Genomic DNA, 57,671 nt, shown 5'->3' with positions numbered 1-57,671 from the left:
CCTAAAAAAGCGACTAAAGAAGCTCTTTTTTGGCCTTAGAAAGACCAAGATTTACAAGCAAACTTGCAGTGAATAGCTGGAAAAAGCTACTGAAATAAATATTTCAAGATTTATTATTTTTAGTTACTTTAGCCACTCGAACAAACTAACATACATTATAATGAAAAATACAGCTTTAACGCACGTTCACGAAAAATTAGGAGCCAAAATGGTACCGTTTGCCGGCTATAATATGCCTGTACAATACGAAGGAGTAAATGCAGAACACGAAACCGTGAGAAACGGTGTAGGAGTTTTTGATGTTTCGCACATGGGTGAATTCTTTTTGAAAGGTGAAAATGCTTTGGCTTTGATACAAAAAGTGACGTCTAACGATGCTTCTAAATTGGTGGATGGTAAAGCGCAATATTCGTGTTTACCGAATAACGACGGTGGCATTGTAGACGATTTGATTGTATATAAAATTGCAGACAACCATTATATGTTGGTGGTCAATGCTTCTAACATTGAAAAAGATTGGAATTGGATTTCGTCGCACAACGATTTGGGTGTGGAAATGATTAATGCTTCAGATGATTATTCGTTATTGGCGATTCAAGGTCCGAAAGCAGCAGCTGCCATGCAATCGTTGACTTCGATTGATTTGTCCAACATGCCGTATTATTCGTTTCAAATTGGTGATTTTGCAGGATTATCTGATGTTACCGTTTCGGCTACAGGATATACCGGTTCGGGTGGATTTGAGATTTATTTTAAAAACGAAGATGCCGAAGCGATTTGGAATAAAATATTTGAAGCTGGAGCTGCCTTCGGAATCAAACCTATTGGTTTAGCGGCTCGCGACACCTTACGTTTGGAAATGGGATTCTGTTTGTATGGTAACGATATTAACGATACGACTTCACCACTAGAAGCTGGTTTGGGTTGGATTACCAAATTTGACAAAGAATTTACCAATTCAGCTAATTTAAAAGCACAAAAAGAAGCCGGAGTGACTAAGAAATTAGTGGGTTTTGAATTGATTGAAAGAGGTATTCCGCGTCACGATTATGAAATTGTAGATACTAATGGCAATACCATTGGAATTGTAACTTCCGGAACTATGGCGCCTTCATTGGGTAAAGGTATTGGAATGGGCTATGTAAAAACCGATTTTGCTGCTGTTGATAGCGACATTTTTATCAAAATTAGAAACAACAATGTTGCGGCTAAAGTGGTGAAAATGCCGTTTTACAAAAAATAATTTCCTCACAAAATAGCAGCACTTTTATGGTTTGGTTAACACCTAAAAGTGCTGTTGTTTTTTTAAATAGAAAGAATTGAAAAAAATACTATTGTTTTTATTGTTACTTCCAGTAGTTTTTTTTGCGCAAAGCGAAAAGAATCCGTGTGAAACGCTAACAAAAATCAATGCTTTAATTCAAGAGAAACACTACCAACCCAAACCGGTTGACGACAGTCTTTCGGTGTATGTTTTCAAGACTTTTTTAAGCCAATTGGACGACGACAATAATTTATTTCTTGAACCCGAAATCACGGTTTTAAAAAAGCACCAATATCAAATTGACAATTATCTTAAAACTAATAATTGTAGTTTCTTAGACGAATTGTGGCAAGCTTATAACAAAAGTATTGATCGCTACGAAAAAGTTATTGCTACCATCAAAAAAGAGCCTTTTCCGCTAAGCAGCACCGAAGTCATGCATTTTTCTAAAAAAGCGTTTCCCTATTCTAAAGATGAAAAAGAAATGAAAACGGCTTACCGAAAACGACTGCTTTTTGATATTTTAAAAGAGGTAGCGGAAACGAGCAAAAATAAAGATTCGCTTACGGTTAATTTCAATTCGATAGCCGCCCAATCAAAAGTAAAAATATTCGACTCATATGAATGTAAAACATCAAGTTACCGATTATCACGAAAAGATTTTAACACCAAATTCTTTTCGGTATTTTGCTCGTATTTTGATCCGCATACCGAATATTTCACTGATACTGAAAAATCAAATTTTCTATCACAAGTTAGTGCCGACAATTTAACCTTCGGACTGTTTTTATCTATTAATGATAAAAGTGAAGTAACCGTTGATGATGTAGTGCCCGGCAGTTCGGCTTATTTTACCGAAAAAATTGACGCTGGTGATTTGTTACTTAAAATTAAAGCCAAAAACGAAGAATACAACATTACCTGTTCGTCGATGGACAACGTTTCAAAAATCATCAATTCCTCTGATTATAAAAATGCCGATTTTACTTTGAAGAAAAAAACAGGAGAAACGTACAGCGTTAGTCTGGAAAAGAAAATAATGAAAGATTACGACAATAATGTATACAGTTATATCTTGGAAAAAGACGGTAAAAAAACGGGTTATATTAAAATTCCGAGTTTTTATGCCACTTTCGAAAATGGAAAAACCAACGTGAGTGATGACGTGGCTAAAGAGGTGTATAAACTTCAAGAAGATCATATTGACGGATTGATTATTGATTTGGAAAATAACGGTGGTGGTTCTATGGATGAAGCCATAAAATTAACCGGACAATTTATTGATATTGGTCCAGTAGCCATTATGAACGATCGTGAAGGCAAAAAAGAAATCCTAAAAGACTTGAATCGTGGTATGTTGTATTCGGGACCATTAGTAGTCCTGATCAATGGTTTTTCAGCCTCGGCGAGTGAGTTTTTCACCAATGCTATGCAAGATTATAATCGTGCGGTTATTGTGGGTAATCAATCGCATGGAAAGGCATCGATGCAACAAATTTTGCCACTATCGGAAGATAAAAACCCTACTGAATTTGTAAAACTTACGCTTGAAAAATTTTATAGAATTACCGGAAAAAGCAATCAAAAAACAGGTATTACTCCCGATGTGTTTATCCCGACACTATTTGACAAACAGATGCCGCGAGAAAGCAGCCAACCCACTGCCTTAGAAAACGGTACCATTACATCAACACTGCGGTATACTAAAGTTGTAAATAACAATCAGAAAGCTATTGAATGGAGTAAAAAGCGCATTTCGGAAAGTGTAGATGCAAAAAAGCTTCAGGATTTGGACAACCGAATTAATGCGTTATACGACACTGTTTTGCCAACTATTCCGCTACAGTTTTCAAAAGTATTTGATGAAGTATACAGAATCAATAGCATTTGGAAAGAAATTGAAGCCGTAAACGAAACCGAATTTCCCATAACGGTTGAACGCAATTCAACAGATGTTGAATACCAGCAATTTGACGACTATGTAAAAACCAACAACAAAGAAAAAATTAAAGCCATTAAAAGTAACCTTCATATTATAGAAGCAGTCAATATTATCAACGATTTAAAACAATAAACCATGAAATTAAAAGTCGTATTTATTTTACTACTAGTAACGCAATTGCAATTAGTAGCCCAAGAATTTAAAACACCAGTAGACTATTTGACATTTATCAATAAAGAGCAAGGAATCATTTCTAAAAGCACTTGGAAATATACTCAAGCGGTAGCGCATTCTAAAAGTGCGCGAAGAATAGATGTCACTCGCAAACAATTGGTTAAAAGTATTGAGGCTTCGATTGTGAAAATTGCTGCTTTAAAAGAAGGTTACAAAGGCGATGTCGAATATAAAAACCAAGTCTTACAGTATTTTGACATTTGCAAAAAGAATCTGAATGAAGAATACGATAAAATTATCAATATGCAAGAGGTTGCAGAACAATCGTATGATGGTATGGAAGCCTATTTATTGGCTCGAGATTTAATCAATGAAAAATTGGATTCAGAAAATGCAAAAGCAACCGCAGCATTCAACACTTTTGCTCAAAAATACAACATCAAAGTTTCCAATGAAGATTCAGAGTTGAGTAAGAAAATGAAAATTTCTAATGAAGTATTTGATTATCATACCGCTTTATATTTAATTTTTTTCAAAGCCAACTTTACCGATGGAAATTTATCAAAAGCCATTGAAAAGAAAGATTTAGGTGCGATTCAGCAAAATGCCAATACCTTAATTCAATATGCCGATGAAGGATTGGAAAAATTAAAAACCATAGCGCCATACAACAACGATGCTTCAATTTTGGATGCCACCAAAAAAGTATTGGAATACTACAAAAAAGAAGCTCAAGACTATGTTCCTAAACTAGTCGCTTTTTTAATGTTCAACGACAAATTTGAAAATGCTAAAAAGAGTATTGAAACTAAATCTCAAGCCAATAGAACCAAAGAAGAAGTAGATAATTATAACGAAATGGTAAAGCAAGTCAACAAAGAAATTGACAAGTACAACAAAGCCAACAACGCTAATTTTCAAGAAAAAAGTAACGCTGTAACTACTTGGAATGAAACGGGTAATCTTTTTATCTCAAGTCATGTTCCTGAAAATTAATTTTGACCACATAAGATTTGTAAAAATAGAATTATAGCTTATTTTTGCACACTGAAAATAGTTAGTAAATAATTTTTAAAATGTTGAACGTTCAATTGTGAATGTTGAATATTGAAATAGATAAAAGAAATGGGAAGAGCATTCGAATTTAGAAAAGGTAGAAAAATGAAACGTTGGTCGGCAATGGCCAAAGCGTTTACTCGTATTGGAAAAGATATTGTAATGGCGGTTAAAGAAGGTGGACCAAACCCAGAAGCCAACTCACGTTTGAGAGCAGTTATGCAAAATGCCAAGGCTGCAAACATGCCCAAAGAAAACGTAGAACGCGCCATTAAAAAAGCAACTGATAAAGATACAGCCAACTACAAAGAGCAACTTTTTGAAGGCTATGCACCACACGGAATTGCACTTTTAATCGAAACTGCTACCGATAATAATAACCGAACTGTTGCTAATATTAGAAGTTACTTCAACAAATGCAATGGAACAATGGGAACACAAGGTTCGGTTGAATTTATGTTTGATCATACCTGTAACTTCAGAATACCAAACAACAATGTGGATATTGAAGAAATGGAATTGGAATTCATTGATTTTGGTGCAGAAGAAATTTTTGCAGACGAAGACGGCATTCTAATCTATGCTCCTTTTGGAAGTTTTGGTGCGATTCAAAAAGAATTAGAAAACCGTGGCATCGAAATTTTGTCTTCTGGTTTTGAACGAATCCCACAAGTTACCAAAAAATTAACGGCTGCCGAAATTGCCGATGTAGAAAAACTTATCGAAAAAATTGAGGAAGACGATGACGTAATGAACGTATATCACACGATGGACGAATCAGAATAAATTTAATTTTAAGCTATTCAATATAAACTTCAAGGAAACTTGAAGTTTTTTTTATGCTTTATTTTTATAATAATCAATTAATTACAAAAGAGAATAAAAATATTTACTCTTTTGTTTGTAACCTTTTAACAAGTATATCGTATAATTAGAGATTTTAAAATGTAATCCTATTCTAAAATGACACAAAGGTGTTGTAACTTCAAAATGTGATTCAAAATGTAATTTGAATTCCGAGTACTATATAAGTGAATTTACACTATTTTCCATAGACTCTTTTTAAAATCAAAAACACAATAAATAAACCTTAATTACTATAACATGACATCAATTTTTACGTATTGGTGGGTATTCTTAATTGTTTTATCCATTGTTCTTTACAAATTTGTTCTTAGAGTTTTCTTCGGAATGGTTATCGTTCCTGAAGATAAAATTGGTTTAGTGACCAAAAAATTCGTACTTTTTGGAGCCGACAAATCGTTGCCTGATGGTCGAATTATTGCCACCAAAGGTGAAGCGGGTTATCAAGCGCAAACCCTAGCTCCGGGTTTATATTGGGGAAAATGGATATGGCAATATGCCGTTGATATGACCTCATTTACTATCATTCCAGAAGGGAAAATCGGATTGGTATTGAGTAAAGATGGGAAAGAAATCCCAACAGGTAGAATTTTAGCGCGTAAAGTCGATAGCGATAATTTTCAAGATGCTTCAGCATTTTTAAATAATGGCGGACAAAAAGGGCGTCAAACCGCATTTATCACAACAGGTTCGTATCGTATCAATACATTTTTGTTTGAAATCGTAATGGCCGATCAAATCAAAATTTTTGAAAATATGGTGGGAATCGTTACTGCCTTAGATGGTGAACCTATTCCGCAAGGGCAAATTGCTGGTAAAAATGTTGAAAATCATAACAACTTTCAAGATTTTGATAAATTTTTAGAAGCTGGTGGAAATCGTGGATTGCAACCCCAAGTAATGTTAGCTGGTTCGTATTACATCAATTCTTGGGCTACGCAAATTGAGCAAATTCCGATGACGGATGTGCCAATTGGGTATGTAGGCGTTGTGATTTCTTATATAGGTGAAGATGGACAAGACGTTACTGGTGAGCATTTTAAACACGGAAACATTGTATCTAAAGGACAACGTGGTGTTTGGATGGAGCCACTAGGTCCAGGTAAATATGCATTAAACAAATACACAACCAAATTAGAGCCTGTTCCAACCACCAACTTGGTATTGAACTGGGCAGATGCCAGAAGTGAATCGCACAACTTAGACCATAATTTGTCGACCATTACGGTACGTTCAAGAGATGGTTTCCCATTCAATTTGGACGTTTCTCAGATTATTCACGTGCCTGCTAACGAAGCACCAAAAGTAATTGCACGTTTTGGTAGCATGACCAACTTAGTTTCTCAAGTATTGGAGCCTACTATTGGTAACTACTTTAGAAACTCGGCGCAAGAAAGTGATGTGATTTCATTCTTAAGTACTCGTAAAGAAAGACAAGAATCGGCTCGAAATCATATTAAAGTGGTTTTAGATGAATACAATGTGAATGCTGTAGATACTTTAATTGGTGACATTGTTCCACCCGATTCATTGATGAAAACATTGACCGATAGAAAAATTGCCGAAGAAGAGCAAAAAACGTATCAAACCCAAAAAATGGCGCAAGAACAACGTCAAGGTATGGAAAAAGAAACGGCTATTGCGGATATGCAAAAAGAGATTGTTCGTGCTTCTCAAAGTGTGGAAATTGCACAACGTACTGCCGATGCTACCGTTAAAAAAGCAGAAGGTGATGCTACTAGTTTGAAACTGAATGTTAACGCAGAAGCGGAAGCTACCAAAATGAGAGCGAATGCAGAAGCAGAAGCAACTAAAGCAAGAGCTGGTGCACAAGCAGAAGCTACCAAATTGAATGCTAGTGCCGAAGCGGAGAAAATTTCTAAAACTGGTTTGGCTGAAGCGGAGAAAATCATGGCAATTGGTAAATCAACAGCAGAAGCATATCAATTACAAGTATCTGCAATGGGTGGTGATAACTTTACTAAATACAAAATCACTGAGGAAATTGGTAAAGGAAACATTAAAGTAATTCCAGATATTTTAATCTCGGGAGCAAATGGTTCTGAAGGCGGCATTAGTGGATTATTAGGTATGAAACTCATGGAAATGATGGACACCAAAAATGACAAAGACGAAACCAAAAAGAAATAAGTAGTTTCTAAATAAATGAAGATCCGTTTTGTGAAAGCAAAGCGGATTTTAATTTATAAAAAGAGTTAATACATAAATTATTTGATTACCAAAAATTATTTATTTTTAACCAATCCCAACCTTTCTAGAAAAAAATACCTCTACTTAAGAAACTAAATACTACAAAATGGAAAAAATTCATATTCAAATTGATAAACCATGCTCTGAGAATTTTAAAACCTTTAAAAAAACTGTTGAAGGTGGTTTCTGTAATTCATGTAAAAAAAACGTTATAGATTTTACTAAGATGAAAGACCAAGAAATTATTGAATACTTTAGCATTAAAAAAAGTAAGACCTGTGGATTATTTCTTGATTCCCAATTAAAGAATTTTTCTAATCAAAATCTTTCATCAAATGGAACGAAGTCATCTGCTTTCGTTTCAAGTATTTTTAGCCTTTCTCTAATATCACTTTTATCTCTAACTAATGTTTATTCACAAGATAGAACTAATTTAAAGGAAACCATAAAACTAGAAAATGATGTTACGAAGCAAGATTCAAATTCGGTGGATTCAAATAAAAAAATTACAGTTAATGGAATTGTTTCTGATAAAATAGGACCATTACCAGGAGCTACAGTTTATTCAAAAAAATACAATATAGGTACACAAACTGATTTTGATGGGAAATTTACTTTTCCAAAACAATTAGAAACTGGTGACTTACTATTGGTGACTTACATTGGTTACAAAGATCAAGAAATTAAAATTTCAACCGAAAACAATTCTATATCAATGAGTTATGATGTTAAGCTCGATAATAGTCAAATGGTTATGATGGGCGCTGTAACTACAAATAAAGTTTATAAATCTAAACGAACCATTCTTCAAAAAATAAAATCTTTATTTACAAATGATTAAGTGGATTTTAGGGGTTATTACGCTATTTAGTCAATTAAATGTTGAGGCACAAATTTCAGATTTTAAAAATGTTGATTTTAAAAATGCTGATAATATAGCTTACAATTATAAAGGTAATGATTTGTCCAATTTACCTGAACTTACGTATAATCTGACTCATAATCTGACTACTGATGTTGAAAAATTTAGAGCTATTTATACTTGGGTATGCACCAATATCAAAGCGGATCATGATAGTTATCTAAAAAATAGTACCAAAAGAATTAAATATCAAAATGATAGTTTAAAACTAAACAAATGGAATGAAACTTTTAGTAATCAAGTTTTTAAAAAATTGTTAAAAGAAAAAGAAACAGTTTGTACTGGTTATGCTTATTTAGTGAAAAAAATTGCCAATTTGGCAAATCTTAAATGTGAAATAATAAATGGTTTTGGGCGAAATGAAAGCTCATTAACATCAGAATATAAATTACCTAATCACTCGTGGAACGCAGTTCAACTCAACAATAAATGGTATTTGTGTGATGCCACATGGTCCAGTGGGGCTTACAATTTAAATTCCTATAGGTTTGAATTTAAATATAGTGACGGGTATTTTTTAGCCGATCCTGAATTGTTCGCAAAAGATCATTTTCCTATAGATGAAATATGGCTTTTAAAAGATGAAAAAACATTATTTTCTGATTTTTTAGAAAACCCAATAATTTACGATAATGCATATAATTTCGGAATTATTCCAATAGTACCATCTAAGATGCATATAGAAGTTGAGCGAAATAGAGATACTTCATTCATCATAAAAGATTTAAAAGGCAATGATATTAAAGCTATTTTTCTGCAAATCAATTATGGATCTAGCGTTGAATACATAAAACCTAAAATAGAATTCTTAAAAAATGATGAGATACAAATTACCTATTCTTTTACTAAACTTGGTACCTTTGATGTGCACATTAATTTGGGCTCTAATCTTATCTGTTCTTATGTTGTCAAAGTTAAAAAGAGAATGTAGCTATTTTTCAAAGTAGAAAGAGTGTATCTAACTAAATGAAAATCCGTTTTGTGAAAGCAAAGCGGATTTTTTTTCACAAAACTTTATCATTTGTATACAAAATTTCATTTTGGATAATACTTACTTTTGTTAAAATTTAAACAAATGGCTCGATTTCAAGAAAATGATTTACCTAAAGCAAAACTCAATGCAAGTACTTTAAGTAAAGCACTTGTCATATTCAAATATGCTAACAACCACAAATGGAAATTCTATTTGGGTTTGGTTTTTCTTTTATTAACTGGTGGCACTGCCCTAGCCTTTCCAAAATTATTGGGAATGTTGGTAGATTGTGTGAATGCTAAAGATTTAGTCAAAGCTAAAAATATTGCTATCGGGTTAATGGGAATTTTATTGTTACAATCGTTCTTTTCCTTTTTTAGGTTATCCCTGTTTATCAATTTTACCGAAAATACCTTAGCCAACATTCGTATTTCATTGTACAGCAATTTGATAAAGCTACCAATGACATTCTTTTCGCAAAAACGTGTAGGCGAATTGAACAGTCGTATCAGTTCTGATATTACTCAAATACAAGATACATTAACTACCACTATTGCTGAATTTTTACGTCAGTTTATTTTGATCATTGGTGGTATTATTTTTCTAGCAACTATCAGTTTAAAACTCACCTTAATGATGCTTTGCATTGTACCTGTTGTGGCTGTAGCTGCTGTAATTTTTGGACGATTTATTAGAAAATTTTCTAAAAACGTTCAAGATCAAGTAGCCGAAAGTCAAGTCATTGTCGAAGAAACATTACAAGGTATTACCAACGTAAAAGCCTTTGCCAACGAATGGTATGAAATTGCGCGTTATAAAGGCAAAATTAACGATGTGGTTAAACTCGCAATTAAAGGCGGACAATACCGAGGGTATTTTGCCTCGCTCATTATTTTTTGTTTGTTTGGTGCTATCGTTGCAGTGGTTTGGTATGGTGTGAGTTTGTGTATTAGTGGGGAAATTAAAGGCGTTGGAGAATTAATATCCTTTGTATTATACTCTACTTTTATCGGAGCTTCTTTTGGTGGTATCGCCGAATTGTATGCTCAAATTCAGAAAGCTGTGGGTGCAACCGAACGTGTTTTTGAACTATTAGATGAAACTCCAGAAAAAATTAACGCAACACAAAATCATTCTGTCGAAAAAATAAAAGGAAATGTGTCTTTTAAAAATGTATCTTTTGCTTATCCATCACGACCAGAAATTCAGGTTCTAAAAGATGTGAACTTTTCGGCAAACTTTGGTCAAAAAATTGCCCTTGTGGGTCCGAGTGGTGCTGGTAAATCAACCATATCTTCACTCCTATTGCGTTTTTATGATATTGATGGTGGACATATTTTAATTGATGACAAAAACATCTACGATTATGATTTGGAAAACCTTCGTGGTAATATGAGTATTGTTCCGCAAGATGTGATTTTATTTGGCGGAAGCATTCGTGAAAATATTGCTTATGGAAAACCAAACGCTACCGAAGAAGAAATTCTGACTGCCGCTAAACAAGCCAATGCTTTGGATTTTGTTAACGGTTTTCCTGAAAAATTTGATACTTTGGTTGGTGAGCGCGGCATCAAATTATCAGGCGGTCAACGCCAACGTATTGCTATTGCACGAGCCTTATTGAAAAATCCAAGTATTTTGATTTTAGACGAAGCTACTTCTTCATTAGACAGTGAAAGTGAAAAATTAGTGCAAGAAGCTCTAGAAAACTTAATGCAAGGAAGAACAAGTATCATTATTGCACACCGACTGTCTACCATTAGAAGTGCCGATGCTATTTTAGTATTAAATGATGGAAAAATTGCCGAAAGCGGCACGCATAAAGAGCTTCTTGAAATAGAAAATGGTATTTATAAAAATCTAAGTAATTTGCAATTTAGTGAGTATTAAGACTTGTCTTAAAGTAATCCTAAAATAGAGGTAAATCGCTATTCTACCATTTGGTTTGGTTAAATTTGTAATTAAATCAATTGTAATGCAGTTTATCAATACCTACAAAAATCAATTTAGCGTTTTAAAAAAAATAGTTATTGCTTCTCTATTGATTGGATTTTTGGCTTCTTTTCTTGCCATTTGTTTAAAACGAATTACAGAACATTACGAATCTATTCTATTTTTAAAGGCTAATTCAAATGTGATTTATTATTTTCTATTTCCGTTATTCGGATTGACCATACTATATTTTTTGAGAAAATATGTATTCAAAAACAAAGAGAATAAAGGAATTAAAGAAATTTTTGAGAGCCTTTCATCTTCTAAAAAATTACCTTTATATAAAATTCCATCTCATTTTATAAACGGATTATTAACCGTTATTTTTGGTGGCTCTACCGGAATAGAAGTTTCTACCGTTGTCGCTTCTGCAACAATTGGATCGGTGGCGCAGCAAAAAAGTGGTTTTTTAAACCAATACAAAACCGAGTTCATATGTGCTGGAGTTGCCGCCGGAATTACCGCTTTGTTTTGCAGTCCAATGGCCGGAATATTATTTGCTTTGGAAGTTATTTCAAGGAAAATCAACCAAATATTTTTACTAACCACTATTATTGCTGTTTCAGTAGCTTCGGGTTTAACTTTTTTACTAGACGACCCCACTTTATTTTCAATTTCAATCACCACTTGGCATGCATATGCTATTCCCTATTTCATTCTTTTAGGAATCTTCGCTGGAGCAAATTCTGTTTTACTTACAAAAAGTGTCTTGTTCTTCAAAAATAAATTCTCTAAAATTGAAAATGCATTTTATAGAATTGGCATTGCTGCAGTAATTCTTGGGATAACCATACGTTTTTTTCCGAGACTTTACGGAGATAGTTATCACGGAATAAAAGAAATTGTTGCTCATCCAAATACAACGTTTACCATCACATTTTTTATTTCAATAATTGGGATTCTAATCCTAAAACCTCTTTTAACTTCGGTAACATTAGCTTCTGGTGGCGATGGTGGTGTGTTTGCTCCAAGCATTGTCATTGGTGCTTTTCTAGGTTTTTTTGTAGCTACATTTGTAAATACCTTTTTTCATGCCAATGTGATTCCAATTAATTTTATCATCATCGGAATGGCTGCTTTATTGAGTGCGAGCATTCACGCACCTTTTACTGCTTTATTTTTGGTCTGTGGCATTACAAATGAGTATACGTTGTTTTTCCCAATATTGATGGTTTGTTTGGTTTCTAAATATACTGCAAAATGGATTTACCCTTATACCGTTTATTCGTATTCTTTAAAACCATCGTAAAAAAAAATCCCAAGTTAAAAACTCGGGATTTCAATATTATTTCAACTTTCTTCGTTGGCGTTCGGCTTTCAGTAAATTCAATTCTCTACTGGTTTGGCCAGCAACCGAAGTGTTTTCTTCAGCTCTTCTAATTAAGTATGGCATCACATCTCTAACAGGTCCGAAAGGCAAATACTTGGCAACGTTGTATTGATGATCAGCTAAATTATAACTGATGTTATCACTCATTCCGTACAATTGACCAAACCAAATTCGGCTATCATTTTTAGAAATTCCGTTATCAGATAACATTTCCATCAACTTATACGAGCTTTCTTCATTGTGCGTTCCAGCAAAAATTGCCATAGCATCAATGTGCTTCATCATGTAATCAATTGCGGCATTGTAGTTGTCATCTGTGGCTTGTTTAGAAGCGCAAATTGGTGTTGGATAACCACGTTCTTCAGCGCGCTTGTGCTCTTTTTCCATATAGGCGCCTCGAACAATTTTCATTCCGATGTGGAATCCTTTTACTTTAGCTCTTTCGTGTAATCCTTTCAAATAATCCAATCGATCCCAACGATACATTTGTAAAGTATTGAAAACAATGGCTTTTTCTTTATTGTATTGTACCATCATTTCTTCTACCAAATCATCGGCGGCATCTTGCATCCAACTTTCTTCGGCATCAATTAATAAAGCAACATCTTTATCATGTGCTGTTTTACAGATGGTTTCAAAACGTTCCCTCACTTTGTTCCATTCGATTTGTTCGTCGGCAGAAAGTGGTTGCTTTGCTCCTACTTTTTCGTATAAATCTAAACGACCGACACCTGTTGGCTTGAATACCGCAAACGGAATCGCTTGACGTTCTTTAGCAAATTCAATGGTTTTTAACGTCATTTTTAATGCTGCATCAAACTGCTCTTCTTCTTCTTTTCCTTCCACCGAATAATCTAAAACCGAAGAAACACCTTTGGTATACATTTTATCTACCACTGAAAGACAATCCATTTCGTTTACACCACCACAAAAATGATCAAAAACGGTGGCTCGAATCAATCCGTCAACCGGCAAATGTGCTTTTAAGGCAAAATTGGTAACGGCAGTTCCAATGCGAACTAACGGCTCGCTTGCTATCATTTTGAAAAGAAAATAGGCTCTATCTAATTCGGTATCACTTTTTAAAGCAAAAGCAACTTCAGTATTGTTGAAAATCGTATCCATCAGAATAGTATTAATTATGCAAATATAATCAGAGTTTGATAATATTTTTTATGATTTTAGCCATAAATTCCTGTAAATTTTATTTTTATCATAATCGGAAGCTTGTTTCTCAATATTGAAATAACGATTGCCTCTAGGATCATTCCCTACTCCAGCCAGATACGCCCAATTGCCCCAATTGCTACACACATCATAATCAATTAATTGCTGCTCAAAATAAGCGGCACCAAAACGCCAATCGAGTTTCAAATCGTTACATAAAAAACTCGCTACATTCTGACGACCACGATTGCTCATAAACCCAGTAAGTTTTAGTTCCAGCATGTTGGCATCTACAAAATCAATTCCGGTGTTACCATCAATCCATTCTTGCAATAGATGTGCGTTATGCTTGTTTACAGGGATTCCTTTATTTTGAATACCCGCTTGTTGGAAGAATTTGACGTTGTATTTTTTCATCATAAATCGGAAATAATCGCGCCATAGTAATTCGAAAACCAACCAATACGTAGATTCATTGGCTCCAAATTCTTGTTCGTATTTTTTCAATTCTTGATAGATAAATCTGGGCGAAATACATCCCAAAGCCAACCAAGCTGAAAACTTAGAAGAATAATCGGCACCAACCAAACCGTTTCGGGTTTCCTTGTATTCTGAAATGCATTGGGTTTCATAAAAGTAATGATTCAATCGAGCAATGGCTTCGGTTTCGCCACCTTTAAAAACTAATGCTGCACGAGAATCTACAGCTTGAAATGGTAACCCTAATGCTTCCAATGTTGGAAGTACGATTGGTTCCATTTGAGGTGATTTTATTTGAAGTGGTTCTTCAAAAGAAGGCCTAATCACTGCATCTTTTTCTGTTTTTTTTCTAAAATTAGTAAAGACATCCGGAATATCTTTTATTGAAAATGGTAAATCTTCTGCATGATATAAGGTACTTGTACTGAACGTTTGCAACTCACATTTTAATTTGAATAAGGCTTCTTGAACTAAAACCTCAGTTTGTTTTTCTTCATAAGACACTTCACGTTTTGCAAACACTTTAGTGGCTTTGTAATGTTGAACAATCTTAGGAATTTCAACTTCAGGTTTCCCTTTTACAACGATTAATCCTGAACCTATTGCTCTCAAATTTTTATCTAAATCGAGAAGCGATTCTAACAAAAATTGCGCTCTAAAACTGCCTGTTTTTTGGAAACCAAAATCGGTTATGCCAAATTGTGATTCATCAAAACAATACACCGGAATAATGGAATCGCTTTGTGTAATTGCCTTGATGAGGGTTTCGTTATCGTGCAATCGTAAATCGGTTTTAAACCAAACTACTGTAGTTCTCATAATTCATTAATGTTTTTTAAATAATAATTGGCTTGTTCTAATAAAGCTGTTTTGTCTTCGGGTTTCATTTTTCGCCAAACGTTGTACATCATTCCGATGCGCGGATTGGAAGCTAATTTGGATTCATTTCTGTCGTAAAAATTCCAATACAAACTGTTAAACGGACACGCTTTGTCTCCTGTTTTCAACGCTTTTTTATAAAAACAACTGCCACAATAGTGACTCATTTTATCGATGTAGGATGCCGAACTCACATAGGGTTTGGTTCCTACAATACCACCATCGGCAAACTGACTCATACCGCGCGTATTGGTAATTTCAACCCATTCAAAAGCATCCATGTATATGCCAAGATACCAAGCGTCTACTTCATCGGGATGTACTCCAGCTAAAAGCGCAAAATTTCCGGTAATCATCAAACGCTGAATGTGGTGCGCATATCCGTAGTGCAACGATTGATTGATGGCGTCTTTCAAACAATTCATTTTGGTTTTTCCGGTCCAAAACCAATCGGGCAATTTTTCTTGATTGTTGAAAAAATTCAAATTTGCATAATCGGGCATTTGATGCCAATAAATGCCTCGCATGTATTCGCGCCAACCAATTATTTGACGTACAAAACCTTCCAATTGATTAAATTCTATTTCGCTGGGACGTTTTTTCCATTCCAGAATGCATCGATCAATTACCTCTTGAGGCGAAATCATTTTTACATTCATTGAAAAAGAAATACGAGAATGGTACATCGACCATTCGTTGGGAGACATGGCATCTTGATAACTTCCGAATAATGGTAAACATTCAGTTGCAAAAAAGTCTAATAAATCTAAAGATTGTGTTCTATTGATGGGCCAAACAAAATTTTTAGCATCAATAGTTCCAATGGTTTTTACATCTGTTATTGATGTTTCATCATAAACTTGAGAAACATCATTATTGAAAACCAAAGGAGTAATTGGTTTATGTTCTTTGGGTAATTTTTTTCGGTTATCGCTATCGTAATTCCATTGCCCGGTAAGTGGTTGATCGCCTTCCATTAACACATGGTGTTTCTTACGCATAGCACGGTAAAAACTTTCCATCAAAAACGTTTTTTTGCCGTGAAAAAAATCACCCAATTCGTTTCTAGTAGTAAAAAAATGCTCCGAATCTACCACAGCACTTGAAATTGAAATGGCGTTACAAAGTTCCTTCAAAACAACATCTACCCGATATTCGTCGGGCAATAGGTATTCAAAATGGGTAAACTGATGTTTTGAAATAAGCTCTTGAATATTTTTATCAAATGATTGGAGGTTATTTTTATCATTCAAATGAAAGTATATCAACTGATGTTTATTGGATTGCAATTCGGCTGCAAAAGCGCGCATAGCCGCAAAAATTCCGACTATTTTTTGAATGTGATGTTTCGCATAATCGGTTTCGGAACGAATTTCCATCATCACATAAGTGACCGAATCATCAACCGTTCTAAACCAAGAATGATTGCTATTGAGTTGATCTCCGAGAATTAATCGTATCGTTTTTGACATATTATTTATTCATTCTGCATTTATCACTACAGTATTTTACTTCTTCCCACACTTTTTCCCATTTCTTACGCCATGAGAAAGGTTTATTGCACACGACACAAATTTTACTGGGAAGGTTTTGTTTTTTTACTCCTCGCATTTTTTGGTTTATTTGGATTAGTCACGTGTTTTTTCAAAATTCGTTTACCCTCTTCTTTGACAGCATCTTTCTTTCTAAAACTCCACACAATATCGCTAGCCTTTTTTCGTGTTTCCTCAATATTTACAATAGGAAACGGATAATCTTTACCAATCTCACAGTTATAAAATTGTTGTTCGATGGCATTCAATTTCCAAGGTTCATGAATAAATGCTACTGGAATTTGGGCCAATTCGGGAACCCATTTTTTGATAAAAATTCCTTCAGAGTCGTGGTCTTCCGAATTTTTTATTGGATTATAAATGCGAATGGTATTGATGCCTGTAGTTCCCGACTGCATTTGCAATTGTGGATAATGAATTCCGGGTTCGTAATCTAAAAACTGACGCGCTAGAAAATGCAATTCGCGCCAATCTTGCCATAAATTGAAGGTGAAAAATGACACCACCATAGCGCGCATTCTAAAATTAATATAACCGGTTGCTACCACACATCGCATGCATGCATCCACAATTGGGACACCCGTTTTTCCTTCTTGCCAAGCTTTGATATAGGTTTCATTTTTGGGTTTTATCAAGCCATCATAAGCACGATTTGCATTTTCAAATTCCATGCGGCATTCGTCTTCAAATTTTTGAATGAAATGACAATGCCAGTGCAAACGAGACACAAAGTTCAGAATGGCTCTTTTATTTTTGGACGTTTCATAATGCTGATTAGTATATTGATACACCATTCGCATACTGATGTTTCCATACGTTAAATAGGGTGACAATCGGCTACAGCCTTTTCGACTCAAACTGGGTTTGGATATGTGTTTGCTGTAATTGACATACCGCTCTTTTACAAAACTATCCAAATAGCGCCATGCCCAATATTCGCCGCCTTGTTGGAAGTTTTCATTGCGGGTTGTAATTTCTTTTGGAAGTGCTTTTCCTTTTAATTTTTCGTAAAAATCAGGTGTTATATTTTCAAATTTCAAGGTCGACAAATCAATCATTTTAGGAACATCGCGCATCACTTGTTCCCATCGCTTATCCCAATTGCTTCTGGTTTTTAATCTTCGAATAACACCATGCATTTGCGATTGCTTCCATTGAATTTGATTCCCATCAAAAAAAGACTGCATAGCAATATCGCGGTCAAAAGTGAGTTTGTTGCCAATTTCTTGGTGTGAAAAAACAGTTTTGATGTCATAAACTTTGACAAGTTCTTCAAAAACAACTTGCACTTCGTTGTGAAAAAAATATACTTGTGCCGAAACTGTCTTTAGCTTCGTTTGCATTTCTTGAATGGACTCATAAATAAAGCGCCAATGACGTACATCAGCATCGTCATAAGACATGACCGATGGCTCAAAAAAATAAAGCAATAGCACAGGAATGCCATCTTGTTGTGCCAAATAAAGAGGCTCATGATCTACAAAACGCAAATCACGTTTGAACCAGACAATATTGATTGTTTTTTTATTCAATGTTTTAGCAATGACGTAATTTCTTGGTTGGGTTTGGCATAACTCAATCGGTCTAATTGTACTGTTTTGTGATAACTATCTAGACCCGAACAGGTGATGGTATTCGCTTTTTCTAAATCAATAAAACCATCATTAGTTAGACAATTACCCGGAACATAGATTTGTTTAATTTCACCAATAATTAAAGTTGTGTTGTTGATTGTAATATCTATTTTTTCTTTTAATTCAATTCCCAATTGCACATTACTTTCAGCTACATAAGGCGCAAAGAAATGGTCTTTATAAGCTGAACTCAGACCTGTAATTTCAAATTCAGAAATGCCTTTTTCATACCGAGCTGAAGTTTGATGCGCTTGTTTGTAAATGGTTTCATTAATATGATTGAGTGTGTAAAAACCAGTTTTAATAATATTATTGTAAGTATTTCGCTCAGGAGGTGCAGGTCGGAAAATCAAACCAATGAGTGGCGGATTGGCTCCAACGTGAAAAACCGAACTAAAAACAGCCAAGTTAGCGTTGCCTTCAAAATCGACCGTTCCAACCAAAGCCACACTCTTAAACCCACCCAAACTGTTGATTAAGTGAACTCGCTTTTGTTTTTCCATCTTCATGATGGTTTCAGAAGTGATGTGTTTTAGCATGTAAATTTTATTTGATTATTGTATTACAACCCACTTTTTATCACTGTTCAGTTGAAAAGTACCAATATGTTCTTTATTCCATTCCAAAGGCGAAATCAACGACAAGAAGTTTATTCCATCTTCACCTCGGTACAAATGGTATATTTCTCCAATGACAGGCTCAAAAGAAAATTTCGAATTATAAACCAATTCATTCCATTCGTATTCCCTCATTAAACTTTCGTATTGCAGCCTTATTTCATTAAACTTATTCTCAAATTGTTTGTTGACATTGCTAATTCCTCTGCTTTTCCAGGATACCACATCGTCCATTTTAATAACTGGAGCACCAACGTTAGTGGAGTACGTTAACAAGCTGGCATTATAACCATTTTGATCAGAATACACCACATTATCAGGTCTTTCTTTTTCTGTTTGATTCATCGTTTTGAGATTTTATTATTGGATATGGCACGTTGTCTGGTACATTTAAAACGGTCAATTTCATCAACACGTTTGGCTACATGTTTGGTTTTACAATTCTCTACACGTTCGCGCCAGAGTTTATAACTACTGAACTTTAACTCTTTTTTCATCAAGGCTTTTACATCCGCTTCAGACAATCCGAATTGAAATGTAATAGCATCAAACGGCGTTCGGTCTTCCCAAGCCATTTCGATAATTCGATCCACCTGTATTTCAGATAATTTATTTTTTTCGATAGCAGCAATAATCGGCTTCATAATACTTGTTTAATCTTTTTAAATAAATATTAAACAAAATTAGTTCTTTTTTATTACAAACAAACTTTATTATGCATATAAAATTACAATACCACTATAATGTGCTTGAATAATATATGTACTTTTGTCGTAAATAAAATCATTTATGCAAGCAATAGAGGCCAACGGATATTCCATTTACTTCAATGAATACGGATATGAAAAAATCAATTCTTTACTGGTAGATCAAAATTATTCCATCCTTTTTATACTCGTTGACGAACACACGAATGATTTTTGCTTACCAAAATTTTTACCCAATTTAGCCACCGAAATTCCGATAGAAATTATTGAAATTGAAGCTGGAGAAGGTATTAAAAACATTACAACTTGCGTCGAAATTTGGTCTATTCTTTCTGAATTAGGTGCCGACAGAAAAAGTTTGATAATCAATCTTGGTGGCGGTGTAATTACCGATATCGGTGGATTTATTGCTTCCACATTCAAAAGAGGTATTGATTTTATTAACGTACCAACTACCTTATTAGGTATGGTCGATGCTTCTATTGGTGGGAAAAATGGCGTTGATTTAGGAAATTTGAAAAACCAAATTGGTGTCATCAATGTTCCGAAATTATTACTCATTGATACCGATTTTCTAGAAACATTGTCCCAAAGAGAAATGCGTTCGGGATTGGCAGAAATGTTAAAACATGGTTTGATTTATGATCAAAAATACTGGGAACAGTTTTTAAATTTATCAGATATTGATTTTGCCGATTTTGATGCTTTAATTTATCGTTCCATACAAATTAAAAATGAAATTGTAACACAAGATCCAACCGAAAATGGCATTCGAAAAGCCTTGAACTTTGGTCATACTTTAGGACATGCTATAGAAAGTCATTTTTTGGAAACGGAAAACGCATTGTTACACGGCGAAGCTATTGCTATTGGAATGATTTTAGAAAGTTACATTTCAATGCAAAAAGGATTACTATCAAAGGATGCATTTCATCAAATAAAATATACATTAACTGAAATATACGAACACCGAATTTTCAGCAAAAATGACATCGAATGCATTCAAAATTTACTCATACACGACAAGAAAAATGAGTATGGAAAAGTACAATTTGCATTGCTAAATTCTATCGGAAGCACCGCTATAAATCAATCGGTTGAAAATGAATTGATTATCGAAAGTTTTATCAATTATGAAAACTAATTTTTTTTTATAAAAATTGTTGCAATTCGCTTATTTTATTTTTTACATTTGCCCTGATGATTAAAAGCAATACAACGAACAACAGCAACTCTTTTACGCTTGAAAACAATCAATGTTTTCGGGTATATTCGATTGGTTTTTTTACCTACATTAGAACCATGGAACGTTGTGTTTTTAACATCATAAAATCAATTACATTAGATTTACCTATAGCCTACGCAAACATTAGAGTTTGAATTTTAGATTAACTAGGTTCACAAACAAACTATTTAATCTAAAAATTGATCACTAAATGAATACAAAATATTTCGACTTAATTAATCAAACCTATTATTTCCCTCAAGAAGAATTTACTTTAAACAAAGAAAATGCGCTTCAGTTTCATAATATTGATTTGATGAAATTGGTAGAACAATACGGAACTCCGTTAAAATTTACCTATTTACCACAAATTTCCAACAACATTAAAAGAGCCAAAAACTGGTTTAGAAATGCCATGGAAAAGAACAAATATGAAGGTAAATATTATTATTGCTATTGCACCAAAAGCTCTCATTTTGAATACATTATGAACGAAGCTTTCAAAAACAACATTCACATTGAAACGTCTTCTGCTTTTGACATTAATATTGTTGAAAACTTATTAGAAAACGGAAAGATTAATAAGAGTACACACATTATTTGCAATGGTTTTAAGAGAGATCAATACATAACCAACATTGCTCGATTGATCAATAATGGTCATAAAAATACCATTCCGATTATTGATAATTATGAAGAATTGGATCTGCTTCAAGCCGAAATTAAAGGAAAATTTAAAATCGGGATTCGAATTGCTGCAGAAGAAGAACCAAAATTTGAGTTCTATACCTCTCGTTTAGGAATTGGGTATAAAAATATTGTTGCTTTTTACAAAAAACAAATTCAGGAAAATGATAAATTGGAGTTGAAAATGCTTCACTTCTTCATCAATACTGGAATAAATGACAATGCCTATTATTGGAATGAGTTAGTAAAATGTATCAAGGTTTATATCGCTTTGAAAAAAGAGTGTCCAAGTTTAGATGGATTGAATATTGGTGGTGGATTTCCTATCAAAAATTCATTGGCATTTGAATACGACTACCAATACATGATTGATGAAATTATCAATCAAATTAAAATAGCTTGTGACGAGGCCGAGGTTGATGTGCCCAATATCTTTACTGAATTTGGTTCGTTTACTGTTGGAGAATCTGGTGGCGCCATTTATCAAGTGTTGTATCAAAAACAACAAAATGATAGAGAAGCTTGGAACATGATAGATTCGTCTTTTATTACAACATTACCCGATACTTGGGCGATTAACAAGCGTTTTATTATGTTGGCTATCAACCGTTGGAATGATACTTACGAACGTGTTTTATTGGGCGGAATGACTTGTGATAGTGATGATTATTACAATTCTGAACAAAACATGAATGCCATTTATTTGCCTAAATACAACAAAGAAAAACCGCTATATATAGGATTTTTCAACACGGGTGCCTATCAAGAAACGATTGGTGGTTATGGTGGATTACACCACTGTTTGATTCCGCAACCGAAACATATTTTGATTGATCGAGATGAAAACGGCATCATTGCTACCGAAGTTTTTTCGGAACAACAAACAGCCGAACAAGTACTTGAAATATTAGGTTACAGCAAAAAACAGTAACTATAATTAGGTTGAAATAAGCATAAAATAGTATATAAAATAGTTTGAATTTTTAGAAAAATAGTTTTTCTTTGAACTCCAAACTACACTAAATAAATTTAAACAAACAAAATGAGCAAAGGACCAATAAGTCAGTTTATTGAGAAGCATTACCTTCACTTCAATTCAGCTGCTTTAGTAGATGCTGCCAAAGGATATGAGCAACATTTATTGGAAAACGGAAAGATGATGATTACTCTTGCAGGTGCTATGAGCACGGCAGAATTAGGAAAATCATTAGCAGAAATGATTCGTCAAGACAAAGTACACATTATATCATGCACAGGAGCCAATCTTGAAGAAGATATTATGAATTTAGTGGCGCACAATTCCTATAAAAGAGTACCAAATTATCGCGATTTATCGCCTCAAGAAGAATGGGATTTGTTAGAAAATCACTACAATAGAGTTACTGATACTTGTATTCCAGAAGAAGAAGCTTTTAGAAGATTACAATCTCATTTATACGATATTTGGAACAATGCCGACTCCAAAGGAGAACGTTATTTTCCACATGAATTTATGTATCAAATGTTGAATTCAGGAGTTTTAGAGCAATATTACGAAATTGATCCAAAAGACTCGTGGATGGTTGCTGCTGCAGAAAAAAACTTGCCAATTGTAGTTCCAGGTTGGGAAGACAGTACGATGGGTAACATTTTTGCTTCCTATTGTATTAAAGGTGAATTCAAACCAACTACCATGAAAAGCGGTATCGAATACATGATGTGGTTGGCCGATTGGTATCCAAAAAATTCAGGTGGCAAAGGTGTTGGATTCTTCCAAATTGGTGGAGGAATTGCTGGAGATTTCCCAATTTGTGTCGTACCAATGTTATATCAAGATATGGAAATGCACGATATTCCGTTTTGGAGTTATTTCTGTCAAATTTCAGATTCTACAACGAGTTATGGTTCGTACTCAGGTGCGGTTCCAAATGAAAAAATTACTTGGGGTAAATTAGATATTCATACTCCAAAGTTCATTATTGAATCAGATGCAACTATTGTTGCTCCACTAATTTTTGCTTATTTATTAGACCAATAAAATACATTTATGAGAAGAATTATTGTTGATTATGCAAAGCTAACAGGCGACATTCTAAACTTATTAGTTGAAAAATTTCCTGACGGATATGACGATTCAGACATCATTCGCTTTAGAAATGCGCAAAATGAACTTATTGAAGCGGTTGAAGTTCGCACAGAAGACACTATTTATTTAGTAAAAGTAAGTACGAAATTAGCCAGCAGAATGGAAAAATTTGATGAAGATGATGATTTAGATTCTGTAATTGAGCCGATTATTCCAGTGGCTGGTTTAGATGATGATGAAGATGCTTCTGACGACGACGACGTGGAAGAAGATTTGTTAAAAGACAAAGGCGGATCTGATGATGGAGACGACGACGACGACGACGATGACTTTGAAACATCAGATAATTTTGATGAAGACGAAGACGAAGAATAATATAAAGTACGAAGTTGGAAATACAAAGTACGAATTGAAAAATCCCAAAAGTAGAATAATCTAATTTTGGGATTTTTTATTTTTATTTCTTACTTCGCAGTTTTCATTTTGTACCTCGTTACAAATAGCGTTCTTCAAAAACTTTTTGATGGTGATTTTGATGCCCAATCATCACAAAACCCAATGCTCTAACCGACATTGGATTGTTGGAAGCAATCCCAATTCGTAACAATTGTTCCTCATTAAACGATTTAAACAATAACAATGTAGCATGTCGTACCGCTGACAATTCTGTGAGTAATTCCATGATGCTGCGTTGGTTGCCATTGGCTTCATTCACATAATCATTTTCTTCAAAACCTGGCAATTCAGTTGCGTCATTTCTAGCAAAACGCAAGGCTCTATAAGCAAAAACACGTTCAGCATCAATAAGGTGCTGAATGATATCTTTGATGGTCCATTTGCCTTCAGCATAACGAAAATCAAACTTATCCATCGGAATGTTTTGTACAAACTTGATGAATCGATGTAACGAAATTTCAAGTTCTTCTATCAAAGTATATTCATCAGAAACTTGAGCAATATAGTTCCCATAATAGGAAGCATATTCGTTGGGTTGTAATTGAGTTGGTTTCATATAATTTTATTTTAAGCCGAATTTCTACTGGCATTGGTATTTCCGAATAATGATCGGGTAACTAACTTTTCATAAACTTCGAGTAAGGCAACGTCACCACTACCCTTTTTAATTTCATTGATTTTCATCAAGGCATATTGCTGAATGGTGAGTAAGGGCAGTACAATGTCTTCACGCATTTTGATAGAGGCTTTTCCGTCAGGATAATTTTCCATGAGTTCGTTATGACCGGCAATTTTTAAGAGAAGGCGTTTTGACAATAAGAATTCGTCATAAATTATCTGCCAAAATTCGCCAAACTCGTCATCATTTCTCATGTATTGCGTAAGTGGGAAAAATGATTTTGCCAACGACATCATGCTGTTTTCCAGAAGCGTTCTGAAGAAAAGTGACGTATCAAAAAGATGTTGTACTTTATCCCAATTTCCTGAAACTTCATAGTGATGTAAAGCCGTTCCTACTCCAAAAAATCCTGGGACATTTTGCTTCATTTGACTCCAAGAACCCACAAACGGAATGGCTCGCAAATCGGCAAAATCTAATGTGTCAGTAGTATTTCTTTTAGAAGGACGACTTCCAATATTGGTTTTTGAGTAATAGTTTAGTGTACTCATTTTTTCCAAATAAGGAATAAATTTGGGATGATTCTTAAAACTCAAATATTTTTCAAAGCCCTTTTCTGCCAATGCATCAATTATATTTTTATCAGAATCGGATAAACCTGAATTCTCATTATTGAAAATTTTATTGGAAATACCGGCACTTAGCAAGTTTTCTAGATTATAGCGACACGATTCTGGCGTGCCAAAATTAGAACTAATGGTCTGTCCTTGAACAGTTAACTGTATTTCTTTATTTTCGATAGTTGATCCTAATGAAGCATAAAATTTATGCGTTTTTCCTCCGCCACGAGCCGGAGGTCCACCGCGACCATCAAAGAAAATAACCTTGATTCCGAATTTTCTTGAAACGTTCGTAATGGTTTCTTTCGCTTTAAAAATACCCCAATTGGCCATCAAATAGCCGCCATCTTTGGTTCCGTCTGAAAAACCTAACATTACGGTTTGTATATTCCCGCGATTTTTCAAATGGGTAGCATATTCAAGGTTAGTATACAATTGCTCCATAATGACATCAGCCTGTTGCAAATCATCTACAGATTCAAATAACGGAACAATATCAACCGATGGATTGTTCCAACCGCACAATTTGAACAAGGCAAATGTTTCCATCACATTTAAAGCAGTTTCATTATTGGAAATTATGTAACGATTAGCGCCTAGTTCACCATTGCTTTCTTGAATTTTTTTCATGGCAAAAATAGAATCCAGTGTTTGTTTTACCATTTCGTCTTGGAACATATTGGATGAAACATTTCTAGAAATTGAAGAAAGTAATTCCATTCGTTTTTCATCAGGATACCCATAATACTGATTAAATTTGTCATCATCAATTCCAAATGCCTCAAATAAAGTTTTAATTACTTTATTGTGAATTTTACTATTCTGACGAATGTCTAAAGAAGCAAAATGAAACCCAAAAACATTAATTTTATTCAATAAATCGTTAATCTCATCAAGATATAAAGATTGATGTTTTTCGATACAAATGGATTTTACCTCTTGCAATTTATCTTTCAATTCGGGAAGTGTGATAAAAATTTCACCTTTAGAATAAAAAACAGAACGGTATAATTTGTGTTCTAATTCGGCTATAATTATATCAACTCCAGGAAAAGTCAGTTTTCTTTTTAATTTTCTAACATCTGAATAGTAACATTTTAAAATGGAAGTCCGCAACCTATCGGCTACTTTTAAAGTGATTTCTGCCTTAACAAAAGGATTTCCATCACGATCACCGCCGGGCCAAAATCCAAGATTTATTATAGGATTGGAAATGGTTTCCTCCTTAAAAATATTCTTTTGAATGTATTGCAGCATTTCGCCTGAAGTTTGATAAAAGACGTTTTCAAGATACCAAATCAAACTCACTGCTTCGTCAAAAGGTGACGGTTTTTCTTTTTTAATGAAAGGTGTTTTACCCAATTGGGCCAGTAATTTTTCAATTTTTATTAAATCATTTTCACGAATAGCATCCGTTAAATCGGTTATAATTCCTAGAACTGAACCCGGATAAAACTGGGTTGGATGTGCTGTTAATACGGTTCGAATATTAAAATCATTTAAAAAAGAGATTAATTCTTCTTTCAATTCTTTGGTATCTGCTCGTTCTTTACTATCTCGAAGTGAACCTTTTCCTTCCATGTTATTCACTACCGGAAAAGCGGCATCTTCGATGGCATCAAAAAGAACAATTTGGCGTTCAACATACTGAATGAATCGAAACATCAAGCTTATTTTTTCAGTTTCATTAACACCTTCCAAATATTTATGAGTAAAAGAATTTACAATTTCAATGGGAGACAGCTTATTCTTAAATCCTGCATCGCAAACTTCACTAAAAAGTGGTAACAAAACCCCTGTATTATCAATAGCATCGAATGGTAATGTGATAAAAACACTATTGTAAATGTGGTATTTAGACAACACATTTTGATTAAATCGTTCAATTTTTGGTAGTGTATACATTGCTTTGGCTTTAAAATTTATCATTTGTAATACCGATGATGACACCAAAATCACCATCTAATTGATTACTATTTTCACTCGGACAATACGTTCTGGAAACAAAACCATCCAAATATAATGCATTCAAACAGCCTTTGTTTTTGAAGAATTCTGCAAATTCATAGAAACTTACTCCTTTCTTTGACATTGCAAATAAAACTTCATTATTAGGTAGAATTCCAACACCATTTCTGATATTCAAATTTGAAGAAGCTTTATTAAATGATGGGTGAATAGTTCCATTAATTACAAGCATTGGTCCAGATTGTGTAGCAAATTTTATTTTGGGATTATTTTTAAAATCTGCAGTTTTAACAACAAAAGCTCTGTTATCATTAGTGATATAAAAGACTCCATTGGGCTTCATGTAAAAATTCCCATTTCCTGAGGAAGTATCAATAGCTGTTTTAACTTTATTATTTTCAATAAAAAGTCCTTGAGGCGAATGGTCTTTTTTATACATACCACCATTGGTAGCAAAAAGTAAATCTTTATTATTTTTAAACAACCATTGTTTCAAATTTTGCAAACTTCCAAAATTGTTTTGTTTTTCGTCTTTCCAATACAAAGTCAGTTTTTGTTTTTTGGGATTCACAACATAACAGATAAAGTCACTATCCTTCAAAGAAAACTGAAGTAATAGTGTTGAAAAAACGGCAAGAAGTAATACAATTATTATCTTATTTTTCATACCTATAATTCGTTATTAAACTGGTATTAAGATACAAAAAAACCTCAAGGAAAAATTGCTTGAGGTTTAATTTATAATTTATTTTTCCGTAAGAAAATTAAATGTCTTTAAAAATAGTATGCATCAAACGTTTTTTATCGTTGATGCTTTCCTCAAGTGAAATCATCGTTTCTGTTCTGTACACTCCTTCAATATCATCAATCATAAAGATGACATCTTTAGCGTGTTTGGTATCTTTGGCGCGAATCTTACAGAAAATGTTGAACTTACCAGTGGTTACATGAGCCACGGTAACGAAAGGAATTTCGTTGATTCTTTCTAAAACAAATTTAGTCTGTGAAGTATTATTTAAGAAAACTCCAACGTAAGCGATAAAAGAATAGCCTAATTTTTCATAGTCTAAAGTTAATGAAGAACCCATAATGATTCCTGCATCTTCCATCTTTTTAACTCTAACGTGAACCGTTCCAGCGGAAATTAATAATTTTTTAGCGATATCTGTAAATGGAACTCTTGTGTTGTCAATCAACATGTCAAGGATTTGGTGATCTACTTCATCTAAACGAAACTTACTCATAATTACTAATTTATATTATTGTTTTTATTGCAATACAAATTAATACATTTTATTTAAGAAAAAACAAGAAAAAGTGTTATTTTTTTAACCCATTAACAAATTTAATATCTTTTTCTAAACAAAAGTTAGCTTTTTGATTGATTTTCGGAAAATTAGCTTCTGCATCAGAATACAAGGCATATTGCGCATCGTATTGAAAATGTCCGAACTTCCCATCTAAATCTCCAATTTCAACTATATAAGCATTAAATTGAATTTGATTTTCAACCAGTTCTTCTTTGTATTGAGCAGCAAAATTCGTAATTATTTCCTTACCATCATAATTTATTTTAACATTTTTATAAATAAAATCATAAAAAACGATATTATTTTGAGAAATTGACAAATAATCTACATTTTTATTATCAACTATATCGTTTTCGTAAATATGTTGTAATCCTGAAATCAATGCAATAAAAATCATTTTTCGGGTTTCTTCACGATTGTAATCGTTTGGAAAATGTCCGGCTTCAAATAAAATTGTAGGCACATTTAACATTGTAAACATATCGCCAATACAATTACTATTAAAACCATCATCAAAACGTCCGACTTGGTTTGGAATGTACTTTTGGAGCTCGTTGTTCATCGCTACAATCACATTCATTGCTTTAGAGCGAACTTCATTAATCTCTCGAGATTCATTGTAGGAAGGCGCCAAAAAAGAAACGGTTGCAACATTTCCTGTATTTCCTGCACCAAAAATAGTACGTTGATCGTGAAGATTGTAGCACAAATCGGGTTGAAAATCCTCAAATGTTTTTCGAAGTAACCGACTTTCTGGTTGCGATAAATCGACCGAATCCCTATTCAAATCAATTTTATTGGCATTTTCTCTGGTATACAATTCGGCTCCATCTGGATTGACCATTGGAAGAAAACAAAAAGTAAATTCAGACAACAACCTCTTACCTATTTCAGTTTCAGAATGGATTACCTTAAAAAAATCAAACAAGGCTTTTGTAGTCGTGCTTTCGTTGCCGTGCATTTGCGACCACATAAATACTTTTCTTGCTCCTGTTCCTATTACATATTTATAAATAGGTTTTCCTAGAACCGATTGGCCTATAACTTCAGAAGGTAACTTTTCTAATATTGGCGCTACCTCATTGAGCGTAATATAACGTCCGAAAAGTGAGTTTTCTTTGTATTGGTGGTGTAATTCTAAAAAATTCATAGCGGTAATTTAATACAAATATAAGCAACTTGATGTATTTGAAAATTAAAAAACCTCCAATACAAAGTACTGGAGGTCAAACATAAAAAAATAACCTAAAAATTATTTTCTCAATAAGTAGACACTACTTATTCCTGCTTCTGCTCTGTTTTCGATTGGAGCAGCATCACCATTGGTCGTTGGTGCATTGAACGTTAATAGTTTACCTCCTGCATTTAAGCGTTCGGCAACATATATTTTTTTAGTGACATTGTCATAAGCAACATCCACTGGATTTCCTAAAGTTGACATTGGACCAGCAATTTTCATTTGACTTGAAGCAGCAATAGTACCTGCATTTGGCGTAGCCATCAATACCGATTTGAAATTATCAATAACAATAACGGCACCATCAGAATCAACTGTGGCACTTCCAACATCCGTCAATATCATTCGGTCGTCTGTTGCAGAATAAGTCAATCCATGAGAACGCACTAATCCAGCAATGGTAACGCGTTTGGTTGGAGTAATCGCTCCACTTTGATTGGATAAGAAATTTTCAAAAACTACTAAATCACCAGTTAAATCGGCTACGGCATATAAAGTAGTTCCATCTATAAATATTCCCCAAATTTTAAAATTTACGGTGAATGATTTATTAAAAGACAGTAACCCTGAGTTGATTTTTTGATATACTAATATTTTATTAGTATTACCGTTAGCCGCATTTTGATCTTGAGTTACAATCACTTTATCACCAGAAACCGCAGTTTCTCTGGGATTATTAAACTCAGAAGTACTAGAATAAGCCAAACTCAATGAAGAAGCATTAGCTGTTATAGCACCTTTAATATTGGTGTAAGCTTCTAATTTATTGTTGGTACGCGATGCTACAATAATTTCATCTGACGTCGAATCATAATAAACCCCATCAGTATCTATTGAAGGAATAGTAAAACTATTTACCATTGGCATAGCCGACAATAAATCGGTAAAGGTTACTTTTCCAGTAGTATTACTAGAAGTTACAATTTTTAATTCACTTGCTGGAGCTGCAGGTGTTGGATTGTCGTTGTTGTCATTGCTGCACGAAAATAAAGTTAAAGAAAGGAGTCCTAGTGTAAGATAGTTTTTCATAAATAGTTTTTTTTTGAGTTTAAACTATTTACGATAAGAAAGGAAATGTGGTTTTAAAAAATTTGAAATTGCCTTTCAGGAAATTTTCCGTTAACCCCTTTATAGAAACTCAAATAAGTTTTCATGTCTTCATCTATAGCACCAGAAACATAAATCGGATTTCCAATTTTAACTTCTTTTTTCCCAAAATCGAAAGCTACTGGAACAATAGGAACATTAGCTTTTAGAGCAATATAATAAAATCCGGTTCTAAGTTCTGATACTTTTTTTCGAGACCCTTCAGGAGCAATTCCCAAACGAAAAATTTCACGACTATTGAATACATCCACAATAGCATCTACTAAGTTTTTACCACCACTTCTATCCAAAGGTGCACCACCAATGGAGCGAAAATAATATCCAAACGGAAAAATAAAAAGTTCTTTTTTGCCTACAAAATTCATTTGTTGATTGCAATACCTCTGACTAATAATCCGATAAAAAAATCAAAATTACACGTATGCGGCATTACGGCAATGACGCATTTTTTAATATTTTCATCAAAACTTCCAGTGATTTTCCAACCCATTAAACGGAAGAAAATAAATTCGTAAAGTCTTTTTTTCATCTCGAATATTTTGCGTAAATTTAGCATTAATCTCTTATTTTTGAGAAAATAAATTTTATGATTGCCAAATTTCTAAGTTATTTCATTCCGATAAACGTTTATAAGAAAAATTCTGCTGTGAGCAATACATTAGAAGTGACTTGGAATAACGGCGAATTGGTTTTGGACAGTAAAAACACCAACTATTCTTATGGCAGTTTGCAACGGATTCTGAGAAAAGGATTGAAATATATTGGATTTGATCGCATTAGAAAATTTGAAAACATATTGATTTTAGGTGTTGCAGGAGGAAGTGTTATTAAAACATTATCCGATGAAGTCAAATTTAAAGGACAAATTACAGGTGTTGAAATTGATCCCGATATTGTTGAAATTGCCAACACCTATTTTAAATTGAACGAAATAAAAAACCTCAATTTGATTGTCGATGATGCTTTTGAATTTGTACTAAAAACTAAATCAAAGTATGATTTAATTATTATTGATATTTTTCAAGATACTTCAATGCCCAATTTTCTTTTTGAAGATTTTTTTATCAATCGAATAAATTTTCTTCTAAATACAGAAGGGTTTATTTTATTCAATACCATGGTAATTAGTGAAAAAGACCGTATTCGGAACATCGATTACAAGAAGAAATTTGACGGTAATTATTCCTTGAGAATGTATCCAAAAGTAGAAGTTCATAACGAACTGTTTACGATTAAAAAATTGTCAGAATAAATTATATCCTGCTATTATCGTGCAACAACTTTCTAGCTTTTTCTAGATCTTCGATGGTATCAATACCAATTCCAACATGGGTAGTTTCTACCATTTTGATGCGTTTTCCAAATTCTAAATAACGAAGCTGCTCTAGTTTTTCTGAAGCTTCCAAAGACATCATTGGTAAGGAATAGAAATCCAGCAATGCTTGTTTGCGAAAAGCATAAATTCCGATGTGTTGAAAATACCGAACGCCAACATTCTGTTCACGTGGATACGGAATTACCGAACGTGAAAAATACAATGCAAAACTATTTTGGTCTACCACTACTTTCACATTATTAGGATTATTGATATCGTCTTGATTCTCAATTTCTCTCATTAACGAGGCTAAATCCACTTTTCTATCGGTATCTTTCTTAAATATTTCAATAACCTTTTCTAAAGGCTCTTTATTGATAAACGGCTCGTCACCTTGCACATTTACTACAATATCGACATCCAAATTGGCTACCGCTTCTGCAATTCGATCACTACCACTTTCGTGTTCTTTAATTGACATAATCGCTTTTCCGTGGTTGGAAACAATCTCGTTATAAATCAACTCAGAATCGGTTACTACAAAAACATCATCAAACAAATGGGTGTTTACAGCTGCTTCATAAGTTCGAAGAATGACTGTTTTACCTCCTAAATCTTGCATCAATTTAGCAGGAAAACGAGTTGAAGCATAACGAGCTGGGATAACGGCAATGACTTTCATAAGTGGTTTCTATTGGACAAATATATTAAATAAACAAATTGGTTTCAATTTCCATAGGAATCACTGCTGCTAAATCATTTTTTAAATATCTTAGCAGGATAAAATTATAGCATGAAACACCTTTTTAAAATTATAGTTCTATTTTCCATGTATTGTAATGGACAAGCAATTAAAGACACCTTAATTACTGTTGAAAAAGATACTGTTGTTGGTGTAAAAAGTTCGTGGTATGGACGTTCTATGTTTACTTCATTAACCACCGGAAGTGATACGAAAGGCGAAACTTTATCGCAACGAGTGACACGAAATATCGAATTTGGTAGATCTTTTGGTTCGGTTGATGTAGGATTGGCATTTGGAGAATTCAAACACATGGTTGTCGATAGCAGCAGTGTTAAATATACAGAACTTAGAGTTTCTATGGACGCTTGTCAATTCGGAATTTTTAGCAACGAAATTTCAATTGGTGCAGGTTATATGTTTAATTCAAAAACACCTGTAATGATGGAAATTTCTTCAACCTTATATGCTCAAGTTACTGACAAATTTGGCTTTGGTTTTGTTTTCGGAAATATTGATTTTGTTGGGAATTATGACGATACAAACAAAAGTTTCTTTGGTTTGTATTTACGATATGGATTGATACGCAGCGAAGGCGGCATACTCACCAACAAACTCCATATTGTGAATCATGTAAAAAACCATAACAACCGGAAACGCAATAAAATATTTTAAACTAAAAAAGGTTTATCGATTGATAAACCTTTTTTTTGTTATTTCTGTGGAGTTTCGTCAAAGTTCATCATCCAATGAATGCCAAACTTGTCAATAAACATTCCAAAATAAGCACCCCAAAACGTATTTTCTAGAGGCATTTTTATAACACCATCTACAGATAAGCCATTAAATAACCTATCAGCTTCTTCTCTACTCGATGCGTTGATTGAAATGGAAATATTATCACCCATAGTGGTAACTTGACCAAAAGCTTCTGAAGTATCACTTCCCATTAAAATTGTTTCTGCGCTAATTGGTAAGCTTACATGCATAATTAGGTTCCCAGCTTCTTCTGAAATCGGCCCACATCCTTCTGATGGTGGCATTTCATTGAATCTTCCAATATAAGTGAATTCTCCTCCAAATACTGATTTGTAAAAATTGAATGCGGCTTCACATGTTCCGTTAAAAGTTAAATAAGCATTTACTGTTGCCATAGGTTCTAGTTTAATTTATTCTCAAAAATAGAAAATTATTGCTTCAAAATTAAATATTGAAAAGCATTCATAGTTGTGGTTCCTGATAATGTAACCGCAGCACCTGTTAAAGCGTTGGTCCAATTACCTTGCAAAGCAACCGGAACGGTGTATGATTGTGATGATGCTCTCGAATTGACCATAACCAAAACTTGTTCGGATGCATTACTCTTTTTGAAAACAGCTACATTAGGATCGCTATACGTAATTAAGGTGCCTGATTTAGCTGCAGCTGAAGAAGAATAAAAATTTAACAAATTAGTATAGGCCGTAAGCATACTGCTGTTAGCTGTCCAATTGATCGTATTCGTTCCGTTATAAGTTGCTGTAGTGCTCACACCTACTTCTTGTCCACAATACAACAATGGCACACCTTGTAAATAAATAGAAATTACCGAAGCGGCTATAGCGCCATCATTTCCACCATAAACCGATATTGGAGTAGCAATATTAGATTCGTCGTGATTGGTTGTGAAACGCAATTTTCTCTTTCCTAGTGGAACTGCTGTATATTCACTAGTGTTAGTGGTAAACAAACTACTAACTGCTGCTTGACTGGTTCCAAATACATTTTTTTCGGCACCTAAATAATCCCAAGCGAAGTTCATTTGGAATCCAGCTGTGAAATGATCGGGACGATTTCCTTCGGCTAATAAAATCAATTGTTTATTCGGAATGGCATTCAATGCGGTATTGGCTTGTGTCCAAAAATCAAAGGGAACATAATCGGCAGCATCAAATCGGAATCCGTCAATATTAGTCTCCGTAACCCAATATTTCATAGCATCAATCATGGCAGTACGCATGGCGGTATTGTTAAAATTCAAATCGGCCACATCATTCCAATTGGTTCCTGCCGGACTAATAATTTGTCCGCTACTATTTTGTGTATACCAACTCGGATTGGCAGTAATCCATGCATTATCCCAAGACGTATGATTGGCAACCCAGTCTAAAATTACAGCAATTCCTTTTTGATGTGCTGTAGAGACTAAGGTTTTAAAATCTTGTAATGTTCCTAAACTGGCTCTCACCGAAGTGTAATCTTTTACGCAATAAGGCGATCCGATAGAACTCGTTACTCCAATAGGATAAATAGGCATAATCCAAATGGTATTTATACCAAGTGCTTTAATGTTATCCAACCTATTGGTAATCCCTTGAAGGTTTTTTGACGCACTAAAAGCCGTTGGGTTTATTTCATACATTACAATATCGGCAGTAGCGGCTGGCACAAAACCATCGCTATTGTTTACAGGAGTTACCGGGGTAACTGGAGCTGGAGTAACAACACCATCATCACTTTTACTACAACTTTGAAAAATTGATAACAAGCCAACTACGATTGTTATTTTTGATAATTGAAATACTTGTTTCATTTTCTTTACTTAATTGGGTTTATTGTAATTCTTTTTCTAGTTCACCTTTTTTGTTGGCTTCGGATAATTTTTTAAGTGGTTTGGGCATCTTAATATTGTTCTCCGGATTTTCACAGTAAGTCAAAATCAACTTTACTGAATTCAGTTTGACTAATTTTTCATCTTTAGAAGAATCCTTGTTTTCTAAACAATATTTGGTCATACAAATCATATAAAGACCTAATAAATCATCGTTGCCTTTTACCACTTTGTCCATAATTGTAGCATCTAAGGAAAAGGTAAAATCAGGTGTTCCTGCCATCCATTGCAGTACAAATCGAATAGCGTTTAGGCGTTGTACATTATCTTTTTCGTAAGGTGTTGACAAAACAAAATTACTTGCTTCCAGAACATAATTATTAGCCGCTTTATAATCTGTATCGCTCTCAAGTTTTATTTTTGAAAAATCAGTAATGGATTGCGCAAACACGGTAGTTGATAGAACAACAAAACAGATGATAAATAAGTTTTTCATACTATAGTTGATTTAGTGAGTATCAGATTGCAATAGTAATATTAATTATTCAAACAGAGTATCTAATTGCTCTTAAGTATTTGTTAATCCACAAAACTTTCGTCTTTAAATCCAATCAAATACAATTTATCTTTAGCACGAGTGATGGCAGTATACAACCATCGGATGTAATCGCGATCGATGCCTTCTGGTAAATAAGGTTGCTCAATAAAAACGGTATTCCATTGTCCGCCTTGACTTTTATGACACGTTATGGCATAAGAGAATTTTACTTGCAAACCGTTGAAATATTCGTTTTCTTTTACTTTTTGGAATTTGGCGTATTTAGTCGTAAGATGTTCGTAGTCTCTCATCACTTCTTCATACAATTGGTTGGATTGCTCGTAGGTTAATGAAGGTGATTCGCTTTTAATAGTATCTAAAATCAACACGGTCTCAAACGGAATTTGGTTAGGATAATCGACCATTCGTATTTTAACTTTGGCAAATTTGAATCCGTATAATTCTTTGAAACTATAGATTTCCAAAACTTCTATAATATCGCCATTCGCAATGAAACCAGCTTCATCTTTTTCTTTCAACCAAAAATAATTGTTCTTTACCACCATCAAAAAATCACCGGTAGACAAATCACTTTCTTTATCCAAAATTTTGGTTCTAATTTGTTCGTTGTATTGATTCGCTCTTTTATTAGAACGCACAATAAAAGCGGTATCTTCAATAGAATAATTACTATACGACTGATTGATGGCATCCTGAATGTCATATCCATCGGTTAAGCGCACAATGTCTTTAAACCCTTTCAATTTAAACTTGAATTCGGTAATGAAACTGTCTTTCAACAATTCGCGCAATTCGGTAGCATTGTACAGAATTCCTGAATTTAGTTCTTGACGCATAACTTCATCGAGTTCAATCCAATCTACTTTTTTGTCGTAATTGAGTTCTAAGGTATCGGTATTTAAAGCTGGCGAAATATCTAAATTTACCGGTGGTAACTGAGCCGTATCGCCCAATAAAATCATCTTACAATTTGTACCACTATATATATAGGAGATTAAATCGTCTAAAAGACTACCGTTTTCATACAATTTACTCTCGGCAGCCACATCCGAAATCATCGAAGCTTCATCGACAATGAAAATGGTGTTTTTGTGCTTGTTTTGTTGCATCGTAAAAGCAACTCCACCACCACTCGACTTTTTAGGAAAGTAAATTTTTTTATGAATTGTAAAAGCTGGTTTATTAGAATAATTAGCAATCACTTTAGCAGCACGACCTGTAGGTGCTAGCAAAACGTATTTTTTATTGATTTCTATTAGATTATTAACAATGGTAGAAATAACGGTGGTTTTTCCAGTACCTGCATATCCTTTCAATACAAATATTTTATCGTTGTTTGTATCCGTTATAAACGCAGCAATTTTTTGAAAAAACACATCTTGCTTAATCGTAGGATTAAACGGAAAGTTATGGGAAAGAATAGAATAGAAATTTTTCAATGGCAAAAAATCAATTTCAACTTCAAAAATCAATGACAATTTCAAAAATCAAATATTAAATGTAAAGGTAAATGTTTCCAATTATATTTTATCAAAAAACAAAATCATTTCTAAAACTTAAAGATTCAAATTACATTTTACCTTTGAAATTGATTTTTGAAGTTGATTTTTGAAGTTGAACTTGTTCTTTTTCTTCGTAAGTTTGCGGTGTTAAAAATCTTTTTCTAAAAATGAATATCACCGACAAAACCTATAAAAAACTAGCAATTCAAGTTTCTTTGAATGGCTTATCGTTTTGTGTTTTTGATACGTTGAGTGGTAAACCAATTGTGCTGCAAAATATCCATTTTGACACTTTTCAACGCAGTGCTAAAATAGAAGATTTGTTTGCTTCTGTGTTCCGAGAAAATCCAGAATTGAAGCATCAATATGATGAAATTGTGATTGTTCACAGTAATAATCTTTGTGCATTTGTTCCCACAGCTTTATTTGATGAAGAGTTTCTGGGCAGTTATTTGCAATACAACACTAAGGTTTTTGAAACCGATTTTTTTACATTTGATGAACTCGAAAAATACGAAATGAACAATGTGTACATTCCGTATGTAAATATGAATAATTTTTTCATCGACCAATATGGGGCCTTCGAATACAAACATGCTAACAGTATTTTAGTTTCAAAATTGTTGGATGTTTCTAAAAATAATGAAGAGCGCAAGATGTTTGTTCACGTAAGTGAAAGTCATTTTGAACTTATGGTCATTCAAAATCAGAAGTTGCACTTGTACAATTCCTTTGAGTATAAAACGCCCGAAGATTTTATTTACTACATTCTTTTTACTGCCGAACAATTGCAACTGAATCCCGAACATTTCAAATTGGAATTGCTTGGAGCTATCACAGAAAGTGATGCTTTTTACCAAATTGCTTATAAATACATCAGAAACGTATCATTGTTTGATACGACTACTACTACCAATTCGTTTTCGGAAATAGAAAACCGCGAACATTTTATACTATTGCACTCGTGAGAATCATTTCTGGAAAATACAAAGGGAGACGCATCACAGCGCCCAAAAACTTGCCGGTTCGCCCAACAACCGACATGAGTAAAGAAGCTTTGTTCAATGTTTTGAATAATCATTTTAATTTTTCGGGATTGAAGGTTTTGGATTTATTTGCTGGAACGGGAAACATAAGTTACGAATTTGGTTCACGTGGTTGTGATAACATTACGAGTATTGATGGCGACATGGGTTGTGTTAATTTTATTAAAAAAACAGCCAAAGAATTTGACTTGAACATTACCGCTATTAAAAGCGATGTGTTTAAGTTTTTAGAAAAACACAAAGGTTCGTACGACATCATCTTTGCCGATCCGCCTTATGGCATAGCACAAAAAGAATTTGAAAAACTAATCGAATTGGTATTTGAGAATGAACTTTTAGACGAAGAAGGCATGATGATTATGGAACATTCCAAACACACCAAACTCGACCACATGATGCACTTTTCGTTTCAAAAAAATTATGGTGGTTCGGTATTCTCGTTTTACGAGTTTGAAGTTGACGATGAAGAAAGTGAAAACGACAATGAAAAGGAAGGTTAACCTATTTTTCAAAAATTAAAGTTTCTGGATCAGCACCTAAGTCAATTAAATTTCTAACAATATCTTTTACCAAATTGTCGGGACCACATACGTAAAAATGCTGACCAAAATCAACAATGTTTTCGATTAGGAAATTTCTATCAATGCGTTTACCCACATAACCTACAATTCCTTGACGCGTTAAAACATTTACAAAATCTTGTTTAAACATTCGAAGTAATTCTTCACCATCAATAATATCATCGGCAGTTTGATTGGTATAAATTAATCGGTTTCCGCGCAATTTATTATTTTTATACAAATCTCTAAAAATAGCGATGAAAGGTGTAATTCCAGTGCCTCCAGCTATAAAAACACCTGGCTTTTCATACTGAATCGCACCAAAAACATCATGCAAAATAAGTTCGTGGCCCACATTAATTTTTCCTAACATATTGGTAACGCCTTTATGATCATCGTAAATTTTAATCATAAACTCCAAAAAATTGGCTTCTTTCAAACTTGTAAAAGTAAAAGGTCGCAATTGTTCTTTCCAATCGGGTAAATTGATTGAAATATTTACAGCTTGACCCGGAATAAAAACAAAATCGACGGGTTTTTCAACAATAAATTTTTTTACATTATGGGTAATAAATCGAGCTTCTAAAACTTTAACGATAACACTCATATATTGGCATAGTTTGATTTATTCAAATATATAAAAAACTAAACTCTTTTCATTACCGAATTCTACCTGAATTCTCATCAATACTTTTTTCTTTATATTGAGAGTTCTTAATTTTACCAAATGTATATTTTACTGAAATCGCAACCAAGTTAGCATCGGTATAATAAACGCCTTTAGCCGAAACTCCATTAATGGTGAAATTTTCGTAATACTTAATTTGTCTAAAAATATCATTGTAACTTATAGTGCAATCCAAGTTTTTAAAACATTTTTTTGATACTGCAAAATCCATTGTAAAAAGTGCATTTCTCTCAAAAATTCCTTCATTTCTGTGCGTTAAACCCCAACCTGTGATTGCGACTTCTATTTCTTTTGGCAATTTAAAAATATGATTGGAATAGTAATACACATAAGGTTTAGACTGATTTACAACTGATTGTTTGTCTTCAACTTTATTTAAAATGCCGCTAATTGTATTCGTTACTGTCCAAAATTTATAGTTAAAGGGCAATGTAAATTCTAACGTAAAACCCGATTCTTTATTGAAATTAGCCGTTTGAAAAGTGAGTAAATTTTGAGTTGCATTATAGGATGTAGCATAATAAACTGGATCCTTCATTTTGGTATAACTCAATCGAATTGATTTTTCTTTATATTGATAATTCAACGATACTTCATCTGTAATGGTTGGATCTAAATTGATGTTGTTAGACCACACAAAATACGGATTTATGTAAGCCGAAACTTGACTGGTAGTAGAAAAATTTGGACGAATAATACTTTTAGCATAATTGAAGGAAATGGTATTTGTACTGTCAATTGGGATTTCAATCGAAGTTTTAGGAAACAAATTGATGTAATTTTTATCCACTAATACTTCATTTTCCAGAGCATATTTTCCTTTTACAATGGTGTTTTCTGCTCGCAGTCCGAAAGTGTAATTCACTTTTTTGATACTTCCCGAAAGTTGTGAATAAGCAGCAGCATTTTCCTCCTTATATATATAGTGTGAAAAAGTAGTGGCGTTTTCATTTTCAATTAAAAACTTTGTATCAGAATTGGCCTGAAGATACAGTGCTCCCATTTCTAATTTCATTTTGTTTTTGAATTCCTTTTCAAAATCCAATCTTCCTGAAAAAACGGAAATTCCAATGTTCTGATTTCTATTTTGAGTAAATTCAAATCCATTATTATTGTAATCATTAAAAATACTACTTGCAATATTCTGATTGAAATTTGAATATTGAAAACCCGAAAAAAGCAATCCGTTGATGCTTTTTATTTTATGATTGTAGTTTAGAAATCCGCTAACCAAATTTCGAGTGCCTTGATTTGTATTTAATGTATTTATATAATCGATTGCATTTTGTTGTTGATTATACGTATCGGTTGTAATGTCAAAAATATCTTTCTGAGTTCTTAGATTCAAATTTGCCGACAAATAATCGTCTTCATTAATTTTGTAAAAAACACCTGTTCCAAAGATGAATTGTGGACGCTTGGTTATGGCTTTCACCAAATAATTTGAAATAATGTAATTGGCTGGAATAATAAAATCATTACCGTTTTTTTCCCAAACCGAAATTTGGTTGTAATTGAAATTGGCTTTGAATTCGAATTTGTTTTTCTTCAGACTAGAGTTAATTCCGAAATAATTATTGAAGTATTTTTGACACGAAGCATTTTCAGAAACTATTGCTTTGAATCCTTCTTTTTTGCTCAACTTTCTGGTAATAAGAATCACAACACGTCCTTCGGCTTCGTATTTAGAAGAAGGATTTTTGATAATTTCTATGGACTTAATAGCATCAACCGATAAGGAATTGAGTTCATTCATGGTGACTTTTTGATTGTCGATATATAAAATTGGAGTTCCTTTTCCGATAACCGTAATCGTTTCTTTATCGGGACTGATTTGGATATTGGGAAGTTTTGCCAATAAATCAACTGGATTTGAAATGGATTTGTAGATAGAATTGGAAACATCAACTTTTAGGTTTCCGTTTTTGATTGCGAATGTTTTGGTTTGACCTTTAATAGTAATTGTATCTAATACTTTTGGCGTTTCTTGCGAAAAAGTTATTTGGGAAAATAGTACCACGAGTAATAAGTAAAATCGAATAGCATTCATATCATTTTATTTGATGCAAAAATGGTTCAACCTTTTAAATCTGAAAGTTAATTGGAAGTTAATGCAAGGTTAAAAGTTCATTTTAAGAATAAATGCTTTATTTTTGAAGTGTTGAAATGGATATATGAAACAAAAAATCAATCTTTTAATCGGATTTTCTACTCTGGTTTTGATAGCGCTCATGGCGATACAATACTATTTGGTAAAAACCACTTATGAGTATAAAGTGGAGCAATTTCATACGGAAGTAAAAGAAAAAATTGCCAAAATCACCAACGATTTTACCGATTTAGATTCGACTGTAATGAACAGCAAAGACATCTATTACAACAGGCTGTTACGCCATTATATAAAAGACAAAAACTTTAAAAGTCAACTAAAAAATAACTTGCTTAACAATCCGTATCGTGATGTTTTAACCCAATTATTACGGAAGAAAATCAACAAAGAATTTCCGAAAAACCAAATCGATTTTGCTGTAGTTACTAATAAGTTCATCGTTTTTAATGCTGCACAAAGATCAGATACTATATTTTCAGAAAAGCCCGCAATTGGAAATATCCTATATGGAAATTTGGTTTCGTTAGATGATGCTTTTTCGGTGAGAAACTATGTTGGCACATCAAATGAAGCTGCCAATTATAAATTAGTAACCGAAGAAACCTTATTTGTTTCGGTAAAAAATTGGGAACAAATTATTTTGCAACGTATGGCGACCATCTTGATATTATCCATTTTGTCAATGGTAATACTGATTTCCTTATTTGTTATTGCCATTAGAGCTTTGATCAAACAGAAAAAAGTAAGTGATGTAAAAACCGATTTCATCAACAACATTACACACGAATTGAAAACGCCTTTAACTACATTATCCGTTTCTACTAAAATATTAGAACGTAAAGAAGTGCAAGAAAATGAAGCGGTTATGAATTCGGTTATTGAAACTATCAGTCGTCAGAATATTCGTTTGCAAAATATTGTGGATCAAGTGATGAACAATTCGTTAGGCTTTGAAGAAATTGAATTGCAAAAAGAGAAAGTCAAACCAAATACATTGGTAAAAACTATTCTTGATGACTTTCATTTGGCCTATCCCAACGTAAAAATTCAAATGGGACTATCAACTACTGAAGGTGTTTTATTATTAGATAAATTTCATTTAACCACTGCTATAACTAATGTTTTAGAAAATGCGGTAAAATATGGTTGTCAAAATATCACGATTAAAACAACAATTGTGAAAGACCAATTTACTATAAGTATCCAAGACGATGGCATTGGAATTCCAAAAAATAAACAATCCTTACTTTTTGAAAAATTTTATCGCGTCGAACAAGGCAATGTGCACAATGTAAAAGGACTTGGGCTCGGATTGTATTATGTTGATCAAATTATAAAAGCCCACAAAGGTTCGATTCAAGTAGTAAGCGATTTAGGAAAAGGGGCGTTATTTACTATTAGTATTCCATCGGTATAGTCATGAAGAAAATCCTTTTAGCAGAAGACGATATTGATTTTGGAGCGATTTTAAAACAATACTTAGAACTTCAAAACTTTAGTGTGATTTGGGCAAAAGATGGTGAAGAAGCGTTAGCACTTTTCAGAACTAATTCTTTTGACATTTGTGTTTTGGATGTCATGATGCCTAAAATTGACGGTTTTACTTTAGCTGAAAAAATAGTTGATAGCCATCCCGAAATTCCGTTTGTGTTTTTAACAGCTCGAAATCAGAATGAAGATAAAATAAAAGGGTTGAAATTGGGTGCCGACGATTATATTGTAAAGCCCTTTGAAGCAGATGAATTGGTGTTGCGATTGACTAACATTATCAAACGAACCGAAAAAAGAAGTCTTTCAAATGCACTTCCCAATCAGATTGAAATTGGTATTTTTACTTTCGATACCAATCGATTTGAATTAAAATCCAATCTAAAAACACAACAATTGACCGAAAAAGAAGCGTCGTTATTACTATTTCTATTTCAACATAAAAATCAATTGGTAAAACGCGAACAGGTTTTGAAAGCCGTTTGGGAAACTGATGATTTTTTCTCTGGAAGAAGTATGGATGTTTTCATCAGCAAATTGCGAAAATACCTTTCTGAAGACAACACTATTTCTATAGAAAGTATTCGAAATATTGGTTTGGAATTTAAAATTTTATAAAAAAAAGCAGACCTATAAGCCGGATTCTGTTCTCGTCCAAAAAGACGAGACCTTATCATTTATCTAGTCTCGTTGTTACCAACGAAATCCATCTTTCTACCCTTCGACAACGGACGAGTAATCCTTAAATGTCGATATACTTGAAATTTCACCGCATAGAGTTTACCTGGTTTCACTACAGCATTATCTGTACCTGCTTTCTGTTGCACTTGTCCTAATTCAATTTCTTGAACTGACGGATGTTATCCGCTATGCTACTCTGTGGTGTCCGGACTTTCCTCTCTTCATTAATGAACAGCGATAAGGCGGTCTGCGGTGCAAAGGTACGGATTTAAGTTTTAGGATTTGGGATTTAGGATTTTTGAAACATTATAAATTTACTATTTTTTTAAATTGTTATTGCAATTGATTTTTGAAATTGAATTTTTTAAATCTATATTTGTATTCCAATAGAATTTCATGGAACAATTTGTAGTATCAGCTCGTAAATACCGTCCGCAAACCTTTAAAGATGTTGTGGGACAGCAGGCTATTACCAATACCTTGTTGAATGCTATTGAAACCAACCATTTGGCTTCTGCCCTATTGTTTACGGGTCCAAGAGGTGTTGGAAAAACTACTTGTGCCAGAATTTTGGCTCGTAAAATTAACCAGCCCGGTTATGACGATCCGAACGAAGATTTTGCTTTCAATGTTTTCGAATTGGATGCTGCTTCCAACAACTCGGTTGATGATATTCGAAATCTAATTGATCAAGTTAGGATACCACCACAAACCGGTCAATATAAAGTGTATATTATAGACGAGGTGCACATGTTGTCTTCGGCGGCTTTTAATGCGTTTTTGAAAACGTTAGAAGAACCACCTAAACATGCTATTTTCATTTTAGCAACTACAGAAAAACACAAAATTATTCCGACTATATTGTCACGTTGTCAGATTTTTGACTTCAAACGAATTACCGTAAAAGACGCTAAAGAACATTTAGCAGAAGTGGCTCAAAGTCAAGGTGTACAATTTGAAGACGATGCTTTACATATTATTGCGCAAAAAGCCGATGGAGCCATGCGCGATGCTCTATCAATTTTTGATCGTGTGGTTTCGTATTGTGGAACTAACTTAACGAGACAAGCCGTTACCGAAAATTTAAACGTACTTGACTACGAGACTTATATTAAGGTAACCGATTTGATTTTGGAGAATAATATTCCGCAAATTTTAGTTACTTATAATGATATTTTATCTAAAGGCTTTGACGGACATCACTTCATTGCTGGCTTGGCATCCCATTTTAGAGATTTGTTGGTATGTAAAAATCCAGCCACATTAGTATTGTTGGAAGCTGGTGAACAAGCACAAATGATGTATGGCCAACAAGCTCACAAATGCCATTCTGACTTTTTATTAAAAGCTATCGAGATTGCAAACGATTGTGATTTAAAATTCAAATCGTCGCAAAACCAACGTCTTTTAGTTGAACTAACACTGATGCAATTGTGCTCTATCAACTTTGATGGAGAAAAAAAAAAGTTGACTTTATAATTCCTCCTACTTATTACCGAAATACTAGTTATTCGATAGTCGAAAGTAAAAATTCGAACATTGAAATCCCTAAATCTGAAACGCCTAAAATTGAGATTCCAATAGCTACATCTATTGAAGAAGTTGCTGTTACTCCTACCGTTACTCCTGTTGAAAAAACAGAAGTAATTGATCATTCAGAAAACAAACCAGTATCTACTCCAACTGACAACCAACCAAAAGTTTCTGCTTTATCGTTATCGAGTATTCGTGCGAAAAAAGAATTATTAGAAGCTCAAAAAGGTACCGTTCGAGAAGTTGAACATCTGCCAACTGAAGAATTTACTGAAACTCAAATGTTGGAATTTTGGTTTAAATATGCCCAACGATTAAATGACAAAGGGCAAATGATTATGGAATCGTTGTTGCGCATTACCGACCCTAAATTGGAAGGTACCAAAATAATCTATGAACTTCCTAATGAAGGTTCGAAGATCGATTTTGAAAAAGCCAAACCCGAATTGTTAGGCTATTTACGTGGTCATTTGCACAACCATGACATTACGATTGAAGTGATCGTGAACGAAAGTGTAAAAATCAAAAATGCCTTTACGGCACAAGATAAATTCAACAGACTGAACGAAATTAATCCGAATTTAGAGCTTTTGAGAAAAATGTTTGATTTGGATATTTAAAAAAGGCGATAATTAAATTTATCGCCTTTTTTAATATTATTCATTTCCTTTTTTCAGAAACTGAATCAAGCCATTCATATAGGTTTGTTGATCATCATACATACTCATGTGGCTTCCGTTGGCACAATATAAATAAGAACCATTCTGGAATTGAGTCGCCATCCATTTCATATATTCAGGATCCATTGTATCGTGTTTGGCACCAATTACCAAAGTGGGAACGGTAATATTTTTCAACTCTTTAGAAACATCCCAATTAGTTAGTTTACCTGAAATTCCTAGTTCGCTAGGCCCTTGCATGGTAATGTATAATGACGAATTCAATCTACTAAATGCGCGATTAACTGGTTCTGGCCATTCGTTTACAGGCAATCTTAAAATGTGTTGGTTATAGAAATTAGCCATTAACAATTCCATGTATTTTGGATTGGAAAAATCTTTTTTTGCTTCCAAATCTTTAATCGTTTTTAGTACTTCTGGATTCATTTGTTTTTCTAAAACTTTAGAATATTCGCCATACTTGGGACAACTTGCCATCATATTAGATACTATCAATCCTTTTACATTATTTTGGTATTTTAAAGTATATTGCATTGCTAAAATACCACCCCAAGAATGACCTAATACATAAAAATTATCTTTGTTTAGTTTCAAAGCGACACGTACTTGCTCAACTTCTTCGACATATCGAGGCAAATCCCACATCAAAGTATCGTTTGGATTTTCTGAAAAACCAGTTCCCAATTGATCGTAATAAATGAATTCAATACCTTCTTTAGGCAGAAAACTTTCCATACATTCAAAATATTCGTGCGACATTCCAGGTCCACCATTCAACAACAAAAGTTTTATTTTGGGATTGTTTCCATAGCGTTTTGTCCAAACTTTAAATTTTCCTTTCGGTGTTTGAATCGTAACCATTTTGACACCACCTATTTTGATTCCAGTGGCATCAGAGTTGAAATAAGAATTGGAAGTTTCTTCTTTTTTACAAGAAACAAAAAGCATAAAAAAAGCGAGTCCGAGAATGAATTTTACATTTTTCATAATTCCAAAATTAAATTTTACCATAATATAATGCTTTGACAATGCCGTCTGAAAGTCCTATTTTTGGCACATAAATTTGTCTTGCACCACTCCATTTCATAGCGCTAAGATAAATTCGAGTGGCATGAATAATCACGTCGGCACGGTCGGTATTCAATCCTAATTCGGCAATTCGTTGTTCGTAAGTTAATGAATTTAGGTATTGATATTGAGCCGATAAGTATACATATGATAATGGTTTTTCTTGATGCTTTTCAGACAATTTGTGGATTTTATTGATATTGCCACCCGAACCAATGAGCGTGATATGGTCGTAGGGTTCGCAAACCGATTTAATCCATTTTTCAATTTCTTGCCAAACAATATCATTTACCATATTGTTTAACAACCGAACGGTACCATTCTTAAATGACTTTGAAGCCACCATTTTTCCGTCTGAAAACAATGAAAACTCTGTGCTGCCACCACCAACATCTACATATAAATAGGTTTTATCAGTAGCAATAAAACTGTGTAAATCGGAAGAAGCAATAATGGCCGCTTCTACTTTTCCGTCAATAATTTCTATATCAATTGATGATTTTTCACGAATAGTATTGGCTACTTCTTTACCATTATAGGCTTCGCGCATAGCAGATGTTGCACACGCTTTGTATTTTTCAACTTTATATACTTTCATTAACAGTCGGAATGCTTCCATAGCATCGACCATTCTATCAACATTTTCTGGCGTGATTTCACCAACAGTAAACGCATCTTGACCTAAACGAATCGGCACCCGAATCAAGGCCGATTTATTAAATTGAGTTTCTTTACCTTCTTGTTCAACTATATTAGTAATGAGCAATCGCATGGCATTTGAACCAATGTCGATGGCAGCATATTTTTTTATTGAAATCATCTATATATGGTTATTTATGCTATTTGGGGTTAAAATTTATTTGTTTCTTCTTGTTGATTTTTATAATAATTATAGGTTTCATGCTGGGCTCTAAATACTGGTTCATTTTCTTTTCGAATTCGATATTTATTATCTAATTTTTCAGAATGATAGCGTGCTTTTACATTTCCTTTCCAACCCACTTCAAAGTTATCAATCAATTGTTTTTTAATATCTTCTTGATAAATTGGACACGTTACTTCTACTCTACCATCAAGATTACGCGTCATAAAATCGGCAGAAGAAATAAAAACATCGGGATTATTATCATTACAAAAAATAAAAATACGCGAATGTTCAAGGAAATTATCAACGATACTTATCGCTTCAATATTTTCGCTCATTCCTTTAACTCCTGGAATTAACGAACAGATTCCTCGAATTTGCAACTTCATTTTCACTCCGGCATTACTGGCTTCATACAATTTGTCAATCATTTGAAAATCAGAAAGGCTATTCATTTTTAAATTAATATAAGCCGGACGACCTGCTTGCGCGTTGTGAATTTCTCTATCGATTAGCTTACAAAACTTTGAACGTGAATAATGTGGTGAAACAATTAAATGCTTGTAACGATGCAAACGATAATTAACTTCAAAAAAGTCAAAGACTTTGGAAACGTCTTTCATTATTTTTTGATGGCTTGTAAATAGGGTAACATCGGTATAAATTTTGGCTGTTGACTCATTAAAGTTTCCAGTAGAAATGATGCCATAACGCTTAATTTTTCCACCTTCCATTCGATCAATAACACATATTTTACTGTGCACTTTTAGTCCTTTTATCCCAAAAATGAGTTCAATTCCTTCTTGTTGCATTTGTTCGGCATACGAAATATTACTCGCTTCATCAAAACGAGCTTGAAGTTCAATTTGTACAATAACCCGTTTACCATTTTTAGCCGCATTGATTAACGAACTAATGATTTGAGAATTTTTGGCCAATCGATACAACGTAATTTTTATGGTAGTCACTTTAGGGTCGAGCGCTGCTTCACGTAAGAATTTTATAATGTATGAAAAGGATTGATACGGTGCTGAAATTAGAAAATCTTTTTGGGCAATTCTATTTAAAATACTACCTTCTAGAGATAAACCTTCTACTGGAAGAGGCTGCTTTTGTTGGTATAATAAATCGAATCGGCCTAAATTTGGGAAATTCATATAATCGCGACGGTTGTGGTAGCGACCACCCGGAATAATACTATCCGAAGCATCAATTTTCATTCTATTTAAAAAGAACTCAAGCGTATCTTTTTCAATTTCTTTATCGTACACAAAACGAACAGGTTCTCCAACTCTTCTATCTTTTACAGAAGTTGCAATTTTTTCCATCATACTTTTACTCATATCACTATCGATATCAAGTTGTGCATCACGGGTAATCTTGATCATGTGGGCCGAAATGCTTTCATAATCAAAAATGTTGAATATATTACTAATATTATAACGTATAACATCGTCAAGAAGCATAATGTATTTCTTTCCTTCCATGTCGGGAAGAACTACAATTCTGTTGATGTTTTTAGGAATTTCAATGATAGCATAACGGATTTCTTTTTTAGGCTTTACAAGTCCCATAGCTTTGGGTTTTTCATCGGTTTTCATTACCAATTTAATAGCCAAATAACCCGCAGTATCTTTTAACAAAGGAAATTCTGCCAAATCATTCAATATAATAGTGACTAGCTCTGGACTTACTTTTTGGATAAACAAATCGTGAACAAAATTTTGGTGCTCTTGACACAATTCATTTTCATCAACAATAATAATGTTCTCTTTTTCCAATTGCTTTTCGATAATGCTTAATATGCGTAAACTTTCCGATTGTTGTTTGATGACAATTTCGGTAATATCTTTAACCAATTGTTGAGCAGTAATTCCGCCCAAAACCTTTTCACCGGTTGCTCCAGTAAGGCTTAATCTTCTAATTGCAGCATATCGTACTCGAAAAAATTCGTCTAAATTATTGGAGAAAATGCCTAAAAATCGTAATCTATCTAATAGCGGAACCGCTTCATCTGCTGCTTCTTGCAGAACTCTGGCATTGAATGTTAACCAACTTTTTTCTCTATCAATGTATCTGTAATTATGTGTTGAATTCATTTTAAATAGCTCTTGGGGATATAATTTTTTCTATTTTACCTTTATTAATCTTCTTCCAATCGTGTGTATCAAAAGTAATGGATACAAATCCCGATGTGGGTACGTTATCCATAAAAATATCTCCAAATTTATTAACAAAATCTGTAATGGCACTATTATGTCCAAAAAGAATTAGGTAATTTATTTGATTAGGACACGATTTAACAATTTGTTCCAACTTGCTAATATCAAAGGTATAAAGTTCATTTTTAATTTCAATATTTTCAACATCACGATTCCAATTTCTTACAAATAATTGTGCTGTTTTATGGGCTCTTTTAGCCGAACTAGACCAAATAAAGGCTTCTTTATTAATATATCCTACAGATTCATTAGCCATTTTTATGGAATTAGCAACTCCTTTTGAAGTGAGATCCCTATCAAAATCAGGAACTGGGTGATCCCAACTTGATTTTGCATGTCTGATTAAAATTAAATTTTTCATAGTATAATTTTATTTGTAAGAATTAATATACATAAAACACATGTTTTTACCATTTAACCGTGTTTTTTTGCACTTTGTCGATATTTTTTTTGGTAAGTACAAAAAAGCACATTACTTTCGATAAAGAATTTAACATCTGATTAGTCAAGGTTAGAACTAAAAAAGTTTAAAAAAAATAACCGATTTAGTGAATAATGTTAATCATAGTGCCGTTTAACGGTGATTTTATGTCAGATTGTTAATTTTATGCATTTTAACGAGTTTTAGAGTAATTCAAGGATAAAATAGCTGTTGGAAAATAAATCAATCTAAATTTGATGCCTATACTAGATTTTTTTAACATCTGTTTGAAGAACAAAAAATATTAAGCAAAAATTAAGTTAATAAAATGAACCCAAATAAATCAAATATGAACAAAGCTATTCTATTAAGAGCTAGAGTGATTAGGATAATTACTCTTGTGTTAATGATGACCTTGATGCAAACAAGTCTATTGGCTCAAAACAGCAAAGTCAGTCCATTAAACATTTATCAATTAGATTCATACATTAATTCTCCCAAGAAAAATGATGCATCTGCTGCAAGACTAAAAAGTCTTGTTTATGAGGTAAATCCTTCCATCTACTATTTTAATGGAACGGTCAAAACATTTGAGAATAACCCTACATGTTTGTTTACAGACATCAGTGGCTTTAATGCTATTACTAAGCAAGATATGTTGCGTAACAATGTGGAGTTAATTACCATCCGTGTTGAAAATATTCAAGATTTTCAATCCAAAATAAATTTAGAAAATGCTAGTAATTTTCCGAAGCTAAAATTCATTTACATTTTGGCAACATTTGATTACGACATCAATAGTCTTCCTAAATCGATTGTTAACCAAAACGATACTTACGTTGTCGTTTTTAAAAGCGAAAAAGGAGCTTAATCTAAAGAATTTGTCATTAAAGTTTACAATATGAAAAATCTATACTCAAATCACAAAACCGGTAAAAAAATCTTTTTGTTTTTGCAATTATTCTTCCTTTTGGGAATGTTATATACTGCAAATGCTCAAGTGATGGTTCCGTTTACACAAAGAACCTCACAGTATACCCCAACCAAAAAGATTTACAATGTTAAAGGTGATTTTACCATGCTTGGTAATACCAATTTAACATTACAAAGTTATTCTAACACTAGTCCTAACAACAACAACACAATGGTGTATGTTGATGTTGATGGAAATAGTATAGCTGGATTAGGTGGGTCACCAACGTTCAACTCTTCTGCTGCAACATTAAGTTTGTCTACAGAGAATGGAGCGGTGCCATCTTGTTCAAGAATTATCTATGCCGGCCTATATTGGACTGGTAGAGCAGATCAATCGGGAACAGCGAGCAATACGTTTAATGTTACTAAAACTATCAATGGTACTTCTTATACAAAAACTTTCGATAAAAGAAAGATTATGTTTAAAGGTCCAGGTGCTGCCAACTATACTCAATTCTTGGCATCAACATCGGATATTTATTATCCTACTTCAACTGGAGATTACATTTATTCTTCTTATGTTGAGGTTACTGATTATGTAAGACAATATGGCGTTGGAGAATATTTAGCTGCTGATATGGCTTTACGTGACGGAAATGGTGGCGGTACTGGATACTCTGGTGGATGGGGTTTAATTGTTGTTTACGAAAACTCCAAAATGAAATATCGTGACGTAACTTTATTTGATGGTCATGCTTATATCGTTTCTTCAAATACCACACCATTTGATTTACCGGTATCAGGTTTTAACACCGTTCAAACTGGAAATGTAGGTGTAAAATTAGGAATGATGGCCTCTGAAGGTGATGTTAGTTTAACTGGAGATTATTTCAGTATTAGAAACTTAGCCACTACCAACTATACTAATTTGAGTCACAGTGGTAACACTGCAACCAATTTCTTCAATTCCTCCATCAATACTGGAGGTAATAATAGGAATCCGAATCTGCAAAATAATACGGGTATTGACATTAGTATGTTTACCCTACCCAACACCAATAATTCAATTATAGGCAATAGCCAAACATCTACCAATTTCAGATATGGAACTGCAGGAGATACTTATGCCATCTTCTCAATTGCCATGTCTGTTGATGCATATATACCAGAGCCAGAAGGTGTTTTATCAGCTACTAACATCAATGGAATACCAGTGACTGCTCCTTATACTGCGACACCTGGTCAAGACATTACTTTTAAAGTTGATATTAAAAATTTAGGTACTGAAGCAGTAAACAATACAAAAATTATCATCCCAGTTCCTTACAATGCAACTTATGTTGCAGGAAGTGCTTCGGGAAGTGTATTTTTTACTCCACTTCCAACACCAAACAATGTTTACTTTGATTCTACATTAGGATCTACGGGTTCTATAGTTTGGGATTTTGGAACTTTACCTTTACCTGCTAGTCCAAGTACTTTATTAGCTACTTTAACATTCAAACTTAAAGCTACAACTGACTGTACTATATTGAGTAATTCAAGTTGTGGAAATAATATCCTTGTTAACGGAACGATGTCGGGTACTGGAAACATTACAGGAGTTGTTTTAGGTAGTAAATCTTTAATACAAGGTTATACTCAAAATGGTAACTGTACTGGTGAGCCAATTGCACAATCTTTATCTATTGCAATTAATGGTGCAAATTATGTATCGGCTAACTGTCAAAATACTCCATTAGTAAGAAATATCTACTCGTGTAGTTCTGACACAACAGTACCTGTTAGTCAAGTAGCGCAATACTTTCCAACTGGTTCAACATTTTACAACCAATATCCTGTAACTGCTAGTTCGGTTCAATATACTTCAACTAATCCATTCCCATTAACTCCAGGTGTAACAACAACCTATTATGCAGTTGCTCCAGGAACTTCAGGATGTAACATTCCATTTACTATTTCTAAATGTAATGTTATCTTAGCGAATGATGATGCGGCTGGACCTATCAATTTAACTACAACTAGTGGCACCAATGTACTAAATGTTCTAACCAATGATACCATCAATGGTTTACCATTCAGTGCCAGTGCTGTTACAGTAACCACTACAGTTCCTAATCCTAACTTGGTTTTAAACTCAAATGGCTCAGTTAATATTGTACCTGGAACACCAAATGGAACATATAGTTTAACGTATCAAATTTGTGAGGTAGCAAATCCTACAAATTGTAGCACTGCGGTAGTTATCATTTCTGTTAATGACGGAACTATTCCTTGTAATACAATTGATGCGATTCCTTTTACATCAAACACTTTTGACAGTCTTTCTGTAAGCACTTCAACTAGTGGTGTTTGTTTGATTGGTTGTGGAATATCAAATTCATCAAGATTAATAGATGCTAATTTAACCAATTTTGCAACTGCAACTACTGCCATTGGTGTTGGTGTTACTCATAATCTAAGAGTTACTGACGGAAATAGCACGTATGCTGCAGGAACTTTCACAGGATATAGAATTGCACCAAATGGTGGAGTTATTTCTGCTGACTTACTTAACAATATTTCTATCAAAACCTATTTAGGTGGTGTGTTGAAAGAAACTACAACAGGTAGTTCTTTAGTAAGTTTGAGTTTACTTTCCAATCCTGGAAATTATGTATTAGGATTCAATACCAATCAATCGTTTGACGCGGTTGAAATATCAATCAATAGTTTGGCTGGAGTTTTAACTTCAACAAATATCTTTTACCCAGTAGTTTCAACTTATTGTGCAGGTCCAGCTTTAGACTGTAATGTGCCAACGGCTATGAACTATCCAACTTTCCCAACTACCATTCAAAATACCCACACAGGGTTGTCTGGAGTTAGTGTTGGAAGTGTTTCAAACCCTGAAAATGCCATTTCAGCAAGCGCTACAGACTATGCAAGTTTAAACTTATTAGTTGGTGTTATTGGTTCAGCAAGTTTAGCTGTTAAAGATCAAGTTACTGATTATCCTGCTGGAACTTATGCTGGTTTTGAAATTGAAAATACAAATCTTGTTAGTGTGGCTGCTCTTGGAAATGTTCAAGTTAAAACGTACTTAAATGGTACTTTAAAAGAACAATTCTCTGGGTCTAATTTACTTGTAAATGGAACACTATTAAATAGTACTGGTCGTTATAAATTAGGTTTTGTTTCTACAACTGCCTTTGACGAAGTACAAATCTCTTTAAATCAAACTGTAGGTGTAAATCTTGGTTTGACTAAAGTATTCAATGCTACGTTTGAAAAATTCTGTGCTGGTCCAGCTTTACCATGTAATACTCCAACTGCAATAAGTGCTCCTACTTATCCTGTTTATATTAATGGTGTAAAAACAGGAATTAACGGATTAGTATGTGCTTTATGTTCAGTAACTAATACTGATAATTTAATCGACACTAATGCAACAAATTATGCTAATATTGATTTAACTGCAAGTGTTGGAACAAGTGGAAGCATTTCTGTAAAAGATCAAATAACTGATTATCCTGCAGGTTCTTTTGCTGGATATGATATTGAAAGCATTGCTTTATTAAATGCTAATGTTTTTGATGCTATTAGAGTTACAACATACTTAAATGGTGTTCAACAAGAAACTAAAACCGGAAGCGGAGCTTTAATTACTGTAAATACTAATTTATTAGTAGGCACTGGAAGACAAACTGTAGGTTTTATTTCTACTTTACCATTTGATGAAGTGCAACTTTCATTAACAAACTTAGCTACTGTAACACTTGGAACAGTAAAAGTTTACAATACTGTATTAGAAAAATTCTGTCCTGCAACTGTTGAGTGTAATCAGACATATGCGTTAACTAATCCTAATTTCCCTGTTTATATTGACGGTGCAAAATCTGGAATTAATGGTGTGGCTTGTGTGGCTTGTGCTGTGAATAATACAAATAATGTCTTAACAGCTAGTACAACTGATTATGCTAACATCGCTATTACGGCTGGTGTTTTAGCGTCAGGTTCAATTGCTGTTGCAGATCAACTTTATACTTATCCTGCAGGTACTTTTGCTGGATATACTATTAAAGATTTAAATACTTTAATTCAATTAAATTTATTCCAATCATTAACTATCTCTACATACAACAATGGTACTTTACAAGAATCTAGAAGTGGAGGTTCATTAATTGATTTAACTTTATTAGGTGGTCCAATTTTAGGATCTGGTCCTGGATTCTACAATGTAGGTTTTGAAGCTACTCTACCTTTTGATGAAATCAAACTTTCAGTTGGTTCTCTTGCAAGTGTAATCAATAGCATTAATGTTTACGGTGCTTTTGTAGATACTCATGGAAGTTATGGTGGTTCTGGGAATGGTTCGCTTCAATGTGCTAATTCTGACTTAAGTGTAATTAAGACTGTAAGTAACGCTACTCCTGCTGTTGGTTCAACTATTACCTTTACTATTGTTGCTTCAAATGCTGGTCCAAGTAATGCTTCTGGAGTGGTATTAAATGATGTTTTACCTTCTGGATACACTTATGTTAGTTCAACTGTTTCAACAGGAACTTATAACAATACTACTGGAGTTTGGACAATTGGAAATTTAACAAATGGTTCTAATGCTACATTAACTGTAACTGCAATTGTAAAAGCCACTGGTGTTTTTGCAAATACAGCAACAGTAACTGGTAACCAACCTGATCCAAATCCAAATAATAACACATCTACCTCTACTCCTACGCCAGTTAATGTAATATTAGCTAATGATGATGCTGGTACTAGTGTGGTTGGAGCAACTGGAGGAACTTCTTTTACAAACGTATTAGTTAATGATACTATTAATGGAAACCCAGTTGTGGCCTCTCAAGTAACTACTACTTTCGTTTCATCAACAAATGCTGGGGTTACTCTTTCTGGAACTAATGTAGTAGTTGCTGCTGGAACTCCTGCAGGGAATTATACATTAACATATCAAATATGTGAAGTTACAAAACCAACAAATTGTGATACTGCAATTGTAACAGTAACTGTAACTGCTGCAGTAATTGATGCTGTAAATGATACCATCTCAGGTGGTAATGGTACAACAGGTAATCCAAATGCGGGTAACGTATTAACTTCTAATGGTAATGGTCCTGATACATTAAATGGAACACCAGTTACTATTAATCAAGTTAATTTAACTGTTATTACTCCTGCTGTAGCTATCAATGGTGGACAAGTTCCAACTATCAATACAACTTCTGGACAAATCAGTATTCCTGCTGGTACTCCTGCTGGAACGTATACTATCACTTACCAAATTTGTGAAAAATTAAATCCAACTAATTGTGATTCAGCTGTAGTAACTATTACTGTTACTGCTCCTGTAATCGATGCAGTGAATGACAACGGATCTCCTATTGTAGGTGCTTCTGGTGGTCAAGCGCTTGCTAATGTGTTGGTGAACGATACCCTTAACGGTGCTCCTGCTACTTTAGTAACTGTAAACTTAACTCAGGTGTCAACTACCAATCCTGGTGTGACTTTAAATCCTGTTGACGGTTCAGTAAATGTAGCTCCTGGAACGCCTTCTGGAACATATGTAGTAACTTACCAAATCTGTGAAAAATTAAATCCAACTAATTGTGATACCGCTACGGTAACTA

The 57,671-nt window shown here is 33.6% G+C and carries 50 protein-coding genes and 1 other RNA gene; 23 read left to right on the top strand and 28 right to left on the bottom strand.

From position 1 onward, the window contains the following. Positions 1–160: 160 nt before the first annotated feature. The 9 genes from gcvT (at position 161) to ACODSI_RS00215 (ending at position 12,647) form a co-directional block, all read left to right on the top strand. A complete protein-coding gene (gcvT, locus tag ACODSI_RS00255) occupies positions 161–1,243 on the top strand; it encodes a glycine cleavage system aminomethyltransferase GcvT (RefSeq protein ID WP_488914826.1) in 1,083 nt (360 codons plus the stop codon). Positions 1,244–1,319: 76 nt separating this feature from the next. Continuing rightward, positions 1,320–3,338 carry a S41 family peptidase gene (locus ACODSI_RS00250; protein ID WP_488914825.1) on the top strand — a complete coding sequence of 673 codons (2,019 nt, stop codon included), beginning with the start codon at positions 1,320–1,322 and terminating at the stop codon, positions 3,336–3,338. A 3-nt stretch (positions 3,339–3,341) separates the two neighbouring features. Continuing rightward, positions 3,342–4,376 carry an LIC11966 family surface protein gene (locus ACODSI_RS00245; protein WP_488914824.1) on the top strand — a complete coding sequence of 345 codons (1,035 nt, stop codon included), beginning with the start codon at positions 3,342–3,344 and terminating at the stop codon, positions 4,374–4,376. A 129-nt stretch (positions 4,377–4,505) separates the two neighbouring features. Further along, positions 4,506–5,222 (top strand): YebC/PmpR family DNA-binding transcriptional regulator, encoded by a 717-nt coding sequence (locus ACODSI_RS00240; RefSeq protein WP_488914823.1) that lies wholly within the window; start codon positions 4,506–4,508, stop codon positions 5,220–5,222. Positions 5,223–5,540: 318 nt separating this feature from the next. Beyond that, positions 5,541–7,451 (top strand): SPFH domain-containing protein, encoded by a 1,911-nt coding sequence (locus tag ACODSI_RS00235; RefSeq protein WP_488914822.1) that lies wholly within the window; start codon positions 5,541–5,543, stop codon positions 7,449–7,451. A 166-nt stretch (positions 7,452–7,617) separates the two neighbouring features. Then, the gene (locus ACODSI_RS00230) at positions 7,618–8,352 is read left to right on the top strand and encodes a carboxypeptidase-like regulatory domain-containing protein (RefSeq protein WP_488914821.1); all 735 of its coding nucleotides are present in this window, start codon (positions 7,618–7,620) and stop codon (positions 8,350–8,352) included. Continuing rightward, positions 8,345–9,364, top strand: coding sequence for a transglutaminase domain-containing protein (locus tag ACODSI_RS00225; protein ID WP_488914820.1), 1,020 nt, complete (start codon positions 8,345–8,347; stop codon positions 9,362–9,364). Before ACODSI_RS00230 ends, ACODSI_RS00225 begins: the two co-directional genes overlap by 8 nt. 144 nt (positions 9,365–9,508) lie before the next feature. Next, positions 9,509–11,296: an ABC transporter ATP-binding protein gene (locus ACODSI_RS00220; RefSeq protein WP_488914819.1), complete on the top strand. Its 1,788-nt coding sequence runs from the start codon at positions 9,509–9,511 to the stop codon at positions 11,294–11,296. An 85-nt stretch (positions 11,297–11,381) separates the two neighbouring features. After that, complete coding sequence (locus ACODSI_RS00215) at positions 11,382–12,647, top strand: chloride channel protein (RefSeq protein ID WP_488914818.1); 1,266 nt, start codon at positions 11,382–11,384, stop codon at positions 12,645–12,647. A gap of 36 nt (positions 12,648–12,683) precedes the next feature. Here the strand turns inward: ACODSI_RS00215 and ACODSI_RS00210 are convergent, their stop codons facing one another. The 8 genes from ACODSI_RS00210 to ACODSI_RS00175 are packed head-to-tail and all read right to left on the bottom strand — an operon-like array spanning position 12,684 to position 19,702. Next, complete coding sequence (locus ACODSI_RS00210; protein ID WP_488914817.1) at positions 12,684–13,853, bottom strand: proline dehydrogenase family protein; 1,170 nt, start codon at positions 13,851–13,853, stop codon at positions 12,684–12,686. Positions 13,854–13,901: 48 nt separating this feature from the next. After that, a complete protein-coding gene (locus ACODSI_RS00205) occupies positions 13,902–15,194 on the bottom strand; it encodes a DASH family cryptochrome (protein ID WP_488914816.1) in 1,293 nt (430 codons plus the stop codon). Continuing rightward, positions 15,191–16,726 carry a cryptochrome/photolyase family protein gene (locus tag ACODSI_RS00200; protein WP_488914815.1) on the bottom strand — a complete coding sequence of 512 codons (1,536 nt, stop codon included), beginning with the start codon at positions 16,724–16,726 and terminating at the stop codon, positions 15,191–15,193. Before ACODSI_RS00200 ends, ACODSI_RS00205 begins: the two co-directional genes overlap by 4 nt. Before the next feature lies 1 nt (position 16,727). Then, positions 16,728–16,865, bottom strand: a complete 138-nt coding sequence (locus ACODSI_RS00195) for a DUF2256 domain-containing protein (protein ID WP_488914814.1) — start codon at positions 16,863–16,865, stop codon at positions 16,728–16,730. Beyond that, a complete protein-coding gene (locus tag ACODSI_RS00190) occupies positions 16,831–18,339 on the bottom strand; it encodes a cryptochrome/deoxyribodipyrimidine photo-lyase family protein (RefSeq protein WP_488914813.1) in 1,509 nt (502 codons plus the stop codon). The genes ACODSI_RS00195 and ACODSI_RS00190 overlap by 35 nt, the downstream gene beginning before the upstream one ends. Next, entirely contained in the window at positions 18,336–18,980 is a 645-nt protein-coding gene (locus ACODSI_RS00185) for a flavin reductase family protein (protein WP_488914812.1), read from the bottom strand. Before ACODSI_RS00185 ends, ACODSI_RS00190 begins: the two co-directional genes overlap by 4 nt. A gap of 15 nt (positions 18,981–18,995) precedes the next feature. Further along, positions 18,996–19,403, bottom strand: coding sequence for a DUF2452 domain-containing protein (locus ACODSI_RS00180; RefSeq protein WP_488914811.1), 408 nt, complete (start codon positions 19,401–19,403; stop codon positions 18,996–18,998). After that, positions 19,400–19,702: a TIGR03643 family protein gene (locus ACODSI_RS00175; protein WP_488914810.1), complete on the bottom strand. Its 303-nt coding sequence runs from the start codon at positions 19,700–19,702 to the stop codon at positions 19,400–19,402. Before ACODSI_RS00175 ends, ACODSI_RS00180 begins: the two co-directional genes overlap by 4 nt. 145 nt (positions 19,703–19,847) lie before the next feature. On the opposite strand from ACODSI_RS00175, the gene aroB reads away from it, so the two are divergent. The 4 genes from aroB (at position 19,848) to ACODSI_RS00155 (ending at position 24,117) form a co-directional block, all read left to right on the top strand. Continuing rightward, on the top strand, positions 19,848–20,909 hold the full coding sequence (gene aroB, locus ACODSI_RS00170) for a 3-dehydroquinate synthase (protein WP_488914809.1): 1,062 nt from the start codon (positions 19,848–19,850) through the stop codon (positions 20,907–20,909). A gap of 292 nt (positions 20,910–21,201) precedes the next feature. Continuing rightward, complete coding sequence (locus ACODSI_RS00165) at positions 21,202–22,608, top strand: type III PLP-dependent enzyme domain-containing protein (protein ID WP_488914808.1); 1,407 nt, start codon at positions 21,202–21,204, stop codon at positions 22,606–22,608. 111 nt (positions 22,609–22,719) lie between these two features. After that, positions 22,720–23,694, top strand: a complete 975-nt coding sequence (locus ACODSI_RS00160; protein WP_488914807.1) for a deoxyhypusine synthase family protein — start codon at positions 22,720–22,722, stop codon at positions 23,692–23,694. A gap of 9 nt (positions 23,695–23,703) precedes the next feature. Then, a complete protein-coding gene (locus ACODSI_RS00155) occupies positions 23,704–24,117 on the top strand; it encodes a DNA primase (protein ID WP_488914806.1) in 414 nt (137 codons plus the stop codon). Between the two features lie 118 nt (positions 24,118–24,235). Here ACODSI_RS00155 and ACODSI_RS00150 read toward each other — a convergent pair whose 3' ends face one another. From ACODSI_RS00150 to ACODSI_RS00115, 8 genes are all read right to left on the bottom strand, one after another. Next, on the bottom strand, positions 24,236–24,754 hold the full coding sequence (locus ACODSI_RS00150; RefSeq protein ID WP_488914805.1) for a DinB family protein: 519 nt from the start codon (positions 24,752–24,754) through the stop codon (positions 24,236–24,238). An 11-nt stretch (positions 24,755–24,765) separates the two neighbouring features. Further along, positions 24,766–27,342 carry a phosphoenolpyruvate carboxylase gene (locus ACODSI_RS00145; protein WP_488914804.1) on the bottom strand — a complete coding sequence of 859 codons (2,577 nt, stop codon included), beginning with the start codon at positions 27,340–27,342 and terminating at the stop codon, positions 24,766–24,768. Positions 27,343–27,352: 10 nt separating this feature from the next. Continuing rightward, on the bottom strand, positions 27,353–28,072 hold the full coding sequence (locus tag ACODSI_RS00140) for a phosphodiester glycosidase family protein (RefSeq protein ID WP_488914803.1): 720 nt from the start codon (positions 28,070–28,072) through the stop codon (positions 27,353–27,355). Between the two features lie 97 nt (positions 28,073–28,169). After that, the gene (locus ACODSI_RS00135; protein WP_035127172.1) at positions 28,170–28,649 is read right to left on the bottom strand and encodes an Lrp/AsnC family transcriptional regulator; all 480 of its coding nucleotides are present in this window, start codon (positions 28,647–28,649) and stop codon (positions 28,170–28,172) included. A 76-nt stretch (positions 28,650–28,725) separates the two neighbouring features. Further along, a complete protein-coding gene (locus tag ACODSI_RS00130) occupies positions 28,726–29,865 on the bottom strand; it encodes a M14 family metallopeptidase (RefSeq protein WP_488914802.1) in 1,140 nt (379 codons plus the stop codon). A 102-nt stretch (positions 29,866–29,967) separates the two neighbouring features. Beyond that, entirely contained in the window at positions 29,968–30,981 is a 1,014-nt protein-coding gene (locus ACODSI_RS00125) for a hypothetical protein (RefSeq protein WP_488914801.1), read from the bottom strand. A 53-nt stretch (positions 30,982–31,034) separates the two neighbouring features. Then, positions 31,035–31,424, bottom strand: coding sequence for a 1-acyl-sn-glycerol-3-phosphate acyltransferase (locus tag ACODSI_RS00120; protein ID WP_488914800.1), 390 nt, complete (start codon positions 31,422–31,424; stop codon positions 31,035–31,037). Beyond that, positions 31,421–31,588, bottom strand: coding sequence for a hypothetical protein (locus tag ACODSI_RS00115; protein WP_488914799.1), 168 nt, complete (start codon positions 31,586–31,588; stop codon positions 31,421–31,423). The genes ACODSI_RS00120 and ACODSI_RS00115 overlap by 4 nt, the downstream gene beginning before the upstream one ends. 57 nt (positions 31,589–31,645) lie before the next feature. On the opposite strand from ACODSI_RS00115, the gene ACODSI_RS00110 reads away from it, so the two are divergent. Further along, on the top strand, positions 31,646–32,311 hold the full coding sequence (locus ACODSI_RS00110; protein ID WP_488914798.1) for a spermidine synthase: 666 nt from the start codon (positions 31,646–31,648) through the stop codon (positions 32,309–32,311). 1 nt (position 32,312) lies between these two features. On the opposite strand, the gene kdsB is transcribed toward ACODSI_RS00110, so the two are convergent. Then, positions 32,313–33,056, bottom strand: a complete 744-nt coding sequence (gene kdsB / locus ACODSI_RS00105) for a 3-deoxy-manno-octulosonate cytidylyltransferase (protein WP_488914797.1) — start codon at positions 33,054–33,056, stop codon at positions 32,313–32,315. A gap of 111 nt (positions 33,057–33,167) precedes the next feature. On the opposite strand from kdsB, the gene ACODSI_RS00100 reads away from it, so the two are divergent. Continuing rightward, positions 33,168–33,791: a hypothetical protein gene (locus tag ACODSI_RS00100; RefSeq protein ID WP_488914796.1), complete on the top strand. Its 624-nt coding sequence runs from the start codon at positions 33,168–33,170 to the stop codon at positions 33,789–33,791. A gap of 38 nt (positions 33,792–33,829) precedes the next feature. On the opposite strand, the gene ACODSI_RS00095 is transcribed toward ACODSI_RS00100, so the two are convergent. The 4 genes from ACODSI_RS00095 to ACODSI_RS00080 form a co-directional block, all read right to left on the bottom strand. Beyond that, positions 33,830–34,270, bottom strand: a complete 441-nt coding sequence (locus ACODSI_RS00095) for a VOC family protein (protein ID WP_488914795.1) — start codon at positions 34,268–34,270, stop codon at positions 33,830–33,832. A gap of 35 nt (positions 34,271–34,305) precedes the next feature. Further along, on the bottom strand, positions 34,306–35,688 hold the full coding sequence (locus tag ACODSI_RS00090; RefSeq protein ID WP_488914794.1) for an alpha-amylase family glycosyl hydrolase: 1,383 nt from the start codon (positions 35,686–35,688) through the stop codon (positions 34,306–34,308). A gap of 19 nt (positions 35,689–35,707) precedes the next feature. Beyond that, a complete protein-coding gene (locus ACODSI_RS00085; RefSeq protein WP_488914793.1) occupies positions 35,708–36,202 on the bottom strand; it encodes a hypothetical protein in 495 nt (164 codons plus the stop codon). An 83-nt stretch (positions 36,203–36,285) separates the two neighbouring features. Then, entirely contained in the window at positions 36,286–37,737 is a 1,452-nt protein-coding gene (locus ACODSI_RS00080) for an ATP-dependent DNA helicase (RefSeq protein ID WP_488915068.1), read from the bottom strand. A gap of 197 nt (positions 37,738–37,934) precedes the next feature. Here ACODSI_RS00080 and ACODSI_RS00075 point away from each other — a divergent pair, with 197 nt between their 5' ends. After that, the gene (locus ACODSI_RS00075; RefSeq protein WP_488914792.1) at positions 37,935–38,735 is read left to right on the top strand and encodes a DUF3822 family protein; all 801 of its coding nucleotides are present in this window, start codon (positions 37,935–37,937) and stop codon (positions 38,733–38,735) included. Continuing rightward, entirely contained in the window at positions 38,732–39,313 is a 582-nt protein-coding gene (rsmD, locus tag ACODSI_RS00070; RefSeq protein WP_488914791.1) for a 16S rRNA (guanine(966)-N(2))-methyltransferase RsmD, read from the top strand. The genes ACODSI_RS00075 and rsmD overlap by 4 nt, the downstream gene beginning before the upstream one ends. A gap of 1 nt (position 39,314) precedes the next feature. Here rsmD and ACODSI_RS00065 read toward each other — a convergent pair whose 3' ends face one another. Together ACODSI_RS00065 and ACODSI_RS00060 are read right to left on the bottom strand one after the other, a co-directional pair. Further along, positions 39,315–39,980, bottom strand: a complete 666-nt coding sequence (locus ACODSI_RS00065) for an FAD-binding oxidoreductase (protein ID WP_488914790.1) — start codon at positions 39,978–39,980, stop codon at positions 39,315–39,317. A gap of 52 nt (positions 39,981–40,032) precedes the next feature. After that, complete coding sequence (locus ACODSI_RS00060) at positions 40,033–42,111, bottom strand: outer membrane beta-barrel protein (RefSeq protein ID WP_488914789.1); 2,079 nt, start codon at positions 42,109–42,111, stop codon at positions 40,033–40,035. A 124-nt stretch (positions 42,112–42,235) separates the two neighbouring features. Here ACODSI_RS00060 and ACODSI_RS00055 point away from each other — a divergent pair, with 124 nt between their 5' ends. Both ACODSI_RS00055 and ACODSI_RS00050 read left to right on the top strand, forming a co-directional pair. Next, a complete protein-coding gene (locus ACODSI_RS00055) occupies positions 42,236–43,588 on the top strand; it encodes a sensor histidine kinase (RefSeq protein WP_488914788.1) in 1,353 nt (450 codons plus the stop codon). A 2-nt stretch (positions 43,589–43,590) separates the two neighbouring features. Then, positions 43,591–44,277 carry a response regulator transcription factor gene (locus tag ACODSI_RS00050; protein WP_488914787.1) on the top strand — a complete coding sequence of 229 codons (687 nt, stop codon included), beginning with the start codon at positions 43,591–43,593 and terminating at the stop codon, positions 44,275–44,277. Here ACODSI_RS00050 and rnpB read toward each other — a convergent pair. Beyond that, positions 44,277–44,594: RNase P RNA component class A (gene rnpB, locus ACODSI_RS00045), an RNA gene on the bottom strand. The genes ACODSI_RS00050 and rnpB overlap by 1 nt on opposite strands. Before the next feature lie 142 nt (positions 44,595–44,736). Between rnpB and dnaX the strand changes: the two genes are divergently transcribed. Both dnaX and ACODSI_RS00035 read left to right on the top strand, forming a co-directional pair. Next, positions 44,737–45,819: a DNA polymerase III subunit gamma/tau gene (gene dnaX / locus ACODSI_RS00040; RefSeq protein WP_488914786.1), complete on the top strand. Its 1,083-nt coding sequence runs from the start codon at positions 44,737–44,739 to the stop codon at positions 45,817–45,819. Between the two features lie 335 nt (positions 45,820–46,154). Beyond that, positions 46,155–46,493 (top strand): DUF8493 domain-containing protein, encoded by a 339-nt coding sequence (locus tag ACODSI_RS00035; protein WP_488914785.1) that lies wholly within the window; start codon positions 46,155–46,157, stop codon positions 46,491–46,493. Between the two features lie 36 nt (positions 46,494–46,529). On the opposite strand, the gene ACODSI_RS00030 is transcribed toward ACODSI_RS00035, so the two are convergent. Genes ACODSI_RS00030 through ACODSI_RS00015 form a run of 4 tightly spaced genes read right to left on the bottom strand, consistent with a single transcriptional unit; the run spans position 46,530 to position 51,069 of the window. Then, positions 46,530–47,540, bottom strand: a complete 1,011-nt coding sequence (locus ACODSI_RS00030; RefSeq protein WP_488914784.1) for a proline iminopeptidase-family hydrolase — start codon at positions 47,538–47,540, stop codon at positions 46,530–46,532. 10 nt (positions 47,541–47,550) lie between these two features. Then, on the bottom strand, positions 47,551–48,441 hold the full coding sequence (locus tag ACODSI_RS00025; protein ID WP_488914783.1) for a Ppx/GppA phosphatase family protein: 891 nt from the start codon (positions 48,439–48,441) through the stop codon (positions 47,551–47,553). 29 nt (positions 48,442–48,470) lie between these two features. After that, positions 48,471–50,585: a polyphosphate kinase 1 gene (gene ppk1, locus ACODSI_RS00020; protein ID WP_488914782.1), complete on the bottom strand. Its 2,115-nt coding sequence runs from the start codon at positions 50,583–50,585 to the stop codon at positions 48,471–48,473. Position 50,586: 1 nt separating this feature from the next. After that, complete coding sequence (locus ACODSI_RS00015; RefSeq protein ID WP_488914781.1) at positions 50,587–51,069, bottom strand: SixA phosphatase family protein; 483 nt, start codon at positions 51,067–51,069, stop codon at positions 50,587–50,589. Positions 51,070–51,478: 409 nt separating this feature from the next. Here ACODSI_RS00015 and ACODSI_RS00010 point away from each other — a divergent pair, with 409 nt between their 5' ends. Both ACODSI_RS00010 and ACODSI_RS00005 read left to right on the top strand, forming a co-directional pair. Next, on the top strand, positions 51,479–52,000 hold the full coding sequence (locus ACODSI_RS00010; protein ID WP_488914780.1) for a hypothetical protein: 522 nt from the start codon (positions 51,479–51,481) through the stop codon (positions 51,998–52,000). A 30-nt stretch (positions 52,001–52,030) separates the two neighbouring features. Then, on the top strand, positions 52,031–57,671 hold a 5,641-nt coding region (locus tag ACODSI_RS00005; protein ID WP_488914779.1), incomplete at its 3' end, for a hypothetical protein.

The sequence above is a fragment of the Flavobacterium sp. FG139 genome, from assembly GCF_057809695.1.
This window is presented reverse-complemented; position numbering and strand designations above follow the sequence as displayed.

What these genes read in the sequence shown, in the direction of transcription:
- ACODSI_RS00035 (WP_488914785.1), top strand. Translation starts at nt 46,155, where the DNA reads ATGTTGGAATTTTGGTTTAAATATGCCCAACGATTAAATGACAAAGGG.
- ACODSI_RS00135 (WP_035127172.1), bottom strand. Translation starts at nt 28,649, where the DNA reads ATGAGTAAGTTTCGTTTAGATGAAGTAGATCACCAAATCCTTGACATG.
- gcvT (WP_488914826.1), top strand. Translation starts at nt 161, where the DNA reads ATGAAAAATACAGCTTTAACGCACGTTCACGAAAAATTAGGAGCCAAA.
- ACODSI_RS00245 (WP_488914824.1), top strand. Translation starts at nt 3,342, where the DNA reads ATGAAATTAAAAGTCGTATTTATTTTACTACTAGTAACGCAATTGCAA.
- ACODSI_RS00175 (WP_488914810.1), bottom strand. Translation starts at nt 19,702, where the DNA reads ATGAAGCCGATTATTGCTGCTATCGAAAAAAATAAATTATCTGAAATA.
- ACODSI_RS00025 (WP_488914783.1), bottom strand. Translation starts at nt 48,441, where the DNA reads ATGATTTCAATAAAAAAATATGCTGCCATCGACATTGGTTCAAATGCC.
- ACODSI_RS00185 (WP_488914812.1), bottom strand. Translation starts at nt 18,980, where the DNA reads ATGCTAAAACACATCACTTCTGAAACCATCATGAAGATGGAAAAACAA.
- ACODSI_RS00115 (WP_488914799.1), bottom strand. Translation starts at nt 31,588, where the DNA reads ATGAAAAAAAGACTTTACGAATTTATTTTCTTCCGTTTAATGGGTTGG.
- ACODSI_RS00230 (WP_488914821.1), top strand. Translation starts at nt 7,618, where the DNA reads ATGGAAAAAATTCATATTCAAATTGATAAACCATGCTCTGAGAATTTT.
- ACODSI_RS00010 (WP_488914780.1), top strand. Translation starts at nt 51,479, where the DNA reads ATGAACAAAGCTATTCTATTAAGAGCTAGAGTGATTAGGATAATTACT.
- aroB (WP_488914809.1), top strand. Translation starts at nt 19,848, where the DNA reads ATGCAAGCAATAGAGGCCAACGGATATTCCATTTACTTCAATGAATAC.
- ACODSI_RS00160 (WP_488914807.1), top strand. Translation starts at nt 22,720, where the DNA reads ATGAGCAAAGGACCAATAAGTCAGTTTATTGAGAAGCATTACCTTCAC.
- ACODSI_RS00150 (WP_488914805.1), bottom strand. Translation starts at nt 24,754, where the DNA reads ATGAAACCAACTCAATTACAACCCAACGAATATGCTTCCTATTATGGG.
- ACODSI_RS00220 (WP_488914819.1), top strand. Translation starts at nt 9,509, where the DNA reads ATGGCTCGATTTCAAGAAAATGATTTACCTAAAGCAAAACTCAATGCA.
- kdsB (WP_488914797.1), bottom strand. Translation starts at nt 33,056, where the DNA reads ATGAAAGTCATTGCCGTTATCCCAGCTCGTTATGCTTCAACTCGTTTT.
- ACODSI_RS00065 (WP_488914790.1), bottom strand. Translation starts at nt 39,980, where the DNA reads ATGAGTGTTATCGTTAAAGTTTTAGAAGCTCGATTTATTACCCATAAT.
- ACODSI_RS00205 (WP_488914816.1), bottom strand. Translation starts at nt 15,194, where the DNA reads ATGAGAACTACAGTAGTTTGGTTTAAAACCGATTTACGATTGCACGAT.
- ACODSI_RS00145 (WP_488914804.1), bottom strand. Translation starts at nt 27,342, where the DNA reads ATGTATACACTACCAAAAATTGAACGATTTAATCAAAATGTGTTGTCT.
- ACODSI_RS00075 (WP_488914792.1), top strand. Translation starts at nt 37,935, where the DNA reads ATGAATATCACCGACAAAACCTATAAAAAACTAGCAATTCAAGTTTCT.
- dnaX (WP_488914786.1), top strand. Translation starts at nt 44,737, where the DNA reads ATGGAACAATTTGTAGTATCAGCTCGTAAATACCGTCCGCAAACCTTT.
- ACODSI_RS00225 (WP_488914820.1), top strand. Translation starts at nt 8,345, where the DNA reads ATGATTAAGTGGATTTTAGGGGTTATTACGCTATTTAGTCAATTAAAT.
- ACODSI_RS00085 (WP_488914793.1), bottom strand. Translation starts at nt 36,202, where the DNA reads ATGAAAAACTTATTTATCATCTGTTTTGTTGTTCTATCAACTACCGTG.
- ACODSI_RS00055 (WP_488914788.1), top strand. Translation starts at nt 42,236, where the DNA reads ATGAAACAAAAAATCAATCTTTTAATCGGATTTTCTACTCTGGTTTTG.
- ACODSI_RS00215 (WP_488914818.1), top strand. Translation starts at nt 11,382, where the DNA reads ATGCAGTTTATCAATACCTACAAAAATCAATTTAGCGTTTTAAAAAAA.
- ACODSI_RS00120 (WP_488914800.1), bottom strand. Translation starts at nt 31,424, where the DNA reads ATGAATTTTGTAGGCAAAAAAGAACTTTTTATTTTTCCGTTTGGATAT.
- ACODSI_RS00195 (WP_488914814.1), bottom strand. Translation starts at nt 16,865, where the DNA reads ATGCGAGGAGTAAAAAAACAAAACCTTCCCAGTAAAATTTGTGTCGTG.
- ACODSI_RS00180 (WP_488914811.1), bottom strand. Translation starts at nt 19,403, where the DNA reads ATGAATCAAACAGAAAAAGAAAGACCTGATAATGTGGTGTATTCTGAT.
- ACODSI_RS00060 (WP_488914789.1), bottom strand. Translation starts at nt 42,111, where the DNA reads ATGAATGCTATTCGATTTTACTTATTACTCGTGGTACTATTTTCCCAA.
- ACODSI_RS00140 (WP_488914803.1), bottom strand. Translation starts at nt 28,072, where the DNA reads ATGAAAAATAAGATAATAATTGTATTACTTCTTGCCGTTTTTTCAACA.
- ACODSI_RS00200 (WP_488914815.1), bottom strand. Translation starts at nt 16,726, where the DNA reads ATGTCAAAAACGATACGATTAATTCTCGGAGATCAACTCAATAGCAAT.
- ACODSI_RS00165 (WP_488914808.1), top strand. Translation starts at nt 21,202, where the DNA reads ATGAATACAAAATATTTCGACTTAATTAATCAAACCTATTATTTCCCT.
- ACODSI_RS00110 (WP_488914798.1), top strand. Translation starts at nt 31,646, where the DNA reads ATGATTGCCAAATTTCTAAGTTATTTCATTCCGATAAACGTTTATAAG.
- ACODSI_RS00125 (WP_488914801.1), bottom strand. Translation starts at nt 30,981, where the DNA reads ATGAAAAACTATCTTACACTAGGACTCCTTTCTTTAACTTTATTTTCG.
- ACODSI_RS00015 (WP_488914781.1), bottom strand. Translation starts at nt 51,069, where the DNA reads ATGAAAAATTTAATTTTAATCAGACATGCAAAATCAAGTTGGGATCAC.
- ACODSI_RS00100 (WP_488914796.1), top strand. Translation starts at nt 33,168, where the DNA reads ATGAAACACCTTTTTAAAATTATAGTTCTATTTTCCATGTATTGTAAT.
- ppk1 (WP_488914782.1), bottom strand. Translation starts at nt 50,585, where the DNA reads ATGAATTCAACACATAATTACAGATACATTGATAGAGAAAAAAGTTGG.
- ACODSI_RS00240 (WP_488914823.1), top strand. Translation starts at nt 4,506, where the DNA reads ATGGGAAGAGCATTCGAATTTAGAAAAGGTAGAAAAATGAAACGTTGG.
- ACODSI_RS00130 (WP_488914802.1), bottom strand. Translation starts at nt 29,865, where the DNA reads ATGAATTTTTTAGAATTACACCACCAATACAAAGAAAACTCACTTTTC.
- ACODSI_RS00155 (WP_488914806.1), top strand. Translation starts at nt 23,704, where the DNA reads ATGAGAAGAATTATTGTTGATTATGCAAAGCTAACAGGCGACATTCTA.
- ACODSI_RS00030 (WP_488914784.1), bottom strand. Translation starts at nt 47,540, where the DNA reads ATGAAAAATGTAAAATTCATTCTCGGACTCGCTTTTTTTATGCTTTTT.
- ACODSI_RS00090 (WP_488914794.1), bottom strand. Translation starts at nt 35,688, where the DNA reads ATGAAACAAGTATTTCAATTATCAAAAATAACAATCGTAGTTGGCTTG.
- ACODSI_RS00210 (WP_488914817.1), bottom strand. Translation starts at nt 13,853, where the DNA reads ATGGATACGATTTTCAACAATACTGAAGTTGCTTTTGCTTTAAAAAGT.
- ACODSI_RS00235 (WP_488914822.1), top strand. Translation starts at nt 5,541, where the DNA reads ATGACATCAATTTTTACGTATTGGTGGGTATTCTTAATTGTTTTATCC.
- ACODSI_RS00050 (WP_488914787.1), top strand. Translation starts at nt 43,591, where the DNA reads ATGAAGAAAATCCTTTTAGCAGAAGACGATATTGATTTTGGAGCGATT.
- ACODSI_RS00095 (WP_488914795.1), bottom strand. Translation starts at nt 34,270, where the DNA reads ATGGCAACAGTAAATGCTTATTTAACTTTTAACGGAACATGTGAAGCC.